Source organism: Deltaproteobacteria bacterium GWC2_55_46 (assembly GCA_001595385.3).
Lineage (GTDB): Bacteria > Desulfobacterota > GWC2-55-46 > GWC2-55-46 > GWC2-55-46 > UBA5799.
Map to the genome: position 1 here is coordinate 230,687 of LVEI03000001.1, position 57,671 is coordinate 288,357.

The window sequence follows — 57,671 nt, forward strand, 5'->3', positions numbered from 1 at the left end:
AAAAAATAAAAGATCCGGGCAGGTCTTCAAGCGGCCCTGCGGCATGGCTCAGGCTTGAAAAAACATTTTGAGTCGATCTAAAACCCTCATTTTCAATATTCTCCCTCATACACCTGTATTCAATCGTCTGTCTTAATACCAAATACCGGTAATTCATACCGTTGACGTATTGCGCCCCGCGTGAGCGTTGTTAGACTTTCTTGTATGAAATCAGCATGTGGCGCGCAAGAGAATGCGTGGGTTGCCGTGTTTTTCCTAAGTTTAGCGCTCCTGCTCCCGTCCGGCTGCGGCGGGGGTGGCGCCTCTTCCGGAGTTTCTGACCCTTCATCGTTGTCATCACTCGACCCTGCTATAAGTGAACAGTACGACCCGGTCGTCGATACCGGGACCCTTGACGCGGAATCCGGCTGCGAATAGTCGCTTTCCTTTGTTTTCAGCCATCTAATCGATTGACTTTCCCATCCCGTTTAAATAAAATAATTCACATTTTAAATATGTACAGACCTCCTTGAGTTTGTTTTAAATTTCTCCGGGGAATAGCAGCATAGATGGGCAGCGCGCAGGAACATCAGCCTCATGATCTCAATATAGGCATCTTTATCGACATACTCAACAGGCGGCGCAGGCAGATAATACTTGTTACGCTTGCCGCCTTTGTCCTGTCCGTGATCATAAGCCTCCTCGTCCCAAAGACATATTCATCAAGGACATCCATACTCCCGCCTCAATCTGCAAGCGCCCTTTCTGGCATTCCCGGCGATTCGAGCGTAGGCGTCCTGGCCGGGGCGTTCCTTGGCATAAGCTCGCCGTCTGATGTATGGGTCGGCATACTCGGAAGCGCCACCGTCAAGGACGCCGTTATAGACAGATTCAAGCTTCGCGATGTATATGACACCGATACCATCGAGGAGACGAGGAAGGCCCTGGGCAAGCGCGTTACTATCGAGAAGTCGAAGGAGGAGATAATCTCCATAACAGTAGAGGACAGGGTCCCACAGAGGGCTGCGGAGATGGCCAATGCCTTTGTGGAGGCCCTTGATCGGATAAATATGGCCTCCACGATGACCTCAGGCGGCCGTATGAGGGCGTTTATCGAGGGAAGGCTCAATGAGACCAATGCCTCGCTTACCGCGGCCGAGGATGAGATAACGGCGTTCCAGAAGGCCAACAAGGCCCTCAAGCTCGATGACCAGTCGAAGGCCATGATAGATTCATACGGCACCCTCAAAGGCACGCTCATGGCCAGGGAGGTCGCCCTTGAGATGCTGCTCTCCTATGCCACGGCGGAGAACCCGAAGGCGCAGGTCCTTAAGGTAGAGATAGAAGAGCTCAGAAAAAAACTCGGCGAGCTTGAGCACGGCCGAAGCGGCGATATGCTGATACCTGCCGCGCAGTTCCCTGACCTGAGCGTCAGGTACGCGAGGCTTATAAGGGACGCCAAGGCCCAGCAGACCGTCTTCGAGGTGCTCAACACACAGTACGAGATGGCGAGGATCCAGGAGGCGCAGGACAGCCCCACGGTCCAGGTGCTTGATGTGGCCAAGGCCCCGGAGAAAGAATCGAAGCCGCAGAAGGCCGTGATAGTGATCCTCTCGACAGCCTCCGCCTTTTTTATCGCCATATTCCTTGCCTTTGCCGTAGAGTTCAAGGACTACATCATAACCGGCATCAGACAACGATAGCCGTTTCACTCCACTTCAATCCTGTCAGGTAGATCGCGCCATGTTTTCTGTCTTCAGAAAATTTGATTCCCATATGAAAGAGCTCGTAAGCGGCGCCTCTGTCGCCTTTGTCCTCAAGGTGGCAGGGGCGGCGCTCGCGTTCGGGTTCAACGTCACCCTTTCAAGGATGCTCGGCGCCGAGGGCGCCGGTCTTTATTTCCTTGCCCTGGCCCTCTCGACCGTGGCATCCGTCCTTGCCAGGGTCGGCCTCGACAACTCCCTTTTGCGCTTTGTGGCAACCGGGGCGGCCAGGGAGGAGTGGGCCTCTGTTAAAGGCATCTGCCGCAAGGCCGTCATCCATTGCCTGCTCGCCTCAACGGCGGCGAGCGTTCTCTTGTTCCTCCTCGCCCCGTATCTTGCGGAAAAGGTCTTTTCAAATCCAGCGCTTACAGGGATCATAAGGCTTATGGCCGCCTCCGTGCTTCCGTTCGCGCTGCTCAACCTTTTCGCGGAAATGCTCAAGGGCCTGAAACGGGTAAGCCTGTCCGTGATGATCCAGGGGATAGGCGTGGTAGGCTTCTCCCTGGCGCTTCTGTACCCGCTGGTCAAGGTCTGGGGCGTCAGAGGCGCTGCTCTTAGTTATTTAATAGCGACGGCGCTGACAGCCGCTCTCGCCATTTTTTTATGGAAGGCCTCAACACCTATGCTGAGGGGGCTCCAGGGCAGGTTTGATACGCTAACGCTGTTCAAAAGCAGCCTGCCCCTTTTCGGAGTGGCCTTGCTCGGGCTGGTCATGCAATGGTCTTCTATCTTCGCCCTCGGCATATGGGGCTCAAAGGCGGATGTCGGTATCTTCGGCGCAGCCCAGCGCATGGCGATGCTTATATCTTTTATACTGGTAGCCATAAACAGCGTTGCGGCCCCCAGGTTCGCTGAGCTTCACAGCAGTGGTAATATCAATGCGCTCGCCTCTACCGCATGGAGGGCTGCCAGGCTCTCGGCTTTCCTGGCGCTGCCGGCCCTTGTGGCCTTTACTTTCTTTTCTGAAGAGGTGATGGGGCTTTTTGGCCCCGATTTCACGAAGGGCGGCGTAGAGCTCGCCATCTTGTCCATCGGGCAGTTTATCAACGTCGTCATCGGCCCTGTCGGGGCCCTGCTCATGATGACCGGCAACGAGAGCAGGACGGGCAGGGATGTTCTTTTCGGAGGCGTGGCTAATATATCGCTTAACCTCGCGCTTGTCCCTGTGTGGGGCCCAACAGGGGCAGCGCTTGCCACATCCGGGAGCCTTGTCGTAATGAACCTCTTTCTTGTCAACTCTGTGTCAAAGATCCTGGGTATACGCATGTTAAGGATATGCTGAGCGTCCGCGGAAGAAGAGAGAAGGTCAAAAAGGAGGCCTGCTCGAAGATCGAGGATTTCCTCGCTTCCAGCGCGGAGGTCTCGGCCTGGGAAAAGGACTATTTCGCCCTTCATCGTGACAGGTACGGCATATGCCTCGACGATGTCGACCGGTCAGCCGAGGACGGCAGGGTGCTCGAGGTCGGTTCTGTCCCATGCCATTTCACCGTCCTTTTGAAATTGTCGGGATATGACGTCATTGGCGTCGACCCCCACCCGGAAAGGGCCAGGCAGATCATGGATAGATTCTCCCTCGATGTCGTAAAGCGCGACATTGAAGCGGAGCGGCTGCCATTCGCCGACTCGTCTTTCAAAACTATAATCTTCTCCGAGGTCCTCGAACATATGTACATAGACCCGCTCAGCGCCCTCTCTGAGCTTGCGAGGGTGCTTAGCCCCGGCGGCAAGCTCCTTCTTTATACCGACAATCTGTACTCACTTAGGACATTCAGGAGATTCTTAAGCGGCGAGGGGATAACAGACGCGGTAAAGGAGTGGGATAAGCTCAGGACGATCGGCCACAGGGGGCACATCCGCCTCTATTCGGCCAAGGAGGTGCGCGGTCTGCTTGCCCTTGTCGGCCTTACAGCCATACAGAGCGGCTATTATCATTACAATGAGATAAAAAGCCTTAGATCGTCGATGATATACAAGGTATTGCCTGGCTGGCTTTCTCCGAACCAGTTGATAATAGCCACAAAGAACGCTTAAGTGAGTTGAGCCGTTCAGGAAAAACCACTCTTCCAATGGGGGGATGATGAAAGCAGTATTAAAGAACCTGAAAAAGATGTTGTCGGGCAGAGACGACCTCCCGCTTCCGGAGAAGGCCGTATATTCGCCTGCTGCCGTCTCTTTCACGAAGATACGCTCAATGCCCGGCTGGTTCACTTTTGACGATTGCTCTCATTTTTCACTTTGCCTGGGCCTTCAGCGTGCAATGGGAATAAATGGAGATATACTTGAAATCGGGTGTTTTCACGGCCGCTCTACGGCTGTTATCGCCGGTTTCCTCGAAAAGGGCGAAAGGCTCTTTGTATGCGATATCTTCGAGGGTGGCGACAAGGGGGTCTACGGCGATTGCCCGACCCCGGAGAAGGTCCTCGCCAACATACTTGCCGTCAACCCGGGGCTTGACGCGGAGACAATCGAGATAATAAAAGGCGACAGCTCAAGGCTCTCTCTTTCTCCGGGAGAACGCTTCAGGTTCGTCCATATAGACGGCGGGCATACATATAATGAATGCCTCTCTGACCTTAAGGCCACGGCAGACCATGTCGTATCGGGCGGCATAATCGTCATCGACGACTACAGGCACCCCGACTGGCCGGAGGTCACCGCTGCGGCCGACGATTTCCTGAGGGAGCGCAGGGACTATGCCGTCTTCGCAGACCTCAACAGGGCCCATGCCATAGGCCGGAAGCTCTATCTAATAAGGCGAAACGGATAACGCACAGATGCGCCTCGATATGAAAAGGGTCTTCATAGTGGGCTGTCCCAGGAGCGGAACCACACTGCTCCAGGGCATGCTCGCGTCCCATCCAAGGGTGCTCTCTTTTCCTGAGACGCATTTTTTCTCGATGGCCTACCCCAGGAACAGGTTTAAGCGTTTTATTACCTGGCCTGCGCTCAACCTGAGGGGTGTGCTTGACGGCTTTCTGAAGGAGATTGGACGCACCGAGCTTCGCCCTATCGCGAATATCGGCCTTTTCGATAGAAGGTACGAGCTTCCGTTCGTAAAGGTAATGGACAGGCTCACGCGCGACGCTGGAAAAGACGTATGGGTCGAGAAGACCCCCAGGCATCTCCATTTCATAGACGAGATAGGGCAGAGGGTCCCAAGGGCCTCTTTTATCCATATAGTCAGGGATGGCAGGGATGTAGCCGCCTCGCTTTACAAGGCGTCTAACGATAACCCTTCCAGATGGAACAGGAAGCGCGCCCGCAAGGGCTTCACCCTCCGGCAGTGCGTTGAAAGATGGAACATGGACGTATCGATAACCTCGCGATTCCTGGGTAAGCCTGGACATCTTCTGGTGCTCTACAGCGCCATCGTTGAAGAACCGGCCGTTGTGGCCAGGGAGATATGCTCATTTTTAGGGATAGACTATACTGATGAGATGATGGATACAGCCGGTTCGTACGGGAGCATTGTAAGGCCGGAAGAGCCATGGAAGATGAATAACGCCATGACTATCCAGAAGCTCGCGAGCCCGTTCGAGAAGGTACTTAACGAAAAAGAGCGTGAGTTCGTTAAAATGAGCATTAGAATGCCGGATTTCATGGGGAGGGGAAGATGAAGGGGAGCGAAAGATGAGGGGCCTTGCCGTCCTCCTGCTTCTGCCCCTTCTGCTGATCCTGGTCTACTCTGCCCCTGATTCAGCTGTTGGGCCGATAAGCGTTGCCCCGGTTGAGACGCCCGGTGCGCTTATAAAAAGGGATCTGGGCGGGGCCTCTATTGTACTTACTTATAAGGACCAGTGGACAGGGCTTCCTGAAGAGAACGAGGTCGCCGGGTATTCACCGGCGGTACTGCGTTTCCCGGCAGGAACCCACGCCATGTACTTCGATTGGGAGACCGGTAACTATTCCGGCGCGAAGATAAACGCTGCGCGTGAACGGTCAGGCTACGGGGTAGATAAGTTCTTCGAGCTGTCGGCGAGATACGGCGCAAAGGCCTCTTACATAGTGAACATATATCAGGACACGCCTGAAAAGACCGGCAGGCTCGCGGAATATTTCAAGGCAAAGGGGTATCAAGTCGATTTCTGGGAGATGGGCAACGAGGCATACGCCGCGGACTACTCGGACAGGTTCCAGGATGCTCAAGCATATCTCGCGGCTGCCAGGGCCCATGCCGAGCAGATACTGAGTGTCTTCCCTCTCGCTCAGTTCGGCGTCACGGCCGACCCAAGGAACAGGTATGTGAGCCCATGGAACAGCGCTCTCCTGGAACAGGATTTTTTCAAGAACATAGTGGCTCATAAATACTTCGGCCCTGACCGCGCCACGAGGGAGGATATGATCTCCAGGGGGGTCCAGCCAGACCCTGACCAGGCTTATTCTCTCATGCTCAAGGACTCTGATCCCGGCAATAAGCCAAACTTCGCCTGCATCTTCCCCGGCAAGAGGTTATGGGTCACGGAGTGGGGGCTTCTCTACATCGGTTTCGATATCGAGGATAGCATGGCCCACGCGTTATGGTGGTCCAGGACGTTCATAAAGCTCATGAGGACGGATAATATCGACATGGCGGCATACTGGAACCTGAACGCGCCGCCCTTTGAGCTCATTCAGCCTGTTGAGGAAGGTTTTATGCGCAGGGTCCCATTTTACGCCTATAAGATGGCCCTCTTTGCGCTTAAGTCAGGCGTTGAGACCAGGGCCGCCGTATTCACTGGCGCGGGCTCCGAGAATTTTTCCGGCCAATATTTTGTCGCCGCCGACGGCAGCGTTTCGATATTCGCGGTCAACTCTGGCGCCGAGCCATCCTTTGTCGAAGTCCCTGGGGCGTCAACCGGCCTTTCCATGGAGTATATAAGCGCCGATTCGATCATGGCGAGCAACGGTTATTCGTATGCCTTTTCGAAAGAGCTGCGCGACCTGAGGGTTGAGAGCGTGACCCCTCAGACAAAGAACGTTGAAGGCAAGACCGTCGAGCTTCCGGGTTATTCCGTAGCGGTCATCTCGTTTGGCAGGTAGGATTTTGTACACAGGCATCCAGTCGGCAGTTTTAATCAGAAGGCTCAATTACGTAATCTTCGTATCCGTTCTCCTCGCGGCCGGGCTCGCCCCGGCGCTTTGTAGCGCCTTTGCCGGGATAGACGGCGCTGGCACACTCGTAGTGGTCCACCTCCTTGTCACAGCGTTCCTCGCCGCCTCGCTTGGATGGTTCAACCCCAGGGCGGCCCTGGTCTTCCTCATGCTGCTCCTTCCGTGGCAGCCTTTTTTCTCCATGCCTTTCTCCGATGCCCTCGGGAGCACCGGCATAAAGCTCATCGTGGCGACAAAGGAAGTCTACGCGACGATATTCCTCTCGGTCCTTTTTTTAAAGAACTCCAGAAAGGTCAGATGGGGCTATGCAGACATCGCCGCACTGGCCTTTATAGCGGCCTATGCCATCTATTTCATGAAGTCACCGGCTGGTGTCGCGCCAAGGATAGCCTCTTTCAAGGAAGGTCTCATGGTAGTATCTTTTTACCTGATAGGAAGGCTCACGCTCTTCTCAAGGGACGACATAACATGGATGCTCCGGACGACCGTCGCAGTCGCTTTTTTTGTGGCGGCGTTCGGTTTTGTGGAAAGGTTCCTCTTTGACGGCCTCTCATGGAAGTATATAGGGGCCGTCGATTACCTCGAATCGAAGATGGATACCAGCCAGTTCGGCTCGATAGTCATAAACGACCTGCCGCTAAACTGGTTCACATACCTGGGAAACACCCCCGTAAGGCGCATGGTCGGTCCAATAGGTGACGCCACCTCGCTTTCAAGGTTCCTGGCCTTGCCGGTGCTCGCCCTGATATATATGCGCTCCATTGCAGGGCGTTCACGCGTGGCTGTCCCAGTGCGCCTTGTGCTCCTTTTCTTCCTTGGCTCAGCCCTTGCGCTGACGCTCGGCAGGGGCGGGCAGGTCATCCTGATAGGCGGTCTCCTTGTGCTTATCTTCGCGAGAAGGCCGGTCGTGGCGCTTTTGATAGCCGCGCCTCTTGTCCTTGCCCTTCTCGCCGAGCTTGCCATCTTTGACCCCCAGAGCGGGTCGGCGATACGCCACATGGCCGGGCTCGAGAAGGGTGTAGGCGCGCTCTTTGACTCGCCGCTTGGCAACGGTCTCGGCACCTCAGGTCAGATGGCGGTGCTCTACGGGAAGGTCGATGTAAAGGTCTCGGAGAGCTACATAGGCTCGCTTGCCTTCCAGATGGGACTCCCCGGGGTGCTATTATATACGCTCTTTTTTACGCTCATCTCGGCGTATTTTCTGAGGGCGTACCGCCTGTGCAGGCGTACCACTGAAAGCTGGGCGATGCCGCTTCTCGCGTTCACGATCTCGTCAGGCATTTTTTTTACATCCATACTCGCGAACTCCGCGATTGCGCCTATCTCGTCAGGACTGTCGCTTATTTTCTGCGGGGCAGTAAAGGGCGCGCTCGACCATGAGCGCGCCAAGGAAACCCTGAAAGGTAAAGTCATATGATAGCTCAGCTTACCCCTCTCTATATAAAGACCAGGCCCGCAAAGCTGTTCTCAAGGCTTGTAAGCTACGCCCTTTTCGAGGGGAGGCCGCTTACCACAAAGGGGCGCTGGATAAACCCGCTGGTCTTCAGTCTCCTTGCCATGGAAAAGAAGCTCCCGCAGATGAGGAAGGTAGTAAAGCCGATATTCATAATCGGCTCCGGCAGGAGCGGCAGCACCATACTTGGAACGCTTCTTTCAATGCACAGGGATATAGGCTTCCTGAACGAGCCCAAGGCCATCTGGCATACGCTATATCCCTATGAGGACGTGATCGGCAACTATACCGGCATGAAGGCATCTTACAGGCTCGACGCCGCCGTTGCTACACATGATTTAAAGAAGGCGGCGCACAGGATCTTCGGCGCGTACCTGGCGGCGACCGCCTCGCGGAGGCTGGTTGACAAGTACCCTGAGCTTGTCTTCAGGGTCCCGTTTGTACAATCCATCTTCCCTGACGCCAAATTCATATTCCTCATTAGGAACGGATGGGATACCTGCTCGTCGATAGAGAACTGGTCTAAAAAGCACGGCGTGGAATCAGGGCCGGAACTGCACGACTGGTGGGGGAAGGACAACCGGAAGTGGGACCTTATGGTAAAAGAACTGGTCGCCGCTGACCCTGACCTCTCGAAGTCTTTTGATGAAATCTCTGCCTTAAATGACCACACCCAGATGGCCGCGGTCGAGTGGGTCGTTACGATGAGGGCCGGCCTTGAGGAGAAGGAGAGGTCGCCCGATTCGATACACATCTTCAAGTACGAGGACCTCTGTAACAGGCCAGAAGAGGCACTCGACGGGCTTCTCAGGTTTTGCGAGCTTGAAAGCGACGACAAGTTTCTTTCATACGCCCGCGCCGTCCTTAAGCCCAACCCCACATACAAGCGCTTCGATCTGCACCGGGCGGTGCTTCCGGCATTCATGGATACTCTCGCGAGAGCAGGATATTAGATGGCAGAGGCGCCTCTCATTTCAGCGATAATCGAGCCTGTCGGCGGCCACGGCGGGATGAACTATTACGACTACGGACTTTGTAAGGGGCTTGCCTCCGCCGGCGTGAAGCCCGTTCTCTATACCTGTGATTCGACCGTCATAGACAGGGCGCGTCCGTTTGAGACCAGGCTTTTATTCCGCGGTATCTGGGGGAACGGAGGAAAGCTCGGCAGGGGATTAAAATATTTAAGGGGGTTCGTCTTATCGCTCCGTGACGCCCGCAAACGGGGCTGCCGGATAGCTCATTTCCATTTTTTTCACACCACGGCCCTTGAGCTTGCAATGATAACGCTCGCAAGGCTCTACGGCCTTAAAACCGTTATTACGGTCCATGACGTTGAGAGCTTCTCAAAAGGCTCCTCAAAGCGTTTGGCTAAAAGGGTGTTCGGCGGAGCGGACCTGCTCATAGTGCATAACAGGATAAGCCTGGAAGCGCTTGCAGCCATTATCCCGTCAGCGCTCTCCAGGGCCAAGGTCATACCGCATGGGAATTATATGGATTTTGTGAAACCAGTTTCGAGGGAAGAGGCCTTCAAAAAGATCGGCCTTGACGCTGCCGGGCCTGTGCTTCTTTTCTGGGGGCAGATAAAAAAGGTAAAGGGGCTGGATATCCTTATATCAGCCCTGCCTCAGGTGGTGAAGCGCTTTCCCGGATTAAAGCTCGTCATAGCCGGCAAGGTCTGGAAAGACGACTTCTCGGTCTACGGCTCGGCCATAGAGGCTCATGGCCTCAAGGACAATGTAGCCGCGCATATAAGGTATATACCTGATGAGATGGCCCCATACTACTTCAGCGCCGCCGACATTGTCGTGCTTCCATACAGGAAGATATATCAGAGCGGAGTGCTCCTCATGGCCTTAAGCTACGGCAAGGCTGTAGTCGCCTCAGACCTGCCCGGCATGACAGAAATAATAGATGATGGCGTTGACGGGTTTACCTTCAGAAGCGAAGAGCCTGAGGACCTTGCAAGGCGTGTTATCGAAGCCTTATCAGATAAGGACGCATTGAAAAGAGTAGCCTCGGCAGGACTGCGCAAGGCTACCGACGGCTTCAGCTGGGCTCGTATAGGCGAGAGGACGGCTGAGGCGTACAGGGGCATCCTCGATTGAAGCAGGCCTCGATGAAGATAGCCATGATAGGCACGCGCGGCGTGCCGGCGAATTACGGCGGGTTTGAGACCTGCGTCGAAGAGCTTGGCCAGAGGCTCGTTCGGATGGGGCACGAGGTCACGGTATACTGCCGCAAGGGATATTATAAAGAGCAACCGCCAGTCTACCTTGGTATGAGCCTTGTCTATCTTCCCAACCTTAAGTACAAGAGCCTCGACACACTTTCGCATACGTCCCTTTCGATGCTCCACGCGCTTGTGCGCCCCTTCGACGTTCTGATGGTCTTTAACGCCGCCAACAGCCCCACGCTTATCCTTCCCAGGCTCATGCGCAGGAAGACGGCGATCAATACCGACGGCCTTGAGTGGAAGCGCGGCAAGTGGGGTAATGCCGCCAAACGGTACTATAAGTTCTCAGAGTGGCTCTCGACAAAATTCGCCGACAGGGTGGTGGCCGATTCAAGGGGCATACAGGAATATTATAGAAAGACCTATGGCGCCGAGAGCTGTTTTATAGCTTACGGGGCTTATCCTGGCGAGAGCAGGGAGCCGGATAGGATAAGGCAGTTCGGTATTGAAAGGGGAGGGTACTTCCTGCAGGTAACGCGCTTTGAGCCTGAGAACAACCCGCTTCTTACGATACAGGCGTACAAAAGGCTCAGAACAGACAAGAAGCTCGTCATAGTGGGCGCAAGCAGGTACCCAGGCGATTACGCGAGAAAGATATTAAGTGAAGCCGAAGGGAACAGTAATATAATCCTTCCCGGCGCTATCTATGAAAAGGAGCTCCTTGACGAGATATGGTGCAACTGCTTCGCCTATGTCCACGGCAACGAGGTCGGCGGCACCAATCCGGCCCTTTTGCAGGCGATGGCGAACGGCTGTTTCACCCTGGCGATAGACGTAAGCTTCAGCAGGGACGTTCTCGGCGATTGCGGCCTCTATTTCAGCAAAGACGCAAAAAGCCTTGCTGATAAGATGTCGTGGGCCCTTTATAACGATAAGAGCGGCGCGCTCCAGGGATACGGGGAGATGGCGCGCGAGAGGATAAAAATGAGCTACAGCTGGGATAAGGTGGCAACAGACTATGAGGGGCTCTTCAGGGGGCTTCTGAAAAATAAAGGCTCAAACGGAAGGATTAAAAATGATTGAGAAGATAATCGGGATAGCCAAAAAAGCAGGCGCAGAGATAATGGAGGTCTACTCCGGCGAGATATCTGTCGAGTACAAGGACGACCGTTCACCCCTTACGCTTGCCGACAGGAGATCGCACAGGGTCATAGAGAAAGGGCTTAAAGAGCTGGCCCCGGAGATACCGGTCATATCCGAAGAGGGAGCCCTTGTCGATTACAGCGTAAGGAAGGATTACGCCCGCTTCTGGCTCGTTGATCCGCTTGACGGCACAAAGGAGTTCATAAAGAGGAATGGCGAGTTCACGGTCAATATAGCCCTTATAGAGGGAGACCTGCCTGTACTGGGCGTAATATACGCGCCAGCAAAGGGGCTATTGTACTACGCGGGAAAGGGTACGGGGGCTTTCAAGGAAGTGGATGGACTACAGGCGCGCCCAATCGTATCCGAACTTCCGCCAGGGCATGGGATAAGGGCGGTGGTAAGCAGGTCCCATCCTTCAGCCGAAATTGAGGAGTTCCTCAAGGGCTACAGTGTGGCGAGCAGTGTTGAGGCAGGAAGCTCTCTTAAGTTCTGCCTTGTGGCTGAAGGCTCGGCCGACCTCTATCCGAGGTTCGGCGAGACATGGGAATGGGACACAGCCGCGGGACACGCTATAGCCTCGGAAGCCGGGGCTGTAGTCACTCTTCCTGACTCTGGAGAACTGACTTACAATAAAGAGAATCTCAAGAACCCAGGGTTCATAGTAGCCGCTGCAGGAGTGCCCGTAAAATCACGCGGGCAGGCGAAATAATGCCCTTGACTTTTTTTTTGGTTATGTTATTTATAACCTTGTTATCGGAACCCGTACGGCATTATTAATGCCTTTCAGGTCCTCCCGATCAAATAACTTAAAATAGAGAAACACCTCCGCGGGAGTAGCTCAGTTGGTAGAGCGCAACCTTGCCAAGGTTGAGGTCGCGGGTTCGAGACCCGTCTCCCGCTCCATTTCTTTTGCACACCCAAGTCCATTTACGCAAGGTCCGGCCATGCAGCCAGTAAACAAAATGGGCGCGCTCAAGTCCTACATCGACGCGAAGGGGCTTAAATCGACCTCTCAGCGCGACTTCATCGCAGATACCTTCTTCAGGACCACAACACACATAAGCCTCGATGAGCTCCTCAAAAGGGTGAGGAGAAAGACCCCGAATATCGGCTACGCCACCGTCTACAGGACCATGAAGCTCCTGACCGAGTGCGGCCTGGCGATAGCCAGGCAGTTCGGTGACGGGCAGACCAGGTACGAGAACCTCCCTGCTGACGGACATCACGACCATATCATCTGCATAAAGTGCTCGAAGATAGCCGAATTCCACAACCAGAAGATAGAACAGCTGCAGATGGAAGCCGCCAAGAAGCTCGGGTTTACCGTCATTAACCACAAGCTCGAGCTTTACGGCTACTGCCCTGACTGCGGCTGATTATTTTTGGATTATCATTGAAAATGAAAGTTATTATCATCTAAAGGCATGCACGGACACGGAAATAAGAGCGAAGCCGCCGCAGGCGGGTCTTTGGTGCTCGTGGGCAACCCGAACGTGGGCAAAAGCGTCATATTCGGCGCGCTCACCGGCAGGTACGCCACAGTCTCCAATTACCCCGGCACCTCAGTTGAGATCTCCCGCGGGCAGGCCCGCTTCGGCGAGAAAAGGCTCGGCATAATCGACAGCCCCGGCGTAAACAGCCTCGTGCCGATGTCAGAGGACGAGAGGGTCACAAGGGATATACTCATGACCGGGGACGTAGACTGCGCGCTCCAGGTCATGGACTCCAAGAACTTGAGAAGGAGCCTCCTTATTACCCTCCAGCTTATAGAGATGGGGCTGCCGGTGACCCTCGCCCTCAACATGTACGATGAGGCCGGGGAAAGGGGCATCAAGATCGACATGGCGGGGCTCGCGTCTGTTCTGGGCCTCAAGGTAATACCAACGATTGCCACCCAGAGGTGGAACCTTGACAAGCTCGAGGCAGCCTTTTATAACCGTGATATCCCTTCAGCCTCCCTCGTCCGGTACCATGAGGCCATAGAAGACGGGATAAGGAAGATCGAGCCCCTTATCCCGGGCTGCCGCATCTCTGCAAGGTCGGTAGCCATAATGCTCATCTCCGGCGACACGACCCTTAAGCCGTGGCTCTCCAGGTCGTTCAGCCCCGAAGGGCTTAAAACAATAGAGTACGCGCGCGCCTCTGTCCAGGCAAGGTTCCCTGAGCCTGTAGGCTACATCATAAACCGTACCAGGCTCAGGGTTGTCGATTCGCTGGTGTCAAAGGTAGTGAGCCAGGAGACCCTCGGCAAGGGCAAGATAGCTACTTTCCTGGGCTCTGTTACCATGCACCCGCTCTGGGGCATACCCATACTCATAGCGGTCCTCCTTTTCATGTACGAGTTCGTTGGCGTCCTCGGCGCCGGCGTAAGCGTTAACTTTCTTGAATCGGTCGTCTTCGGCGAGTACCTCAACCCCTGGGCCGAACGTGTGGTCGGCTACGCCTTCGCGCCGGGGAGCTTCTTGTACGATATCATCGTCGGGGAGTACGGCATCGTGACGATGGCCTTCACATACGCCATCGCCATAATCCTTCCAATCGTAAGCTTCTTCTTCATATTCTTCAGCTTCCTCGAGGACTCGGGGTATCTCCCGAGGCTTGCCGTCATGGTAGACAGGGTATTCAAGATGATGGGCCTGAACGGCAAGGCCGTCCTCCCGATGGTGCTGGGACTTGGCTGCGACACCATGGCCACCATGACGACCAGGATACTCGAATCGAGGAAGGAGAGGGTGATAGTCACGCTGCTCCTTGCCCTGGGGGTACCCTGTTCGGCGCAGATAGGCGTCATACTCGGCATGCTCGGGTCTATATCCTTTGCCGCTACGGTCCTCTGGGCCGGCATAGTGCTCATGGTGCTTTTCCTGGTCGGGCTCCTGGCCTCAAAGGTGCTCCCCGGCCAGTCGTCCGATTTTATACTCGAGATACCGCCGATGAGGATGCCGCAGCTGTCCAACATGGTGCTAAAGACGCTTGTGAGGGTCGAGTGGTATCTTAAAGAGGCGGTGCCTCTTTTTATAGTAGGCACCCTCGTCCTTTTCACGCTCGACAAGGCCAATGCCATCGGCGCGCTCCAAAAGGCCGCCTCTCCGGTCATAGTGACCCTTTTAGGCCTTCCGGCAGAAGCGACACAGGCCTTCATAGTCGGCTTTTTAAGGCGGGACTACGGGGCGGCTGGCCTTCTTTCCCTTCAGATGGACGGCCTGCTCGACCCGGTGCAGGTCGTCGTAAGCCTCGTCACCATGACGCTTTTCGTGCCGTGCATCGCGAATTTGCTGATGATAGTGAAGGAGAGGGGCCTTAAGGCCGCGTTCTGGATGTCTCTTTTCATATTCCCGTTCGCCATATTCGTAGGCGCGGTCGTGAACTTCGCCTTGAGATACTTTGGTGTTACGTTAAGGTAGGGGGTTTTTATGACGAAGGATAAGGCCGTAGACGAGGTCATGGAGTTTATCTGGTCCCAGAGGGAGTTGGGGAGCAGTTCGATAAAAGAGCTCCTTGGGATAGACGAGGTCGCGGAAGAGGCCGATTTAAACACCCTTGAGAGGATGGTCAGCGGCGGCCTTGTGACGATTTACGGTGACTCCATCACGCTTACCTCTGAGGGCGAGAAGCTCGCCGAGGGGGCCATACGCCGCCACAGGCTGGCTGAAAGGCTCCTTACAGAGGTGCTCGCGATGACCGACGAGAACCTCGAGAAGAACGCCTGCTCTTTCGAGCACACGCTCTCTCCTGAGGTAACGGATTCCATATGCACGCTCCTCGGACATCCGCCCACGTGCCCGCACGGACTGCCCATCCCGAAAGGCGCTTGCTGCAAGAGGGCCAAGGACGAGCTAAAGCCCATAGTCCAGCAATTGAACGTGCTTGAAGTGGGAGAGACGGGCAGGATAATATTCATAGCCTCGAACTCGCATATGAGGCTCGACAAGCTCGGCTCGCTCGGCATTGTGCCTGGGAGCAACGTCAGGGTCCACCAGAAGAGGCCGGCCTTTGTCATTCAGCTCGGAGAGACCACGCTGGCGCTCGACCCCGAGATAATAAAAGAGATATACGTTAGGAAGATAGAGTAGTTTTTTAATACCAATGAGAAGACAGTTTGTCATATTTTTAGCCGCCCTCTTTCTTGTCGTTGGCATCGGGCTTGGCTTCCATCACCATGAGGACGGGCATCTCCATGATGACTGCGCTGTCTGCGTTGTCGCGGCCCACCATCAGTCTGTAAAGACCGCCGGTGCTTCATGGGCGCCTGTAATATCCCTCGTATTCTTTTTATTCGTCTCATCTCCCGTATATATACCCGCGTTCATTCAGGCAGGCAAACAGGTCAGGGCGCCGCCTCGTCTTCACACCCCAGCCAGATAAAACCATCTTCCGCAGACTTTAGCGAAAAAAGGCCGCTCTGCCATCGCACAGGTCTTTTATTCCGATTTCCTGCGCCTGACTTCTATTTTCAAGGAGGCTCAAGTTGAGTTACCTGCTCTCTATTCTTTTTGTATTTTTTTTCGCTTTCCCGGCTTTTGCTGATGATCTCGGATCAAGGCTGAAAGATATCGAGAAAACCCTTAAATCACAGCAGGAGCTTATAGACAGGCTCAAGGCTGAGAAGAACGGTGGCGGAGGCGGGAAACTCCGTCTCATCGACCTCTCCATGGACGCTCTTATCGCGGTCGGCGGCTCTACTGAAGATGATGAGTCGTTGCAGTCCCTCCAGGGCGGCGGCCACGACCCGCGAAAAAGGGGCTTTACAGTGCAGAACATAGAGCTTTCTCTTTCAGGCGCTATAGATCCATACCTCATGGGAGAGGCCCATATAATCTATTTTCTCGACCCTCTTGAGGGAGAGACGGTGGTCGAGCTTGAAGAGGTCTTCATGACCACCATCTCCTTGCCTTACGGCCTCCAGCTTGAGGCAGGCCATTTCTTTACCGAGTTCGGCCGCATTAACCCGAGGCACCCGCACCAATGGCACTGGCAGGACCAGCCGGTCATCAATACCAGGCTCTTCGGCCCTGACGGGATGAGGGGGCCGGGGTTCAGGCTGGGATGGCTTATGCCGCTACCCTGGTTCTCAGAGCTTCATTTCGGCGTCCAGAACGCAAACGGCGAGACCATGGCGAGCTTTCTCGCAAGCGATGAATTTTTTGGCGAGCGCGCCATTGGCGGGAGGCCTTTTGTGGACCGCGGCGTAAAGACGCTTAAAGACCTGGCCTACCTGCTCCGCCTTGATAACTCCCTTGACCTGTCGGATGAGGTAACGGCGTCTATGGGCTTGTCCGCGCTTTACGGGCCTAACGCAACCGGCGCTCAAGGCGAGACCCTTATCTACGGGGCCGACCTTGTAGTAAAGTGGCGTCCGGAGGGCGGCGTGAGGGGTTGGCCGTTCCTCGTATGGGAGACAGAGGTGATGAAGAGGGACTACAAGGCGGCGTCATTCTATGACGATTCAGACCCTTCAGATATCATCGACCTCTCGGAAGAGACCCTCAAGGACTGGGGCCTTTACACGCAATTGATATACGGCTTCAAGCCGGGATGGGCCGCCGGGCTTCGCTATGAGTATGCTACGGGTAGCGGCGAGAGCGTAGGCGGGCGCGCTAGCGACCCCTTCCGGGACGACCGGAGGCGTATATCTCCCCTGGTAACATGGATGCCGACCGAGTTCTCACGCTTCAGAGCTCAGTATAACTACGACAGGGCAGACCATTTAAACGATAAGGAAGCTCATTCGGTATGGCTCGGGGTCGAGTTCATGTACGGGGCCCACGCGGCCCATTCCTTCTAAGGAGGCTGTGATGTCTAAGAAGATACTCTTTACAATAATCATGCTCTTCGCGTTAGCGGCCCCTGCCAGGGCAGGCGTTAATATAGTGGCGACACTTCCCTGGATAGGCGGCATGGCGAAAGAGATAGGAAAAGACAAGGTAAGCGTCACGGTTCTGGTCAAGCCTAACCAGGACGCGCATTTTGTCGAGGCAAAGCCGAGCATGGTGCTTGCCGCGAGCAGGGCCGACATCCTGGTCTACAACGGCCTTGACCTTGAGGTCGGATATCTGCCGCTGATAATCAATTCCTCAAGGAACCCAAGGATACAGGCCGGAGAAAACGGGAACCTCGACTGCTCGAAGTATATAAACGCCATAGAGCGCCCCCATACCGACATCGACAGGAGCATGGGGGACGTCCATCCCTTCGGCAATCCGCACTACCATCTTTCGCCATCAAACATGGCCAGCGTAGCTCAAGGCCTGACCGATACCCTTGCGAGGCTTGATAGCGGCAATGCCGGCTTCTACAGGGCAAACCTCGCCTCGTTTAACAGGACGCTCGAAGCCAAAAAAAAAGAATGGGAGGGGAAGCTCAGCGGCAAGCGGTTCATCTCCTTCCACAAATACTTCGAATACCTTGCAAACGACCTGGGCTTCAGGATAACAGGCTATATAGAGCCAAAGCCGGGGATCCCGCCTTCTTCGGGGCACATGGCAAGGCTTGCTGAGATGATAGCGAAAGACAGGCCTGACGCCATCCTCACTACCTCTTATAACGGCAAGAAAGAGGTAGTGTTCCTGTCAACCAAGACAGGCGTTAAGGCGATAGTGGTACCTCACGAGATCGGCTGCCAGGAGGGCATAGGCGACTGGTTTACGCTTATGGACATGGTCGTGGAATCGCTTAAATAGGAGAAGAGATGGAAGCCCTCAGCATCCTTTTATACCCATTCCTCGCGTGCGTCTTGCTCATATTGGCGCACGCGTACTTCGGTGTGCACATCCTCCAGAGGGGGATAATCTTCGTCGACCTTTCGCTTGCCCAGTTCATAGGCCTCGGCATAGCCTTCTCTTTTTTTCTTGGGGATGACGAAGGGACGAGGCTCCTTTTTTCAGTGGGTTTCGCGGTGCTGGGGGCCTTCATACTCTCTTTTTCAAGACTGATCTCGAGGTTCGTCAATATCGAGGCCTTCATAGGGGTCCTTTATATCTTCTCGCTCTCAGCGAGCATACTTGTCCTCGACATGACGCCTCACGGGTTGGAGGATTTCAAGGCCATCATGAACGGCAGCATACTATGGGTGACCACTGGCGAGCTTCTAAAGACCTTTGCGCTCTACTCGGTGATAGGGCTATTCCATTTTATATTCAGGAAAAGGTTCCTGGGGCTCTCTTTCGAAGATAAGGGCGGGATATTCTGGGAATTCATCTTCTTTTTAAGCTTCGCCTTTGTACTGGTCAAATCTGTCCAGATGGCCGGCATACTCCAGGTCTTCTCTTTCCTGGTGATCCCGGTCCTCATAGGGAAGCTATTTACAAGAGACCTCAAAAAAACGCTTCTTTCAGGCTGGCTGATCGGCGCGGCCTCAAGCGTATTCGGTCTTGGGATGTCTTACCTCTATGACCTCCCGACGGCGCCGTTGATAGTGGCCTCGCTAAGCCTGACCTTTTTCATGCTCCTTGTTTTTAAATACGCGACATCACGCAAGCTCCGTTCTTAAGCCCTTCGCCCGCGCCTTGCCCACGACTCGTATATCTCGGTAAAGATAGCGGCAAGGTCTTTCGTTATTTCCCAGCCTGGATAATGCGAGCTCGCCTTTGAGATATCGGATATGTAGCAGATGTGGTCGCCTGACCGGTTGGCCTCGACATACTCCCAACTCATCGGTATCCCTGATATCGATTCGATAAGCGTGAAGGCCTCGATAATGGAAATGGAGTTCCCCCTTCCGCCTCCCAGGTTGTAGACCTCGGCCCGCCTCGGTGAATCTATGAACCTTTGGATGAAGCCTGTGACGTCATATGAGTGTATGTTGTCCCTGACCTGCTTTCCCTTGTAGCCGTATACCTTGTAGGTCTTTCTATCAAGGTTGCACCTTATGAGATAGCTTAAAAAGCCGTGTAGCTCTACCCCTGAATGGTTTGGGCCGGTAAGGCATCCGCCCCGGAGGCATGCCGTCGGCATACCGAAGTACCTGCCGTACTCCTGCGCCATCACATCGGCGGCTACCTTTGACGCGCCGAAAAGAGAATGCTTGGACCGGTCTATCCTCATATCCTCCGTGATGCCGCGCGCGTATGTATCATCGGCGTAGTCGTACCTTGTCTCGCTCTCCTTCAAGGCCAGCTCGTTAGGCGCGTCTCCGTAGACCTTGTTGGTGGAAAGGTGGACGAAGGGGGCCTCAGGGCAGTACCGCCTCGCGGCTTCAAGGAGGTTGATAGTCCCTCCGGCGTTGGTGTCGAAGTCCTCAAAAGGCATGGAGGCCGCAAGGTCATGGCTCGGCTGTGCCGCGGCGTGTACTATGGCGTCGGGTTTAAGGGCTTTGACCTCGGCAAAAACGCGCTCCCGGTCCCTTATATCTACCTCAAGATGGACGAAGTCCTTATGCTTTTCCTGAAGCCTTCGCTGGTTCCAGCGCGTATCCCCGTGTTTGCCGAAAAAACGCGCCCTCATGTTGTTGTCGATGCCGGCGACCTTCCACCCAAGAATAGAGAAGCGCTCGACCACCTCGCCACCGATGAGTCCGCTTGAGCCTGTAACGAGAAGTTTCCTCATTATGTCCTTTCGTGGAAGGCAGGCGCTTTTAACGGGAATCCGTCTGCGAAAGAGCCGTGGCAAGGATATTTTCTGAAAGAACCTATAAGAAAAGCATAACAGAAGTTATCCGGTGCGCAATTGCGCTGATAGTCGGGAATGAGTATTTCAGGGGGCTCGGGTCTTCGGTCGTTCAAGAGCTCTACAGCAATTTTAAAATACACAAAACCCTTGGAATATGGTAACCTTTCCCCCCTATGCACCACTCGAATTTCGTCCACCTCCACCTGCATTCCCAGTACAGCCTCCTTGACGGCGCGATAAGGCCGGAGGCCCTGATAGCGCTCGCGAAAGAGTACAGGATGCCGGCTGTCGCCGTAACAGACCACGGCAACCTCTTCGGGGCTGTCGAGTTCTATCAGAAGGCCATGCAGAAGGGCGTAAAGCCAATAATCGGCTGCGAGCTATATGTCGCGCCGGGCGCGCGCACCGAAAAGACGGCGATCAAAGGCGAGTACGCCTTTCACCTGGTCCTGCTTGTCAAAAACCTCAAGGGATATCAGAACCTCTGCAAGCTCCTGACACGGGCCTATACAGAGGGCTTCTACTATAAACCGAGGGTTGATAAGGAGATACTGAAGGAATATAACGAAGGGCTTATAGCCTTGAGCGCGTGCCTGCACGGCGAGGTGGCCTATAACTTAAGCATCGGCCAGAGGGAGGCTGCTGAGAATACGGCTTCTGAGTACAAGGCGATCTTCGGCGGGAGGCGCTTCTATCTCGAGATACAGCATAACGGCATAGAGGAGCAGGAGCGCGTCAATAAAGAGCTTGTACAACTCGGCAAAAAGCTCGACATCCCGCTTGTCGCCACGAACGACTGCCATTACCTGAAGAAAGAGGACTCGCGAGTCCACGACGTGCTCCTTTGCATACAGACCGGCACGACCGTGAACGCGGCCAACCGCATGCGCTTTTCAACGGACGAGTTCTACGTCAAGTCCCCTGAAGAGATGGTAGAGGCCTTCAAAGACACCCCTGAGGCGATAGCGAACACCATAGAGATAGCCGAGAGGTGCAACTTCGAGCTTAGCCTGGGCAAGAACTTCCTGCCCGAATACCCGGTCCCGGAGGGTGAAACGCTCGATTCGATAATAGACGCCAAGGCACGGGAAGGGCTTGAGAAGAGGCTTGCGACGATGCGCAAGGCAGGAGCAGACGTCGAGGCGCTCAAGTGGCAGTACTACGACAGGCTTGAAAAGGAGCTGAAGGTCATAAAGGGGATGGGCTTCCCCGGCTACTTCCTCATAGTCACGGACTTCATAGACTACGCCAGGAGCGTAGATATCCCTGTCGGCCCTGGCAGGGGCTCTGCCGCCGGTAGCCTGGTTGCCTATTCGCTCGGCATCACCAACATCGACCCCATAAGGTACAACCTCCTTTTCGAGAGGTTCCTTAACCCGGACAGGATATCTCTGCCTGATATCGACATCGACTTCTGCTTCGAGAAGAGGGACGAGGTAATAAAGTACGTAACCCGGAAATACGGGGCTGACAAGGTCAGCCAGATAATAACCTTCGGCCAGATGAAGGCCAAGGCCTGCATACGGGACGTGGGCAGGGCGCTCGATATGCCTTACGGCGACGTCGATAAGATCGCCAAGCTCGTCCCAAATACCCTGAATATTACCATAAAGGAGGCCATTGAGCAGGAGGCCCGGCTCAAGGAGCTTTACGACAAGGATCCGAAGGTGCGGGAGCTCCTGGATACGGCGGTAGCCCTCGAAGGCCTCCCGCGCCACGCCTCGACGCACGCGGCGGGCGTGGTCATCTCAAACAGGCCGCTTGAAGAGTACCTGCCCCTTTATAAGCAGCAGAAGGAAGATTCGATCACGACCCAGTACACGATGAAGGACGTCGAGAAGATCGGGCTCGTGAAGTTCGACTTCCTGGGCCTCAAGACCCTGACCGTCATCGACAAGACGGTTAAGTTCGTAAGATCGAACAGAGACGTTGACCTTGATATCGAGGCGTTGCCTCTCGCCGATGAAAAGACGTATAGCCTCATTGCGAGCGGTGAATCGAACGGCGTATTCCAGCTTGAAAGCTCCGGGATGAAGGAGCTCCTGCGCAAACTCAAGCCCACGACCTTCGAGGACCTCATAGCCGCCGTCGCGCTCTACAGGCCAGGCCCTTTGCAGAGCGGCATGGTCGACGACTTCATCAACAGGAAGCACAAGAAGACCGTCATCACCTACGAGGTGCCAGAGCTAAAGGGCATCCTTGAGAACACCTACGGCGTCATGGTCTACCAGGAGCAGGTCATGGAGATCGCCAAGGTGCTCGCCGGGTACACCCCCGGAGACGCCGACGTCCTCAGGAAGGCGATGGGAAAAAAGCTCCCTGAGGAGATGCTCGTACAGAGGACCAGGTTCCTCGAAGGGAGCAAGAAGAAGAACATCGACCAGAAAAAGGCCGAGAAGATTTACGACCTCATGGCCAAGTTCGCCGGCTACGGCTTCAACAAGAGCCACAGCGCGGCATACGCCCTCATAGCCTTTCAGACCGCGTATCTAAAGGCCCATTACACCGCAGAATTCATGGCCGCGCTTCTGGGCGCCGACATGGGCAACACAGACCAGGTCGTAAAATACATAAACGAGTGCAAGGAGCTTGGAATAGGCGTAGACCCGCCTGACCTGAACGAAAGCTCGATGGAATTTACCGTCTCCGGAAAGCGCATCCGGTTCGGCCTGGCCGCCGTCAAAAACGTCGGAGAGGCGGCGATAGACGAGATGCTCAGGGTCAGGCAGGACGGGAAGTTCACCTCCATGCTCGATTTCCTTTCAAGGGTCGATTCACGCAAGGTGAACAAGAAGGTCATCGAGAGCCTCATAAGGTGCGGGGCGTTTGATTTCACGAAGGAGAAAAGGGCGCAGCTCATGGCTGAGCTCGACCCCACAGTGGAGGCCGCCCAGTCCATGCAGAGGGACAGGGAGCTTGGCCAGTCCTCGCTCTTTGACGCCTTCGGCGGTGGCGGCGGCGGAGAGGCGGTCAAGCCGTCGATAAACGTCCCCAGGGTGATCGAGTGGGAGAACAAGGAGCTCCTTGCCTACGAGAAAGAGACGCTGGGGTTTTATTTTTCAGCCCACCCCCTTTCCGGCTACAAGCGCGAGCTTGCGCTCTATGCCACGGCCATCGATTCATTGTCCGAGAAGAAGAACGAGGACGAGGTCACGATAGGCGGCATCATAGCGGAGCTCAAGGAGATAACCACCAAGAAGGGCGACCGCATGGCCTTCGCGAGGATTGAAGACCTCACGGGCTCTGTCGAGGCGGTCATATTCTCGGACCTCTATAAAAAGGTGCGGGACGTTATCTCAAGCGGTTCTCCACTCATAGTGTCAGGCAGGCTTGACAAGGAAGAGGACGAGGTAAAGCTCATAGCTACCGGCATGGTCCCGATAGAAGAGGCCGGCGGGCAACAGCTCAAGTCGAGGAATACCCATATCCACGCCCCTGTGGACGGGCTTACCGCGGAAAAGCTCATGGAACTTAAGAAGGTCATTCAGGAGCACCCCGGAACCTCGACGGTGATAGTACACCTGGTCTATCCTGACAATGGCAGTGTGATAATAGGGGTAAATGAATCGCTCAAGATGAGCCCTCAGGAAAGCGCTGTGGCGAGGATAAAGGAACTTATAGACGGCGCTCAGGTTGAAATTATATAGTAGGGCAATTCCTTTTAAAGGGACATGACATGTACAGGCACTGGCTCGAATTCGAGAAACCGGTAGAGGAAATAGAAAAAAAAATCGAGGAGCTTCGCGCCTACGAGGCAACGGGCAACGTGAGGTCTTCCGAAGAGATCGCGAAGCTTGAAAAGAAGGCCAGGGGGCTATTAAAGGAAATATACGGGAAGCTTACGCCCCAGCAGATAACCCTTGTGGCGAGGCACCCGGACAGGCCGTATACGCTGGACTATATCCAGAACGTATTTGAGGAGTTTATGGAACTCCACGGAGACAGGGCCTTCAAGGACGACCCGGCGATCGTCGGCGGGCTCGCCAGGCTCGAAGGGACCCCTGTCATGGTCCTCGGCCAGCAGAAGGGAAGGAATACCAAGGAGAAGGTCCATCGCAACTTCGGCATGCCGCATCCGGAAGGATACAGGAAGGCATTGCGCCTCTTCGAGCTTGCCGAAAGGTCCTACATACCTGTCTTTACGTTCATAGACACGCCTGGCGCGTACCCCGGGGTAGGCGCCGAGGAGAGGGGGCAGTCGGAGGCGATAGCCACGAACCTCATGGTCATGTCGAGGCTCAAGGTGCCTGTCATAGCAACGGTCATAGGCGAGGGCGGCAGCGGTGGGGCGCTTGCCATAGGTGTTGCCGACAGGGTCAACATGATGGAGTACTCAACATATTCGGTCATCTCACCAGAGGGCTGCGCCGCGATACTCTGGAAGGACGGGAGCAAGGCAGACCTTGCGGCAAAGGCATTGAAGATAGACGCTGGTGAGATGCTTAAAATGGGCGTCATCGATAAGATAGTGAAAGAGCCTCTTGGCGGCGCCCACAGGGAGCCGCAGACAGCCTACAAGAACCTTAAAGCCACCCTTTCAGCCCAGCTCAAGGAATTGAACGCCTTGGAGACCGCTGAGCTTGTCGAGGCTCGCTACAGGAAGTTCCGCGCGATGGGGGTCTTTGCCGAGCCTAAAAGATAAATAAAATATTTGATTTTTTTAAGGGGATACATTACCCTGTTCTTTTAAAACTCAGGAATTTCAAAGGCATATGCCGACTACCAGGAACAACATAACCGACCTCAGGAACCAGATAGACTCGATAGACCTCGAGATACTGGAGCTTTTAAACAAGCGGGCCGGTCTCGTACTTGAGGTAGGCAAGATAAAGGCGAAGGAAAACAAGGATTTCTATGTGCCTGAAAGGGAGCAGGAGGTCCTTAAAAGGCTCATGGATAGAAACCCCGGCCCTTTGCCGAACCAGGCATTGAAGAACGTCTTCAGGGAGATAATGAGCGCATCGCTCTCTCTTGAAAAACCGCTCCGCATAGCCTTCCTCGGCCCGGTCGCCACCTTTACGCATCAGGCCTGCATGCAGCACTTTGGCCTCTCCGGCGAATTTCTGCCGAAAAAGGACATAGCCGATGTCTTCGACGACGTGGAAAAGGGCAGGGCGGACTTCGGCGTCGTCCCTATCGAGAATTCTACCGAAGGCGTTGTAAGCCACACCCTCGACATGTTCGTGCGCTCGGACCTCAAGATCTACTCCGAGGTGATGCTCGAGATCTCACTCGCTCTCCTTAACAAGACCGGGAAGATCACCGACATAGCCAAGGTCTGCTCGCACCCGCACGCCCTGGCGCAATGCAAGAACTGGGTAAAGGGGAACCTGCCGAACGCGCTCGTCTTCGACGTATCGTCTACCGCTTTAGCGGCGCAGATGGCGGCTGAGGACTCATCGACCGCCGCCATAGCGTCTATAGCGGCAGCAAACCTCTACGATCTGCGCGTCATAGAGAAGAACATCGAGGACAACTCGAACAACTTCACCCGCTTTCTCGTCATAAGCAAGAACATCGCCGGCAAGACCGGCAGGGACAAGACATCGCTCATGTTCGCGATAAAGGACGCCCCGGGCGCCCTCTATTCCATGCTCAAGCCTTTCGCCTCGCGGGGATTGAACCTTTCGAAGATTGAATCGAGGCCGCTTAAGACCAAGGCCTGGGAATACGTCTTCTTCCTCGACCTTGACGGCCACATAAACGACGAACCGGTGAGGGAAGCCATATCAGAGCTTGAAAAATCATGCTCTTTTTTAAAGATACTCGGCTCATATTCCAAATCACAGCAGGCTTGAACTTAAATGTTGACTATGCGCAAACTCAATATCCCTGTCTCAGACAATATCAGTTCTCTTGTGCCCTATCCGCCCGGAAAGCCCATCGAGGAGCTTGAAAGGGAGCTTGGGATAAAGGGCTCAATAAAGCTCGCCTCGAATGAGAACCCGCTCGGCCCGTCGAAGAAGGCCGTTGAGGCCGTCTCAAAGGCCCTTGGCGGGCTCCACAGGTACCCTGACGGCTCCTGCTATTACCTGAAGGAGAAGCTCTCGGCGATACTCGGGGCCACGCACGAGATGATAACCTTCGGCAACGGGTCGAATGAGATAATCGAGCTTCTTATCAGGGCATATCTCAAGCCCGGAGACGAGGCGATAATGGGTGACCCTTCCTTCGCGGTCTACCCGATCGCCGTAAAGGCCGTTGGCGGCATATCCAGGCTCGTGCCGTTAAAGAACATGACGCACGACCTCAAGGCCATGGCCTCTTCCATAAACAGGAATACGAGGCTCGTCTTCATCGCCAACCCGAATAACCCTACAGGGACGATGGTCACAGGGGCGGAGTTCTCGGATTTCATGGAAAAGGTCCCGGAGAACGTCATAGTATGCGTTGATGAGGCCTATTACGAGTTCGTACGGAGCAAGGACTTCCCTGACACGCTTTCTTATATAAAAGAGGGAAGGCCCGTTGTGATGCTCAGGACCTTCTCCAAGATATACGGGCTTGCCGGCTTGAGGATCGGCTACGGGGTAGCCCATCCCGAGCTAATGGATTACATGAACAGGGTGCGCCAGCCGTTTAACGTCAATAGCCTTGCCCAGGCAGCGGCCATAGCTGCCCTTGACGACGTCGAACATCTTGAGAGGACCAGGCAGAATAACGCGGTAGGCCTTGCCTATCTCTTCGGGGAGCTCTCGAAACTCGGCTTCGAGTGCGTTGACACCGAGGCGAACTTCTTCCTCGTAAGAGTGGGTGACGGCAAGGGGGTCTACGACGCGCTTTTGAGAAAGGGCGTTATCGTCCGGCCCATGGCCAGCTACAACATGCCCGAATACATACGTGTCACGGTAGGGCTGCCGGAAGAGAACAAGAGGTTTCTGGAAGCCTTCATGGAAGTCGTGCTTTAGATAAAGTGCATAACAGGACGGGGGGAGATTTTATGATAATAGTTCTTAAAAGGGACGCCACGCCGGAGACCATCGAGCACGTGGTGGAAAAGATAAAGGCGGTGGGGCTCGCTGTCCACATCTCAAAGGGCAAGGAGAGGACGATAATAGGAGCCATTGGGGATGAAGAGCTCCTGGCATCGATATCGCTCGAGGCCCTGCCGGGTGTCGAGAGCGTGATGCCGATCCTCAAGCCCTACAAGCTTGTAAGCCGCGAGTTCCGTAAGGAAGGGACTGTAATAGACGTAAACGGTGTAAAGATAGGCGACACCGAGCTACAGGTCATAGCCGGCCCGTGCAGCGTGGAGAGCAAGGCGTCTCTTGTCAGCTGCGCGAGGCAGGTACAGGCCGCCGGGGCGAGGATATTGAGGGGCGGGGCCTTCAAGCCCAGGACGTCGCCCTATGATTTCCAGGGGCTCGGCGAGGACGGCCTCAAGCTCCTTGCCGAGGCCAAGAAGGAGACCGGACTTCCGATAATAAGCGAGCTAATGGACCCGAGGGACACCGAGCTTATCTGCGAATACGTCGATATCGTCCAGATAGGCGCGAGGAACATGCAGAACTTCAGGCTCCTGATGGAAGTAGGGAAGGCCAGGAAGCCTGTGCTCCTCAAAAGGGGCCTTTCAGCGACCATTAAGGAGTTCCTCATGTCAGCCGAGTACATAGCCTCGCAGGGCAACTCCGATATAATACTATGCGAGCGCGGCATAAGGACATTCGAGACCGCCACCAGAAATACGCTTGATCTTAGCGCGGTACCGGTACTTAAGGAAGAGACGCACCTCCCTATATTCATCGACCCCAGCCACAGCGCGGGCAGATGGAACCTTGTGGCCCCGCTCGCCAAGGCCGCCCTGGCGGTAGGAGCAGACGGGCTTATGATAGAGGTCCATCCAGACCCTGAGAACGCGCTCTGCGACGGCGCCCAGTCGCTCAAACCCAGCAAATTCGCCAGCCTGATGGATGACCTCCGTAAGGTCGCGGCCGCCGTGGGCAGGACGCTCTGAGGCCTTATGGCAAGGGCCGGACGGCCCTTGCCTCCGTCCGTTTTATTAAAAAATCCGACAAGCTCATGTAAGGTCAGATGATAGAGTCTTTGCATTTCAAAAAGGTTGCCATCATAGGGGTGGGGCTCATAGGAGGCTCGCTCGCCCTCGTCTTGAGGCGCAAGGGTCTCGCCTCTGAGATTACCGGTATAGGCAGGGGGCTGCCTAATCTTGAGGCCGCTAAAAGGCTTGGCGTCATCGATTCGTTCACCAGGGATATAGCCGATGGCGTAAAGGACGCGGACCTTGTCGTAGTGGCGGTGCCGGTACTCAAGATAGCCGATACAATAAGGCAGGCCGCCCCGAACCTGAAGCCAGGCTGCATCGTGACGGATGTGGGGAGCGTCAAGGCCTCTGTGATAGAAGCTGTCGGGCCTGTTATGCCGGCCGGGGCGCATTTCGTGCCTGGACACCCGATAGCTGGAACAGAGAACTCCGGCGTCGAAGCCTCTTTCCCTGAGCTGTTTATCGAGAGGAAGTGCATACTCACTCCTACCGCAAAGACCGATCCGGCGGCGCTTAAGGCCGTAAAAGGTATTTGGGAGGAGGCTGGCTCTACGGTCGTGGAGATGGACGCCTCTGTGCATGATATGATACTCGCAGCCGTAAGCCACCTGCCGCACATGATAGCCTATACACTCGTGAACGCCGTAGCACAGACCGAGGCCGCGGGCGAGGACGTAATAAGCTACTCTGCAGGCGGTTTCAAGGACTTCACCAGGATCGCCTCAAGCTCCCCGGAGATGTGGGCGGATATCTGCGCCATGAACCGGGAGCCCATACTCAAGACCATAGAAGGCTTTCAGAGGCGGCTTGCCGCCTTGAAAGAGCTGATAGAAAAAGGCGACCAGCCGGGTCTCAGGCAGGAGTTCGGGATGGCAAAGGGCATAAGGGACTCTCTTTTAAAGGGTCGCGGGTGAAAGAGTGGGATTGACCAAGGCGAAAGACATATTCTCCGGCAAGGAGAAGGCTACCCCTGCAAAATGCCTGAAGGGCGAGATGACCGTTCCCGGGGACAAGTCCATCTCGCACCGTTCGGTCATATTCGGCTCGATAGCCGAAGAGACGACAGAGGTCTCTGGCTTCCTCGAAGGCGAGGACAATCTGTCTACTATTGCGGCCTTCACTCTCATGGGGGTCGATATAGAAAGAGACGGGGACAGGGTAAGGATAAACGGGAAGGGGCTTCATGGCTTAAAAGAGCCCGATGACGTCATAAACGCCGGCAACTCAGGCACCACTACAAGGCTTCTGACCGGGCTCCTCTCGGGCATGCCGTTTTTCTCGGCCATAACGGGGGACGAGTCGCTCCGTAAAAGGCCGATGAAGAGGGTGGTAGAGCCTCTTATCAAGATGGGCGCGGCAATAACAGGCAGAAAGGACGGAAGCCTTCTTCCTATCGCCATATCGGGAAGGAAGCTCAAGGGCATCACATACAGGACGCCTGTTGCGAGCGCGCAGTTGAAATCCGCGCTCCTTCTGGCCGCGCTTTCGGCTGACGGCGAAACCGTAATAGAGGAGCCGGAGAAGAGCAGGGACCATACCGAGAGGATGCTCAAGCTCTTCGGGGCGAATTTAAGCGTCTCCGGCAATTCTATTTCAGTCAGGTCGACAAACAGGCTTGCCGGGTGTAAAATAATTGTACCCGGGGACATCTCCTCGGCCGCTTTTTTCATGGCCGGCGCGGCGTTGACTGAAGGATCGGATCTCCTCATAAGGGATGTCGGCATAAACCCCACCAGGGTCGGTATTGTAGATATCCTCAAAAAGATGGGAGGCATGGTCGAGGTCAAAAACGCTCGCGAGTCATCTGGCGAGCCTGTGGGGGATATCTTTGTGCGGGGCTCGCGCCTGAAAGGGATCGAAATCGGCGGACCGGATCTGCTCCCTGCGATCGACGAGTTCCCCATCATATGCGTTGCCGCCGCCTTTGCCGATGGCACGACAAGGATCAGCGGCGCTAAGGAGCTGAGGGTAAAAGAGAGCGACAGGATAGCGGTCATCTCAGAGTGCCTCGGGGCCATAGGCGTCAGGAACACAGAGACGGAAGACGGCATAATCATAGAGGGTACCTGCGGGAGGCCTGTAAAGGGTGGGACCATCAGGAGCCACGGCGATCACAGGATAGCGATGGCCATGGCCATGGCGGCTTTGAGGACAGAGGCAGGCATAGAGATAGAAGGGGCAGGGAGCGTTGACGTCTCCTTCCCCGGTTTCTTCGGCCTCCTCGGGAAGATAAGGGTGCAATGAAAAGAGGGCCTGTAATAGCGATAGACGGGCCGAGCGGCGTAGGCAAGACTACCGTAAGCAGGGGGGTCGCTCGAAAGCTCGGCTTCAGGTACATAAACACCGGGTCGATGTACAGGGCTATTGCCCTTGCCGCCAAGGAATCGTGGGTCGACCTCAAAAGCGATGTAGTCCTTGAGGAGTTTTGCGCCGGGGTCGATTTCCGGTACGACGTTGAAACCGGCTCCGTCTCGGTGGACGGCATAGACTATACCGGCAGGCTGAGGAGTCAGCAGGCCGCTGAGCTTGCCTCAAAGGTGTCGACAAAGGGGTCGGTGAGGGAGTTCCTTGTCGCCTATCAGAGAAAGCTCGCTGAAGCCGGGAATGTCGTAATGGAAGGCAGGGACATTGGCACGGTGGTATTCCCTGACGCCGACGTAAAGATTTTCCTCGATGCCCCTCATGATGTCAGGGCCGGCAGGCGCCACCTTGAGCTTGTCGAAAAGGGCGTGCATGAAAGCGTAGAAGTGAGCAGCGAAATAGAGGAGCGCGACAGGCGGGACAGCTCGCGCGAGCTGTCGCCTCTTAAGATGGCGGATGACGCGATAAGGATAGACACGGCCGCTATAGGGATAGACGCTGTAATAGATAAAGTACTTAAAGCGGTCAGGGAAAGGTTGAGCGTTGGAGATCATCGTAGCTAAATCATCGGGCTTCTGTTTCGGTGTCAAGAGGGCCATAAACATGGCCGACAAATGCGCCTCAGAGGAAAAAGGCGATGGCATCTATACCCTCGGCCCCATTATCCATAACCCTCAGGTCGTAAAGAGGCTTGAGGAATCTAATGTCTTCGTCAAAAAAAGCCTCTCTGAGATAGACGCGGGGACCGTCATCATAAGGTCCCACGGTGTGAAATCCGAGGAGTACAGGGAAGCAAGGGAGAAGGGGCTTAATATCGTCGACGCGACCTGCCCGTTCGTGAAAAAGGCGCAGGACCTCGTCTCTCAGCTTACCGAAGATGGCTACGAGGTCGTCGTTGTCGGCGAGAAGGACCACCCTGAGGTCAAGGGGCTCATAAGCTACGGGAGCAAGAAGGTTTTGGTGGCTGGAAGCATAGCCGAACTCGTGGATATGCCGAGGGTAGCCAGGCTGGGCATCGTCGCGCAGACTACTATTCCAATGGAAAAGCTTGAGGATATTGTCAGTTTTTGTTTACATAAGGCCTCTGAGTTAAAGGTATTCAATACGATTTGTAACGCTACGTCTACCAGGCAGACCGAAAGCGCTGAGATGGCGAGGAAGGTCGATGTGATGATAGTGGTCGGCGGCAAGAACAGCGCCAACACGAGAAGGCTCGCCGAGGTCTGTCTTGCCATACAGCCGATGACCTATCATATTGAGGTTGCGGCGGAATTGGACCATGCCTGGTTTTCCGGGGCCCGGCGGGTTGGAGTTACTTCAGGGGCGTCCACCCCTGAGTGGCTCATAGAGGAGGTAGTGAGTCAAATAGGTGAGTTTGCTACGAAATGATTTGCGCTTTGAAACGCTCTATGATATGGTTTTTCTTCAAAGAATAAGAATGGGGAGGACTGGCGATTAATGATAGGGAGAGAGGAAAAGTCCCGCGCAGGTGATGCGCCCAAATCGGATTTCGAGGAGCTTTTCGAAAGCCGCATAAAGGAGATGCAGGAAGGGGATATCACCAAGGGCAGGGTCGTCCAGATCACCCAGGACTCGGTGATGATAGATATAGGGTACAAGTCCGAAGGGCACGTCCCTTTGCGCGAGTTCCTTGACAAGGACGGGAATCCTACCGTCAAGGTAGGGGACGAGATAGCCGTCCTTATCGAAAGGCGCGAGGATGAGCATGGCTTTGTGCGTCTTTCGAAGGCAAAGGCCGACCAGCTCAAGGTCTGGGACAAGATAATAGAATCTCATGATAAGGGTGTTGCGGTCCAGGGCATCATCTCCGAGAGGATAAAAGGCGGATTTTACGTTGAGATCGAAAACATAACCGCCTTCCTGCCGGGCTCTCAGGTGGACCTCAAGCCCGTGAGGAACCCGGATAAGCTCATCGGCCAGAGCTTCCAGTTCAGGGTGCTCAAATACAACAGGCGCAAGAACAATGTCATCGTCTCAAGGAGGGTCATCCTCGAAGAGGAGAGGGAGGTCATGAGGAAGACCACCATCGAGACCATCCATGAGGGGACCATAGTCGAGGGGATGGTCAAAAACATCACCGATTACGGCGCGTTCATCGACCTCGGCGGCATCGACGGCCTCGTGCATCTTACTGACCTTTCCTGGGGCAAGGTAACCCACCCTTCACAGGTACTCAAGATAGGCGACCAGGTGAAGGTCATGATATTGAAGTTCAACAAGGAAGAGAACAAGATATCCCTCGGGTTCAAGCAGACGATGGAAGACCCGTGGCTTAAAGTCGGGGAGAAGCACGCCCTCGGCCAGAGGACCCGCGGGACTGTGGTCAATATAACCGACTACGGCGCGTTCGTCGAGATAGAGCCCGGGCTTGAAGGCCTGGTCCACATATCCGAGATGTCCTGGACCAAGCTTAAGCACCCTTCCCAGAAGGTAAAGGTAGGGGATGCGGTCGAGGTAGAGGTGCTCGACATCGACCCGGCGAGCAAGAGGATATCTCTTGGCATGAAGCAGATCGAGGCCAACCCATGGGAAGAGGCCGAGAGGCGCTATCCGAAGGGGACGAAGATAAAAGGGGTCGTCAAGAACATAACCGACTTCGGCGTCTTCATCGGCATAGAGGAGGGCATAGACGGCCTTGTGCACATCTCCGACCTTTCATGGAAAAAGGTGAAGCACCCCTCGGAGCTTTTCAAGAAGGGGCAGGAGGTCGAGGCGATCGTATTGAACATCGAGGGCGCGAACAGGAGGTTCTCGCTTTCCACGAAGGTCCTTGAGAAGAACCCGTGGCAGGGGGTCGAAGACCGCTACAAGCCCGGCATGACCGTGCAGGGGCGCGTAACGAGTGTCGCCGATTTCGGCGCGTTCGTCGAGCTTGAAGAGGGCCTTGAAGGGCTGGTGCATGTCTCGGAGCTCTCCCGCGGCAAAAAACGCGGGGCTGATATAAAAGAAGGCGATATCGTCGAGGTAGAGGTGTTGAACGTCGACCCAGATGACAACAAGATCGGCCTCTCTGTAAGGGAGATCAAAAGCCACACAGGCGCAGAGGGCGAAGGTACGCACTAAATGAGAAGAGAGGTTTTAAGAAACCTCCTGGCCGCGTTCGGGGTGGTCTTCATAGCGATAATCGCCCTCTCTGTCGTGGTAGGCGTCTTCATGGACAGCGAGATAACGGGCGAAAAGGTCGCTGTCGTCGAACTTCAGGGCGTCATCACGGACCCGGCCGATGTCAATCAGGAGCTGCAGGACCTTGCCGCGCGCGATGACGTCAAGGCTGTAGTCCTGAGGATCGATTCCCCTGGAGGGGCCGTTGGGCCGTCCCAGGAGATACACCGGGAAGTCGAGAAGCTCAGGGAGAAGAAGACCGTGGTCGCCTCAATGGGCACCGTTGCCGCCTCTGGCGGCTACTACGCCGCTGTGGCAGCCGAGAAGATAGTAGCGAACCCCGGCACAATAACCGGTTCGATAGGCGTCATCATGGAATTTTTCAACGCACAGGAGCTTCTCGGGAAGATCGGGCTTAAGGGCTACGTCATAAAAAGCGGCAAGTACAAGGACGTGGGCTCGCCTTTGCGCGAGATGGAGGCCGAGGAACGGGCGCTTATCCAGGCCGCCATAGATGACGTCAACAGGCAGTTCATAAAAGCGGTAGCCGAGGGCAGGCGTCTTAAGACCGAAGAGGTGGAAAAGATAGCCGACGGCAGGATATTCACCGGCATGCAGGCAAAGGAGCAGGGGCTTGTGGACGAGCTCGGGAGCCTTTCCGACGCGATAACGTTGAGCGCCAGGCTTGCCGGTATAGAGGGCGAGCCTGTAGTTATATATACCGGCAAAAGCAGGATAAGCTTCTGGAAGGCCATGTTCGGGGGCACCTCGGTCGATTCACTTGCCGAGCTTTTCTCCGGCCTTCGGTTGATGTATCTAATGCCAAATCCAGCCAGGTAAAAAGGAGGCAAAGAAGCAGTCATGACCAAGAGTGAGCTGATAGAGGCTGTGGCCGCAAAGGTCACAAACTTCTCGAGGAAGGACGTCGAGATAATAGTCGACACCCTCTTCGAGTCAATGGCCCAGAGCATGTCAACGGGCGACAAGGTGGAGATACGCGGTTTCGGCAGCTTCAAGATCAAGGAGCGGGACGGCAGGCAGGGCAGGAACCCCAAGTCGGGTGAGAACATCTTCATCGACGCGAAGAAGGTCCCCTTCTTCAAGGCCGGCAAGGAGATCAGGGAAAGGATCAACACCGGCAAGTAATGAGACAGATGTGGGCCCCCTGGCGTTCTGAGTACATACACGCCGAAAAGGAAGCCGGCTGCGTATTCTGCAAGGCCACGGCCGCCAGGCCAGGAGAAGGGCTCGTCCTTTTTAACGGTTCGGTCTCCGTTGTCGTACTTAACAAGTTTCCCTACAACAGCGGCCATCTTATGGTTGCACCTTCCCGGCATGTGGCGAAGGTCGAAGAGCTTACGCCGGAAGAGTCCATAGATATGTTCCGGCTGATACGCCACTGCACGTCGGTCCTCACCAAGGCCATGAACCCCGGAGGCTTCAATATAGGGATGAACGTCGGAAAGGCGGCTGGCGCCGGGATAGACGACCACCTGCACATGCACGTAGTACCCAGATGGAACGGGGATATCAACTTCATGCCGGTCCTCTCTGACGTAAAGGTCATACCAGAGCACCTCCAGAAGACCCTCTCTTTGCTCCTCCCGTTCTTCGAACGCCTGAGCGATTAACGCCCTTTCAGCCGCCAAAAAGAGACTTGACAAAAAAGCCGCCCTGTACTAAACTACACCCGATTTTAAATAGACCTTGACCGGTCAAACCCCCGTAACTGACGGAATCAAGGTGGATACCACCGGGGAGCGGGGTTACTGAAATATGATCGCCGACCGTCTGGGCAGAGAGAGCAAGGCTTAAAAATGCCATGCTATTTTCAGGCTCAGACGGTTTTTTTGTGCCTTTTTGAAGATCCGTCATTGGCCAGATGAAGGAAAGCCGCAGACATACTTAAACATTTGACAAAACACGGAAAATCTGGTTAATTCATTGCCTCAAATTCATGAAAAAACATACCTCAAATCCCTTAGCTTGTTGAAAAAAACAGACAGGAGAATTGTATGTCCATGAAGATTATCTATACAGCGGTCGATGAGGCGCCGGCGCTGGCGACTTACTCGCTTCTCCCCATCATCAAGGCGTTCACCGGGGCGGCAGGCATCGATGTCGAGACAAGGGATATCTCCTTGTCTGGAAGGATCATAGCGAACTTCCCGGAAAACATCACCGATGGGCAGAGGATCCCTGATGAGCTTGCGGAACTCGGTGAGCTCACGCTCAAGCCGGAAGCCAACATAATCAAGCTACCCAATATCAGCGCGTCCATCCCGCAGTTGAAGGCCGCTATCAAGGAGCTGCAGGAGAAGGGTTATAAGGTCCCGGACTATCCTGAGGACCCGAAAAACGACGTTGAGAAGGAAATAAAGGCCAGGTACGGCAAGGTCCTCGGGAGCGCCGTAAACCCGGTGCTGAGGGAAGGGAACTCGGACCGCAGGGCGGCGGCCTCAGTAAAGAACTTCGCGAAGAAAAACCCGCACAAGATGGGCGCTTGGACCCCTGAGTCAAAGACCCATGTGGCGCACATGACGGGCGGGGATTTTTACGGCAGTGAAAAGTCCGTGACCGTAGACCAGGCCGGGGTCGTAAGGATCGAGTTCGCGGGCAAGGACGGAAAGACAACGGTCCTCAAGGAGAAGACGTCGCTTAAGGCCGGCGAGGTCATAGACGCCGCTGTCATGAGCCGCAAGGCGCTCCGCAAGTTCTTCGAAGAGCAGATCGAGGACGCGAAGAAAAATGGCGTGCTCTTTTCATTGCACTTGAAGGGCACGATGATGAAGGTCTCGGACCCCATCATGTTCGGCCATGCCGTTACCGTCTTCTTCAAGGACGTCTTCGAGAAGCACGCCGCCGTATTCAATGAGCTTGGAGTGAACCCGAACAACGGGCTCGGGGACGTCTACGCCAAGATAGCGAAGCTCCCAGAGGCGCACAGGGGCGCGATAGAGGCCGACATCAAGGCCTGCTACAAGACGCGCCCTGAGGTCGCCATGGTGAACTCAGACAAGGGCATCACCAACCTGCATGTCCCCAGCGACGTCATCGTCGACGCCTCGATGCCAGCCATGATCCGTGAATCCGGGAGGATGTGGGGGCCTGACGGCAAGCTCCACGACACCAAGGCGGCGATACCCGACAGGTGCTACGCTGGCGTCTATAAGGAAGTTATAAACGATTGTAAAAAACACGGCGCATTTGACCCGCGGACGATGGGCAGCGTCCCGAACGTCGGCCTCATGGCGCAGAAGGCTGAAGAGTACGGCTCGCACGACAAGACCTTCCAGGTGCCGGGTGACGGAGCGGTCAGGGTCGTCGACGCAACTGGCAAGGTATTGATCGAGCAGAAGGTGGAAGAGGGCGATATCTTCCGCATGTGCCAGGCTAAAGACGCGCCGATACAGGACTGGGTGAAGCTTGCCGTCTCGAGAGCAAGGGCCACCGGCGCGCCAGCTATTTTCTGGCTCGACAAGAACAGGGCTCACGACGCTGAGCTTATAAAGAAGGCCGAGCGCTACCTCAAGGACCACGATACCAAAGGGCTCGATATAAGGATCATGACCCCCGAAGAGGCCACCAGCTTCTCCCTTGAGCGCATAAGGGCCGGCAAGGACACCATATCGGTTACCGGCAACGTGCTCAGAGACTACCTCACCGACCTCTTTCCGATCCTCGAGCTTGGGACCAGCGCGAAGATGCTCTCCATCGTGCCCCTCATGAACGGCGGCGGTCTTTTTGAAACAGGCGCGGGCGGGTCTGCCCCAAAGCACGTCCAGCAGTTCCTTGAAGAAGGGTATTTGAGGTGGGACTCACTCGGCGAGTTCCTCGCCCTCGGTGTATCGCTTGAGCACCTGGCGAATACGTTGAAGAACAAAAAGGCGCAGGTACTCGCCGACACGCTCGACCAGGCGATAGGCAAGATACTGGACAACAACAAGTCCCCGGCCCGCAAGGTAGGCGAGCTTGACAACCGGGGAAGCCATTTCTATCTCACGCTCTACTGGGCCCAGGCGCTTGCCGAACAGGGCAACGACAAGGACCTTCAGGCCCGTTTCTCGAAAGCGGCCAAAGGGCTTGCGGAGAACGAGGCGAAGATAGTGGGAGAGCTCAACGGAGCGCAGGGCAAGCCGCAGGATATCGGCGGCTACTACAGGCCGGATTTCGCGAAGGCCTCAAAGGCCATGCGCCCAAGCGCGACGTTTAACTCGATAGTGGACGCGATCTGATAAAAGTTTGGCGCGCCTTCCGGGCGCGCCATCTGTTATTCCATTTTACTGTTAAATCAAGACGGAGGTTTTTATGCAGCTTACAGGCCTTTACTGGGGCAATAAGCTCTTGAGGAGGGTCGAGTACCCCCACGCCGAGGTCCTCGGGCCGGAAGCGAGCGTGGACGATATAAAAGACCTCATCAAGAGATGCGGCCAGGTGTTTATAAAGCCGATCTTCAAGGGCGGCGTAGGCAAGAAGGGCAAGGCCGGCCTCATAGGCAGGGCGAAGGACATCTCTACCGCCCTCAAGGAAAAGGAGCGGCTTTACTTCATCGAGCATACGTTCGGGCACACCTCTGTAAAGGCCGACGGAGTGACCTTCGAGGGAGGAGTTCCGGCAGAGCACGAAGTATACTTCTCCATATCTGATTCGACCCTCTTCCGCGCCCCCATGATGACCATCACCCATCACGGCGGCATGGACATAGAGGAGCTGCCCAAGGACAAGATAAGGGAAATACCCTTTGACCCGCTTACCGGCCTCAAGAGCTTTCATATCTCCAACGCCCTCACGGAGCTTGGAGCCCCGGGCGAGATAATAAGCCCGCTCGTGCAGAACCTGCCGAAGCTCTGGACCCTTTACAACAACTACGGCATGAGCATGCTTGAGCTCAACCCGATAAGGATGATGCCTGACAGCAAGGGAAGGCTTACGCCCGTGGCGTGCGACTTCAAATGCTCCTTCGACATCGACAACCCGGCCTGGAAGAGGCTCGACCTCCCGGCCCACCTTTTCGCCTCGGATTATTCGGAGTTCGAGCAGGAGATAAACCAGCTCAGGACCTACCAGGGGCAGAGCGACGTGTTCGTCATAAACCCGAAGGGCACCATTACCGCGCCGACCTTCGGCGGCGGGGCCAACGCCCTCGTCACAGAACTCCTGGGCGAGAGGGCGACCATATCCTCCGACTTCGGCGGAAACCCGCCCTATGAGAAGATGTTCCAGATATCCAGGATAGTCTTCAAGCACTGGATAAGGCAGTCGAACGTCCTTTTCATAATCGGCGGCAAGGCCAACAACACCGATATCTTCGAGACCTTCAGGGCCATGGCCGACGCCTTGAGGGACAACTTCAATACCAACGGCCCGACCCCTCTTTACGTTGTCATCGGAAGGGGAGGCCCGAACCTCATACGCGGTATGGCTTACATGAGGGACACGCTTGATAACCTCAAGCTCCCCTACAGGATATTCGGCCATGACAGCGCCATGAGCGAGGTCGTAAACTACGCCCTCAACGTGGACAAGTGGATGGAGAAGGACGGAAGGACTCAGCTCGCCAAGGCGATGGGGCTCGAGGCCGATACATCAGCCAAGGCCGTAGCGGCAGCCCGGTAAGTTGTTGCCAAAAACATTAAAACCAAGGTGACGGATATGCATAAGCAAGGCGTCAAGGAATTCCCATACTATGTCGGTGTAAACTCTCTTTCCGAGCTTGCCACGCGCGAAGACCGCGTCTGCGTGCTCAACATACTGGGCAACGAAAGCCGCACAGTGACCCCGGTGAGCCATGTCTACTCTGGCGGCAACATAGTCTTCGGGACAATGCCAGGCAGGTCAGGCCAGGTCCTCGAGACCAAGCTCGGCAACATCCCTGTCTTCAACTCGATCAAGGAAGGGCTCAAGGCGGGACACAAGTTCAATACCGCTGTCATATACCTGCCTCCGTCAGGCGTAAAGGACGGCGTTGCCGAGGCCGTAAAGCACAACCCAGGACTTACGAAGGTGATAATACTCACCGAGAAGGTCTCGGCCTATGACGCCAGGATAATAAGGGCGATGTGCCAGACCAACGGCGTTGATGTCTTCGGTGGAAACTGCCTCGGAGTCGCCGACGCATGGAACCAGGTGAGGATAGGCGGCGCGCTCGGCGGCAATAAACCCGAGGAATCACTCGTCAAGGGCTCTGTTGCCCTCTTCTCCAACTCAGGCAACTTTACCACCACTATAGCAGTCTACCTCCTTACGAAGGGCTGGGGCACCACAACCTCGGTATCGAGCGGAAAGGACGTATACATCCACTACGGCCCAAAAGAGTTCGTACACGCCCTGCATAACGACGACAGGTCAAAGTCCGCCGTTATCTACGTTGAGCCGGGCGGGTACTATGAGCACTCACTCGACATTAAGAAGCCTGCCGTAGCATGCATCGTGGGCCGCTGGAAGGCACGGCTCACCAAGGCATGCGGCCATGCCGGAAGCCTCGCCGGCTCAGGCGACGATGCGCAGGCTAAAGAGAACTGGTTCAAGGAGTGCTTCGGCGTTAAAGACATATATACCCCGCAGAACCCCGTATTTTCCAGGAAGGGCGCGGTGGTAACCAATATCGCCTACATACCTGAGGCGCTCACAAAGGTAATGGAGCTTAACGGCATCAAGCCTGATTTCGAACCCAAGGGCGACCTGTCGCTCAAGTGCTGGTTCGGCTCCAACGCCTCCATTCAGGTGCCCAAAGAGCTCGACGCGCCGACTGTCAAGGCTGAGGCGCCCTATGACGAGCAGATAGAGCACATAAACAGGCAGGTCGGCGCTCAGTTCCCAAGGCAGTCGATGAAGGACGCCTCAGGGGCCTCGATGATGGACCCTGTCACGCAAGTCACCAGGGTCCACAACGTCTCGATACTCGATTCGTCCAAGCGCTCCCTCGAAGAGAACCTAGTCTTCTCGCTCTTGAAGAGGTACCCTGATGAGTACGGCACAGAGCTTGCCAACGTCGCCTTTAACGCCTTCCTTAACCATAATGGGGACCCGGCGCTCGCTGCAGCTGATGCCGCAAGGGAGGCACAGAGCTCGCCGAACTGCGTCGTATCCACGGCGATATCGATCATCGGCAAAGGCAGGGTAAGGGCGGCCCTCGACGCGTCTGACCTCCTCCTTGAGACCTTCCAGGCCTCCGGGCTCAAGGGCCCCCATGAGAAGTTCGACTGCTCCGCCCTCTTAAAGGGTATCTCTCCGGATGCAAAGGAATCCCTTACCGCCGCCAAGGGCGATGAGACCGCCAGGGCAATACTTAAGAAGGTAGACGGCCTCGGCAAAAAGTCCGTCTTTATCGAGTTCGTAAAGGAGGCCGCTTCCGGCAGCCCCTCTACCGACGCGCTCATCGCGGCCATATGGACGACACTCGGCTGGGAACCGCTTATAAAGAGGAGCATATCGAAGATAACCATAGCAGCCCTTCCCTGGTACTCAAGGGTATTCTCATCGTTCGTCGGCTGCAGCGTGCCGGCTTCGAAGCAAAAGAAGGATAGCTTCTGCGGTGTCAAGAACGATGAGCTTATCGAAAAGTGGTCCTTTACCGACGCCGCGTTCCTGGCCCTTATCGGCAGGAAGCCGGCCGATAAGGAGAGGTTCGAGTTCTCAATGCTCCTGGGGCTCATCATCTCGAACGGCCCCGGCACCATATCGGCGCAGGGATCAAAGGGCGCGGTAAGCTCGGACGGCCCTGAGGACCCCTCAAGGGTCCAGATAAACAAGGCCTTCGTAGGTTTCCTGACGCACACCGGCTTTGCCCACGGCGGCAACGGTTACGAGGCCATCGCGTTCCTCATCGACAGATTCAGCGGCAAGGGCCTGAAGGACCCGTCGAGCAAAAAACACGGGCTAGACCTCAAGGCGATAGCCGACGAGTACTCAAGGGGCTACGCCAAGTACAAGGCCAACCAGAAGGCGCTCGGCAATATCGAGTACGTGAAGATACCTTGCGTCAACCACCCTGTTTTCAAGGGCAAGGAGGTCAACTACGACCCGAGGGAGAGGTTCGTGGCATCGCTCTTCGAAGACAAGGGCGTCTACAACGTATTCCTGGACTTCTATCACAACCTCGTGAGGTCGCTCTTCGACTTTAAGATCAGCAAGGACGTATACTGCGTAAATATCGACGCGGTCATCGCGGTTATCCTCCTGAAGATCGTCTGGGATGCCTTCAACTCCGGCAAGATGTCTAACGAGGAGGTCGAGTCGGCTGCCTTCACGACATTCCTCTTCGGCAGGATGATAGGCTGCGCCGCCGAGATAGACGACCATATCAACAGGGGGCGGAACATGGACACAAGGACAGCCGCCTCAAAGTGCTCATTCGTCGGATAAGCTGAACCCATCAGGATGCCCGGCCTTTTAAGGCCGGGCATCTTTCATTTCAGGCCGGATTTCCCTTTTAATTCAAAGGTATTCTGATATATAATCTTTGACAGCCCTGTAGCTTTGGTATATCTTTCTGAAAAAATACCCTCATCCGGCTCCCACCGTCACGGGGCCAGACAGGCGTCGTTATGACCATAATAAAAAAGCTCCAGCCCCTTGGTGAGATACTCAAGGGCAAGGGTATCATAAGCCAGGCCCAGCTGGACGAGGCCCTCGCGGTAGGAAAGAGGACAAATACGAGGGTCGGCAAGGTCATCGTAAACCTCGGATACGCCACCGAGGAAGATATCGCCAACGCCCTCGCCGTCCAGTACGGCATCCCGTCCATAATGATCTCCAGCGTAATACTCGACCCGCGCCTGCTAAAGCTCGTCCCGGAGCAGACGGCGAAGAGGTACATGGTCATACCCGTCTCGGTTGACGGCGACACGCTCAAGGTCGCCATGCTCGACCCGCTCAATGTCTTCGCCATAGACGAGCTCAAAAAGTTGACAGGCCTCCAGATAGACCCGCTGGTCACCACCGAGACAGAGGTTATGAAGGCCTTGAGCCAGTACGGCGGGATGGGTTCATCCCTCGATGAGATAGTAAGCAAGGTGCAGGCCTCAGGGCTCGACCTGTTGAAGGGCGAGGACGTCCTGCCTGACAAGCTCGAAAAGATAGCAGGCGAGAGCTCGATAGTGCAGCTTGCCAATACTGTCATATCCAACGCCGTTGTCGACGGCGCCTCCGACATACACATAGAGCCTGACGAGGATACCTTGAGGGTCCGCTACAGGGTAGACGGTGTGCTCCGTGAGATGGTAAACCTGCCGCTTAAGCTCCATCCGGCGGTCATCTCCAGGATAAAGATACTCGGAGAGCTCGATATCGCCGAGAAGAGGCTCCCGCAGGACGGGCGCTTCGTCGTGAAGGTCGGGAGCCGCGACATAGACATAAGGCTTTCGACGCTGCCGACCATATTCGGCGAAAAGGCGGTCATGAGGCTCCTTGACAAGGGCAAGATGGTCCTTGAGCTTGAAAGCCTCACCCCTTTGCCGGATACCCTCGATGTCCTGAAAAAAGTCATGAAGCGCCCATACGGCATGGTCCTTATCACAGGCCCTACGGGAAGCGGAAAGACCACCACGGCCTATACCCTTTTAAGCCTCGTCAACACGATGGACAAGAACCTCGTTACGGTCGAGGACCCGGTGGAGTATCACCTGAAGCGCGTTAACCAGGTGCAGGTCAACCCCAAGGTCGGCATTACCTTTGCCGGAGCGCTGAGGCACATCCTGAGGCAGGACCCGGACATAGTGATGATAGGAGAGATAAGGGACAAGGAGACGGCTGAGATAGCCATACACGCCGCCCTTACCGGGCACCTTGTCATATCGACCATACACACAAACGACGCCGTTGGCACCATCTCAAGGCTCCTTGACATGGGCGTAGAGCCTTATCTTGTCTCTTCAGCCGTATCATGCATAGTCGGGCAGAGGCTCGTAAGGAAGCTCTGCAAGTCGTGCAGCGCCCCGTATGAGGCCGACCCGAGGCTCATAGAAGAGCTTGGGGTCAGGTTCCAGGGTAAGACCCCGGTCTTCTACAGGGGCGCAGGGTGTCAGTCCTGCAAGGGCACCGGCTTGAGGGGCAGGGTAGGGATATACGAGGCGCTATTGCTTGACGAGGAGATCAGGGGTCTTATACTTTCGAGGGCCCCTGACGCGGCTATCATCGAGACCGCCAAGAAAAAGGGTTTCAGGCCCCTGAGGTACCAGGGCATACGCACCGCTTTGGCCGGCCATACGACCATCGAAGAGGTGCTGCAGGCCACACAGTCGGTCGAGTGATGGCGACTTTTTTGGCAGTTTTAATGACGAGGACACTTCGCCTGCAAGGACGGGGTTTACTGTAGCATGCCGAACTTCCTTTACAGGGCCAGGGACAAACATGGCGAGCTGGTCACGGGCCGTCTGGAGGCCGCCAGTGTCGAGGAATCAGAGGCCGCGCTCGACAAGATGGGCCTCATCCCGATAAGGGTCAGGAAGGACTCTTCCTCTTTCAGGCTCCCGGACTTCAAGAACCTGTTCGATAAGACCCCCCAGCAGGATGTCATAATGTTCAGCCGCCAGCTCGCCACCCTTTTTGGCGCCGGCGTGCCGCTTACCAGGGCCCTTTTCTCGCTCGAAAGGCAGGCCTCTACCGACAATTTCAGGAAGATAGTAAAGTCCATAAGGGAAGACGTTGAGGCCGGGGTAAGCTTAGCCGTCTCCTTCAGGAGGTTCCCGCAGGCATTTACTGAATTGTACTGCAGCATGATAGAGGCAGGAGAAGCGGGCGGCATACTTGAGGCCGTGCTCCAGAGGCTGGCGCTGTTATTGGAGAAGAACTCCGAGAACAGGGCCAAGGTCAAATCCGCCACCCTTTATCCGAAGATAGTCATCGTGGGCGTGGTAATAGCCGTGATCATACTCATGAGCTTCGTCGTGCCAAGGTTCGCGAAGCTCTACTCCTCTTTCAAGATTGAGCTTCCTCTGCCCACCCGCATGCTCATATCCATTTCAGGCTTTTTCGCGAACTACTGGTACCTTGTTATCATCGCCGCTGTCGGGTTCTTTCTGGCGATCAGGATGTATTTCAGGACAGAAGGCGGCAAGGATTTCAGGGACAGGATGGTATTGAAGGTACCAGTCTTTGGCCCCATAGTCCTTAAATCGGTCCTGTCGAGGTTCTCGATGGTGCTCGGCTCCCTTTACCAGAGCGGCCTGCCGATACTACAGTCCCTCGACATAGTCTCAAGGGCTGTCGACAACAGGACCATAGCGCGTGAGGTCAAAAGAATAGAGGACGAGGTGAGGGCCGGTAAAAGCCTTTCGGCGGAGTTGGCCAAGTCAGAGCAGTTCCCGCCGATGATTGTCCAGATGGTGACCGTCGGAGAGGAGACGGGCAACCTTGATGAGATGCTTGGAAAGATCTCCGAGTATTACGACAGGGAGATAGAGACCTCTATACGGAACCTTACCACCACGCTTGAGCCGATACTCCTGGCCTTCGTCTTTGTGATAGTGCTATTTCTCGCCCTTGCGATATTCCTCCCCATGTGGGACATAATAAAAGTGGTGAAGAGGTAACCTTGAGGCGGGGCGAAATTATTGGCCCCGTGGCGGGCCGGACTTTATTGGAGACCCTTATTGTACTGGCCCTGGTCTCAGTCCTGCTTGTCGTAGCTATAGAACGGTACGTCCTGTCGGTCAAGCCGGTAAAGGAAGCCGCCCTTGTAATAGAGCTGTCGAACATGAGGAACGCCGTCACCCATTATGTGCTGCTTGAAAGGAAGCTCCCTGCCTCTTTAAAGGAACTTACCGAGACAAGCATCGAAGTACCCAGGAAAGAGCTATCAGGAGAGTATAAGATAATGGTCGTCGGGAAGTATGTGGAATCAGCTACCGTAGACCAGGACGGATGGCCCCTCGACCCTTTCGGGTACAGGTATTGGTACGACCCGGCTACCGGTAGGGTACGGGCGGGCGCGCCAGGGTATGAAAAATGGTAAAAACGCTTTATTTCCAGCGATATATATTGCTAAAGTTCTTGACAAGAACTGCCGTTATAAGTTATAGCTAAGCTCAATATTACAAGGAGGCTGTATGCATAAAGGCGAAAAGGGCTTTACTCTTATCGAGCTCGTGATGGTCATCGTTATCCTCGGGATACTCGCGGCTGTGGCGGTGCCCAGGTTCATCGACCTCCAGTCAGAGGCGAGGGAGAGTACCGCGAAGGGCATAGGCGGGGCGATAGCAGGGGCAGCGAACATCCTGCACGCGCAGTACATCTTGAGGGGTACCAACTACATGCTCGGAACATCAGAGGCCGATACCAGCACGACATCTGTCCTCTATAACGCCAACATATCAGGCGCGACGGTTACTGCGGACCCTGGCGGCCTTACCGTAGGCGGAGGCGCGGCTACCGTAACGATAGACATAGGCGGCAATACCTATACGATGAATTTCACAGTCGGCTCGGCAACCGAGGGGCCGAAGGTCAAGTACAACTGGTAATATAGCTTCAAGACTCAAGAAGCCCGTTATCGCCCAGCTCTCCCAGCCTCCTGCGAGCGTAAGTTTGGCGTAACGGGCTTGTCACTTTTTCAGGCGCCGGGGTAAGAGTGCCAGAAGGCATCAGAGTAAAAATAAAGGCCCTTTCAGCAGTAGTATTCCTTGCAGTCCTCGCCATCCTGTATTTCCGTTCAGCGCTAACCGGTGAAATGCTCCTTACGGAAAGGGACCTCTCCATTTTCTTCATCCCGCCAAGGCTCTTCTGGGTCGACGCGATACAGGCAGGGGAATTCCCGCTCTGGAACCCGTATTCTTTCGCCGGACATCCGCTTTTCGCGACCCTTCAGCCGGGCATCCTCTACCCGCTTAACCTGCTCCTTTTTGTTCTCCCATTCGACCTGGCCTTCAACTGGACGATAATAACCCATTCCATCCTGGCCGGGGCCTTTACGTTCCTGCTTTTAAGGGAATATCACACGAGCATAGCAGGGTCTGTTTCAGGCGCGCTCGTCTTCATGCTCTCTGGCTATCTATTCTCGGTCCACAACGTGATGAGCACGCTCTTTACTGTAGCGTGGGCCCCTCTCGCGATATTCTTCTTCACACGAGCGCTGAAAAGGGGCTCTTATCTCTACTCGGTCCTTACCGGCATGACACTGGCGGTCATGTTCCTCGGTGGCGGCATCGAGGTCCTTTTCGGGGTGGTCTTAATACTCCTTGCCGCGTCCCTTTATCCACGGTTGCTTTTATTCAGCGGCAAGGGCGGCATCAAGAGCAACCTGCTTATCTTCATGCTCTCGATAGCCGTCTTTATCGGCCTCTCGGCAATCCAGCTCATCCCTTTTCTCGAGCTTGCCTCGCAATCGACAAGGGCAGGGGGGCTAACTTACCTCGAAGCGACAACCTGGTCCTTTGATTTGAAGGACTTTATCCAGTTCTTCATCCCTGACCCGTACGGCTATTTTTCATCAACCGAGAAGTATTGGGCAAATCAGAGCTGGCTCAAGACCGTATATCTTGGGACGATCCCGTTTATCCTCTCGATTTTTTTCTTTCAGCAAAGAAAACGGCAGGCGCTGCCATTCGCCTTTCTCTCGGTCATCTTCCTCATGCTCGCCATGGGCAGGAATACGGCCATATACCATTTTCTTTTCGATAACGTGCCTTTCATAGACAAGATCCGTTACCCGGTAAAGTTCCTCTTCGCCCCTTTTCTTTTCATCGCCCTTGCCGCCGGCCTCGGTTTTGACGCGTTGAAAGATGGCCTTTCAAAGAAAGACGGGAAGGCCTTGAAGACGGTGATGGTAATCCTTGCCGCTTCAACGCTCGCGGCGCTGGCCTTCGGATTTCTAAGTTTTTTCGATTCAGGCGTAAGGGAGCACCTGACCGCCAGAGGCATCGATTTTCCGGAATATAACAAGGCCGATATAAACATCTTCAACGCCAAGCGGGTACTCCTGTTTTACATGATGGCGGCTGTAGCCATCTACGCCGCGTCAAAAACCGCGCGTCCCGCTAAGCTCCTGGCATTCATCATCCCGGCGCTCCTCGCGAGCGACCTCTTTTTCGCGCACAACGGATATTACGAGGCAACTCCAGCAAAGGAGTATCACGCTAAGGGAGAGTCGTTGGACTTTCTTTCAAAGGACGATGCAGGGCTTTTCAGGGTCTTTATATCGCCAAAGACCGCCAAAGACCTTTCTTTCTCTTTAAAGGATAGCAAAGCCCCGACGATCGACAGGTACAAGGAACTTGTCTCCGGGTTTAACCTGAACCACGGGGTCTTCGACAGCGGCGGCGTTGAGGTTATGAAGCGCGCCGACTATTGGCTGGTCTACGACCTCGCGTCATCCCAGGCCGCCCCTGACGCTACCAACATCATCTCGATGCTAAACGTGAAGTATGTCATCTCCGCGCCTGTTATAGACTCTAAAGAGTTCCGTCTGGTAAAGACCATTGGCAAAGATGAGGGCGGCTTAAAGGCCCTCAAGATATACGAGAACCCGGGTTTTACGCCCAGGTTCTATATGGCCTACGATTACAGGGTGATAGAGAAGCCACGCGAGATGATAGATAGACTGGTCGATAAGAAGTTCGCTCCTGGCAGTACCGTCCTCCTGGAAGAGGAGCCATGGAAGACTGAGAGGCCGGTTTTGAGCAAGGCTCCCAGCTCGATAGATATAACCGGGTATAGGAACAACTCCGTTGAGCTAAAGGTAAGGACAGAGACAGACGGAGTGCTGGTCGCTGGCGAAAGCTGGTATCCGGGGTGGAAGGCCTATGTCGACGGCAGGGAGGAGAGGGTGCTGAAGGCCGACCTGATATTCCGGGCGGTCCCGATAAAGGCCGGAGAGCACGTTGTAAGGTTCGTCTATGAGCCGCTATCGTTTGTGATCGGCCTTTGGATAAGCTCTGCGTCAGTTTTGATTTTGGCGCTCTTTTTCCTTTTGAGGGCGCGAAAGAGCAGGGCGGCTGAGGCATGATGTCTTTTTTTTACTCTTACAGAAGAAGTCTCTTTGTTGGTGTACTCACGGCCCTTTTTATCCTTATCGCCACGGGAATCGCGCTCCGTAAGTCGAACACGTGGGACGAGCCGGCGCACATCCTTTCCGGGTACGCCTATCTTGCAAAGGGCATGGATTACATCGCGCCCGTAAACCACCCCGTGCTCGGCAGGGCCATCACCGCCGCTTTCCCCTGGTTATTCCTCGACCTCTCCATTGACGAGACGATCGAGCCGGAAGGGGCCAAAGACTCGCGTTTCATACCCTATTCCGTCAAGTTCCTGTATGAGAACAAGGCTGGCGCCGATGATATTCTCTTTCTTTCGCGCCTCGGGAATATCCTGCTCGCCGCTCTCCTCGCCATATATGTCTACATCTGGTCGAGCCGCCTATGGGGCGCAACCGGCGCCTTCCTCTCCCTCTTCTTTTTTATACTATGCCCGAATATGCTGGCCAACGCGAGCATCGCGACTACAGACCTGCCGATAACAGCGTTCTTTTTCATTACCTCGTATTACCTCTTCAGGACAGCCGAAGAGGGCGTAAGCACGGTTAAGACGATCGCTGCCTCCGTCTTCTTCACATTTGCCCTTGCGTCAAAGCATACAGCCTTTCTCCTCATACCTTTTATCCCGCTCGCCTACCTCTTCGCGGCCAGGAAGGATGGCGCGCGTAAGCTGGTTACGCACCTTGGTTTTTTTATACTGCTCTCGTACACAGCCTTATGGGCCGTTTACGGCTTCAGGTTCCATTCATCAGCCGCAGGTTATACCGCGCCGGAATGGGGGATATTCCCTCCAACGGGCCTGACCCCTCTTTTTGCCTTTATAAGGGACTACAGGCTTCTCCCTGAATCGTATCTGTTAGGCGTGGTGGGTTCGATAGCGGGCGCGGAGATAGGCAAGCCGACCTTCTTCATGGGCGAATACTCTTCCTCAACTGGCTGGTTTAGCTACTTCCCCGTTGCCTTTCTCATAAAGACACCGATACCGGCGCTCATATTGCTGGCGGCCTCGGTGGTATATCTTACGCAGGAGAGCGTGAAGAGAAGAAGGGCTTTAATGCTCATGCTGCCGGCAATACTGGTCTTCCTGGTCTTTACGCTTGAGAGGGTGAATATCGGACTCAGGCACATATTGCCGGTATACCCGTTCCTGTTTACACTCATAGGTTTCGTGCCCTCCATAAGGACAAAGAGCGAGAAGCTCGCGAGGGCTGTATTTTACACCTGCATGGTTTGGTATGCCTACGCCGCCTCTCTTGTATACCCGCACCAGCTCGCTTATTTTAACGAATTCATAGGGGGGCCGAAAAACGGGTACAGATATCTTGTCGACTCGAACCTCGACTGGGGGCAGGACTTGCTGGGCCTTAAAGAGTACGTCGGCCGCAAGGGCATAAAGAAGATAAAGCTCGCCTACTTCGGGCTTTCAGACCCTGCCTACTTTGGTATTGACTACCAGTACATGCCGAGCTATCTGATACTAAAGGCCAGGGACTATGAACCGGATATCGAGCTCAAGGGCTGGTTTGCCATAAGCGCGACCATGCTCCAGGGGGTCTATCTCCCTGACCATGATTTCTACGCGGTCTTCAGGAACATAGAGCCGGTTGAAAAGATAGGATATTCGATATTCGTCTACAGGCTGGGAGTTGATGAGGGTCAGTAGCTCATCTGCTTGAGCCTGAGCCTTTTGCCTTCAATGCCCCGTTCCGCCTTTTCTACAAGCCTCTCGGCGGCCTTATGTTTGCCGAGCGCCCCTGCCTTCGATGCCTGGAGCGTGTAGGCGTCGTAATAATAGGGCGATGACGGGGACTTTTCCCGGCAGGCGAAGGCCCTCAGGAGTACAGGCGGCGGGCACTGTAGCCTTATCCGCACCTCATCAGGAAGGCTCTCTATCGGCGGCGTCTTTAAGGCCGGGTAGGCCGTAAGCCAAGGCGGAGTGTTAAAAAGGTCAGCGCCGGAACGTGCCCTTAATACCCAGAGATGGCCGCTTAGCACGTTGAACTCCGGTAGCTCGGTAGTGACGACATAGGGCGGGGGCTGGAGCCTTCCATTGCTTTCAAGGTAGTCCCTTTGAGGGCGCGCCGTTTTAAGCTCTATATTCCTTGTCGATTCAAGTACCATGTAATTATAGGCGGAGGAGTCGACCAGGACTCCTCCGAGGTTCACAATGAAGCCTGCGGCAAAGAGCGCTGGCAGAGCGGCCTTAAATATTGCGCTGGCAGGGAGGGCCGCCAGTGGGGCGATTGCAAGCGGGATAAGAGGCAACAGGAACCGTGGCCCCCATGTGTCGGCCCCTTCCCAGGCCCACCATGCCGAATAGAGGAGGAAGTTCGCCGCAAAAAGGGATAGTATGAGCAGTGCCTCTGCTTTTTTGCGTATCGAGAGCCTCCATACGGCATACGGAAAAAGGAGCATGGCAGGGGCATATATCAGGATCCCCTTGCCCGGGTTTATAAGGAGGTCCTTTACACCTTTGAGGACCGGGTTTACGAACATGCCGGCCTCAGAGCCGTAGCCGAAATCAAAGGGCGAGCCGTACCTGCTCAGGTTGAGCCAGATCATCAAGGCGCCTGACAGGGCGAGCGGGGTGAAAAAAGAAAGAGGCCGGAGGATATGATCCTTTTCCTTAAGGCTTCTGTAGAGGCAGTAGGCTATAAAAAACGGGAGCAGGGCAATGTTGGCGGCCTTTGTAAAGACAGCCGCGCTCAAGGACAGACCGGCAAGCACGGCGTAAAGCCTCGGCCTGCTGCCGGACTTTATAAGGAAGAGGAAGGCTGAAGTCAGGAGAAGCCCCTGTAAAGGCTCTGAGAGGAAGTTGTTCATATATACAAAGGCAAAGGTCCCAAAGACCGACGCTACTGAAAGAAAGAGCGCCCTTCTATTGCTAAAGCCGAGCTCTACTATGATAGAATGGAGGACCGAGGCTGTAAGCGCGAGCAGCAAAATATTAACAGCCCCGAGGATAAGATCAGGCGGGACTATGACCAATGCCGACAGAAGGTCGTAGAGGAAAAGGAAAGGGACCATGAGAAAGGGGAGGCCGACTCCGTATTTCGAGTAGATCCGCACCACCTCGCCGGTTACGAGATTGGTCTTTACGGCGCTGCTCAAATCCCCAAGCTCATAGATCGACACCGACAGGTTTAGCATGTCCTCGCTGTCGCTTATGCTGAAGAGCTGATAGGCGGAGAAGAACGGGGCAGAGAGCGCCAGGACGAGAAAGAAAGGGATTGCTTTTTTCACGCTACCCATTTGAGAAAAGGTTCTCTTTTTAGTAAAATAGCCCAGGGATTATACCAGAATATGCCGGTTAGAAAAAGGTCTTTCAAAGCAAAGGGCGGCTTTACCCTCATAGAGCTTATGATGGTGATCCTCCTCCTGTCGATACTCGGCGCGGTTGCGGCCCCGTACCTGTGGAGCGGCGCGCCTGCCATCACCATCTCTGCGCTGTCGCGAAAGGTGGCCGACGACATACGTTACGCCCAGGAACTCGCCCTTTCCCGGAATAACCTCGACACCCCTGTCTCTACCAACCCCTATTTCCTTTACAGGGTGCGCTTCAACGTGGCCGCCCCTTTCTGCGCCGACGCAAACCAGTACAACATAGCGAGCGACGCGGACAATAACGGGAGCTGGGCTGAGAACCCCAACGGCTCCGGGCAGATAGAGAGCGCGAGAAACCCGGTCAACGGCGAGTCCTTCTTCTGCGTAAGCCTCGATAACGGCGATTACGCCGGCTTTACCGTATCAGCCGACTTCGGCGGCTCTGTCCCTGGCGTGGTCGCCTTTGACCAGATGGGAGTGCCTTACGACAGCGACGGGGCGCGGATAAGTTCCTCCAAAAGCATCACGGTATCTAAAGGCGGAGAGTCCGAGGTGCTGACTTTGACCCCGTATACAGGGCTGGTGGTGCGCTGATGCGCAGAGAGAACGGATTCACCCTTATAGAGACCCTGATGGTAATCGTGCTCCTGGGAATAATGGGCACGGGCCTTATCATGTACTTCGTGGGCCTGGGCTCATCCAACCAGGCCATAGTGATAGAGGCCGTTGCGCTTGCGCAGGAGAAGATGGAGAAGATAAAGGCGGACGTTAAATCGGCCGGCTTCGATTCGATAGTCTCTGAAGCGGCGGCAACGCTTCCCGCGCCTTTCGACAGGTTTACGCGGGAGGTGCAGGCGCAGTGCGTGGAGGAGGCCGACCTTGACGCGGCGAGCGGCGCCATGCCGGGGTGCTCAGATTCGGACATAAAGGCCAAGAGGGTCGTAGTGACCGTTTCATGGCCGGGCGGCTCAACTGAAGTCACAACGGTTATAACGGACCATTAGCATGGCTGGACGCGACAGAGGTTTTACGCTGATAGAGCTGGTACTCTCCATCACGGTTATGGGGTTTGTGGCCGTAACATTGGGCCTTCTCATCTACCAGGCTACTAGGTCGTTCGCTACCCTTGACGCGCAAAAGGAGATCGCCCAGCAGGGCACGCTCGCAATCGAACGCCTTTCAAGGGAGCTACGCCTCATAAGGTGCACCGAGTCCGGCAACTCTTGCAAGCCTGCGTCAACTGACATAACTGAGATGACCTCTTCCGAGATAAGGTTCGTAAACACAAACCTTGAGGGCAGGGGGTTCAGGCTTGACGGCAGCTCTCTCAGGTTCAGGGACGGCTCAGGGGCTCTCGACCCGGAATACGTCCTCTCTGACAAAATCAGTTCGCTGACATTTGAATACCTCAAAGACGATTCGACCGCTGCCGCCGCAACCGACGAGGTCTGGGTGATAAACGTGAACATGGTGATAGCGAGCGGGGCGGAGTCGTTCGCATTGAAGGCGAGCGTCCATCCGAGGAGCTTTAGATGAAGGTGCTTTATGACATAAAGGGCGCATCGGTCATCGCGGTCGCCCTCATCCTCGCCATCGTCACGGCGCTCGGCGTTGTATTCGTCTCCCTTTTTTCAACGGGGATCGAGGAATCGACAGGCGAACTCCTCTCTACAAGGGCGCTCTACGCCGCCGAGTCAGGTATAGAGACGGCCATAGGGCGCCTCAAGAAAAACCCTATAGGAACGAACTGGGAGTGGCGGGACGGCTACATGGATAAGCCGGTAGACGGCGGAAGCTTTGACGTCGAGGTGCTCGAGTACGAGTCACGGGATTCTACCCTTGCGGGAGCGAACAAGTGCGAACCGTTTGAGAATACCATCGACACATCCGGCGTGAACCCTGCCCGGACCGTCTACATCGTCCTTTCCTGGTCATCTTCAAGCGATATGGGGGTCGAGCTTTACGATAATACGGTAGCTGATTGCTCTAATCCGGCGGCATCGGCAACCCTTCTGGCAAGTTCCCTTACAACAGGCAAGCCGGAGCGAATAAGGTACAGGATAACATCTTCCCCGCTTACGCCCTTTACATATACGGTACGGGTCACTGGGAATGCCGGTGACGCCTACAAGCTCAGCATCGTCCATCCAGAGGAAGACGCGTTTAGCACAGCCAACCAATGCGGGGCGCCTGCAGGTGCGCCGTTTGACGAATGCGTGAGGGCTTTGATATCGCTTGGCAAGCACTCTACTGCCAGAAGAGAGGTCTTTGCGGCAATGTCGAGGACCCCATGACCAGGCATGTCACGATCATATCATTGGCGTTGTTTTTTCTCTCTATTTTCTCTTCGGCGGCGATAGCGGACACCTTTTCTCTTTCCTTCGATTCTCCCGCTGAGGTCGTCATGGCCGATCCGGAAGCGATAATACCCGTTAAGGTCACCAATAACGGCCCATCAAAGAGCATACGCACTATCACCTTTAATATCGATACGGCCAAATATTCCTTCAGTTCATCGACACAGCCGCCTACAGGCTGGTGCATAAGCACCATATCGGCAGACTCCATTTCATTTGCCCTGGTCCAGGGCAGCGGCGCATGCAGTAATGGCAACACGGCAAGCCGTATAGACCCTGGCGAGAGCGTGTTCTTTAATATTACGGTCCTGCCAATAGCCGCTGCTTCAGATTCAACGGACAGCTTTTCATCCGTGAGCGTTTCAAGCGAGGGGGGCTTTACACTGTCCGGGGCGCTCCCAACATGGACAAGGCGCTCTTTGGAGGCTGCTCTTTCAGCCGCCCCTTCATCGACCGGCGTCGGAGGCTCTATTACCCTCCAGATGCAGGTCACGAACCGTTCTACCGCTACCCAGACCGGGGTCGGCTCAAGCCCTGAGCCGCCGTCGCCGTCACTTCCCATAGCCGCAAGGACAGAAGGGCCGTATTACGCCGCCACGCTACTGAGCTCTTCTCTTTCGGATTCAGCCTCAACGGTCAACGTCTCATCCACCTCTGATTTTCCTTCAAGCGGGATATTAAGGGTCGGCACCGAGGATATCTGCTACAGCAATAAGACGGCAACATCCTTTACCGGCGCTACGCGCGGCTGTAACAGCACGACCGCTGCCGCGCATTCATCCGGCTCTCTTGTTTACAGCACCGACCAGTTTAGCCTCCTGCCAGGCCAAACAAAGGTCATCACCTGGATATACAGCGCAGACTCGAACGGCAATGTCTATTTTACCTCGAGGGCGGCAAACTCGTCAGGGACCGCGAAATCCGCGTCCGTATCGTCGAATACCGTTGTAATTGGTGACTTTACCGCCTCGCTTGCCATTACGCCGTCAAGCGTAATAAGCGGCCAGCAGATAACGGCAGAGATGACCGTAGCCAATAACGGCACAGGGGCGCTCATAAATATCGTCCCGTCGAGCCTTTCCCAGTGCGCCGGCGGCGCGACCGAAAATTTGGTCTCGGGGCCAACGCCAGCGCTTATCTCGTCACTTTCCGCCGGAAGCTCAGGCGTATTCGTCTGGACATACCAGATAACAGGCGCAGTCGGCCAGACTTACTGCTTGAGCGGAGACGCGAGCGCCAACGGGTCTGTGGCGACCAACACAGCCACATCCAATGCCGGTGTGATATCAAACTATTCGGTGACCGTTGCCCCTTCGGTCGTCTCAAGCGGGTCGACCGACAAGACCATAACGTGGGCGGTGCATAACGGCGGAGGGTGCTCGATCAGGGATGTCGAGATAGCGATACCCGCTCCCTGGAGCTGTTCTTCGGTCTCCGCGCCCGCCGGGTGGTCAGGCTCCTGCGGGGCTACGGCCCCCTTTTCAAGCGGAGGCTCTGGAAGCGATATCGGTTCAGGCTCGACCGGTTCTTTTTCGATTACCTTTTCCTCAACCGAGACCGTCTCCTCGGATAAGGATGTATCGTTCCCGGTGTCGGTGTTGCCAAGGGGATGCGGGGGAGCCACAACCACCCTCGGGAGCTATGTTACCGTCTCGGCAAACACGATCGTCCTGTCGCATTCTCCTGCCGGGCCTGTCTACGCCGACGGAAGCTCGTACTATACCATGACCGCCACCCTTACCTCAGGAGGGTCGCCTTTGGCCGGCAAGACCGTGACCTTCTCTACAACGAACGGCAGCCTTAGCGCCTCTTCAGCCGTTACCGACGGTAGCGGAGAAGCGAGCGTAACTCTCACCTCTCCCAACAGCACTACCGACACAACCGCCACCGTTACAGCCAATTATATGAATGCCCAAGACACCGAACTGGTCAACTTTTCCGGCTGGGCAGGGGCAAATATCCAGTATTGGGGTGGGCTCACAGCGACAACCGGGGGAGTGCCTGCGGCAACAGCCGATTGCGGCCAGAAATACTCTTTTAAATTAAGGGTTAAGAACTTGAGCTCGACTACCGATATGAACTTGACAAAGTCGAGCTATTTCGCTTTTAACGATTCGGCCTCCGGGGGGACGGCCGTATTCCAGGCGTATCTCGATTCAAACACATCTGTGCCAGGAAACACAGAGACAGAGGTGACGTTCGGCTCACCGACGAGCTCTGGCGGAGGTGGAGATGTAACGCTATCCACGGCCTTTATAGCGGGCACGTACATGCCCCTGGTCAACCAGACGCCTCCCCCGGCAAGCGGCCTTTTCCTGACCGACGGCACGAACAGCCAATGGAGGAGCGTTACCGACTCGGTTACCGTAACCGGGTCTTGCGGGGTGGTAAGGGTCAGGATAATCGAGTGGCATGAGATGCGCTAAAGCGGAGCGGAAATGATTGTAAGTTCCCTAAATATGGAATATAATAAGTCACTTACGATGGCAGGCGATACGGCCGGTTCCCGGCCTTATCTGGCCGTCAACCCTTATCCGGATGCCGGGATGTACGAAAGATTCTTCTTTCTAAAGGAAAAGCCTTTCCATATCACCCCTGATCCCAGGTTCCTCTACTTAAGCAGAAAGCATCGCGAGGCCATAGACCTCCTTACCTTCGGCATAAACGGAAGGAAGGGGTTTATCCTCTTGACCGGCGAGGTCGGCACAGGAAAGACTACGCTTTGCAGGGCGCTCCTTGAAAAGCTCCCTCCTGGCACCGAGAGCGCCCTTATATTGAACCCGGTCCTCTCCGATGTAGAACTCCTTAAGACCATAACGCAGGACTTAAGTCTAAAGGTAGCCGAGGACACCCCCAAGGGGCATATAGACGCCCTCAACAGCTTCCTCCTGGAGCTTTCTGCCTCTGGCGGTAACGCCGTTGTGATTATAGACGAGGCGCAGAACCTAAGCCCGGCCGCCCTTGAGATGGTCAGGCTCCTTTCAAACCTGGAGACAGAGAAAGAGAAGCTCCTGCAGATAATACTCGTGGGGCAGCCCGAGCTTAAGGAAAAGCTCTCAAGGACGAATTTGAGGCAGTTGAACCAGCGTATCATAATACGCCACCACCTTGAGCCGCTCGACTTGGGCGAGACGGGCGCGTATATCGAAAACCGTCTCGCTATCGCGGGCGGAAATGGCGTGGAGTTCACGAAGGACGCGCTGAGGTCCATACACAAGGGCTCTGGCGGCATACCGCGGATGATAAACATAATCTGCGACAGGGCGCTTACGGCAGCCTTCATAGACGGCAAAAAGGCCGTCGACTCAAGCGTACTCGGGAAGGCG

49 protein-coding genes and 1 tRNA gene (2 of these 50 running past the window's edge) are annotated in these 57,671 nt (G+C 55.2%); 47 read left to right on the forward strand and 3 right to left on the reverse strand.

Annotated features, from left to right (window positions below):
- The 19 genes from A2V21_301100 to A2V21_301190 all read left to right on the forward strand — a co-directional run.
- A protein-coding gene (locus A2V21_301100) for a hypothetical protein (GenBank protein OIJ72975.1) crosses the window boundary here: on the forward strand, positions 1–71 show its end. It extends 184 nt beyond the left edge of the window; 71 of the gene's 255 nt are visible here — the last part of the coding sequence; its start codon lies beyond the left edge, outside the window; it ends in the stop codon at positions 69–71.
- A gap of 477 nt (positions 72–548) precedes the next feature.
- A complete protein-coding gene (locus A2V21_301105) occupies positions 549–1,682 on the forward strand; it encodes a hypothetical protein (protein ID OIJ72976.1) in 1,134 nt (377 codons plus the stop codon).
- A 40-nt stretch (positions 1,683–1,722) separates the two neighbouring features.
- Positions 1,723–3,024 carry a hypothetical protein gene (locus A2V21_301110; GenBank protein OIJ72977.1) on the forward strand — a complete coding sequence of 434 codons (1,302 nt, stop codon included), beginning with the start codon at positions 1,723–1,725 and terminating at the stop codon, positions 3,022–3,024.
- A complete protein-coding gene (locus tag A2V21_301115) occupies positions 3,018–3,773 on the forward strand; it encodes a hypothetical protein (protein OIJ72978.1) in 756 nt (251 codons plus the stop codon). The genes A2V21_301110 and A2V21_301115 overlap by 7 nt, the downstream gene beginning before the upstream one ends.
- Before the next feature lie 43 nt (positions 3,774–3,816).
- On the forward strand, positions 3,817–4,509 hold the full coding sequence (locus A2V21_301120; GenBank protein OIJ72979.1) for a hypothetical protein: 693 nt from the start codon (positions 3,817–3,819) through the stop codon (positions 4,507–4,509).
- 7 nt (positions 4,510–4,516) lie between these two features.
- Entirely contained in the window at positions 4,517–5,359 is an 843-nt protein-coding gene (locus A2V21_301125) for a hypothetical protein (protein ID OIJ72980.1), read from the forward strand.
- 13 nt (positions 5,360–5,372) lie between these two features.
- Positions 5,373–6,761, forward strand: coding sequence for a hypothetical protein (locus tag A2V21_301130; GenBank protein ID OIJ72981.1), 1,389 nt, complete (start codon positions 5,373–5,375; stop codon positions 6,759–6,761).
- Positions 6,762–6,765: 4 nt separating this feature from the next.
- On the forward strand, positions 6,766–8,250 hold the full coding sequence (locus A2V21_301135; protein ID OIJ72982.1) for a hypothetical protein: 1,485 nt from the start codon (positions 6,766–6,768) through the stop codon (positions 8,248–8,250).
- On the forward strand, positions 8,247–9,239 hold the full coding sequence (locus A2V21_301140) for a hypothetical protein (GenBank protein OIJ72983.1): 993 nt from the start codon (positions 8,247–8,249) through the stop codon (positions 9,237–9,239). Before A2V21_301135 ends, A2V21_301140 begins: the two co-directional genes overlap by 4 nt.
- Positions 9,240–10,391 (forward strand): hypothetical protein, encoded by a 1,152-nt coding sequence (locus tag A2V21_301145; protein OIJ72984.1) that lies wholly within the window; start codon positions 9,240–9,242, stop codon positions 10,389–10,391.
- Positions 10,388–11,542 carry a hypothetical protein gene (locus A2V21_301150; GenBank protein OIJ72985.1) on the forward strand — a complete coding sequence of 385 codons (1,155 nt, stop codon included), beginning with the start codon at positions 10,388–10,390 and terminating at the stop codon, positions 11,540–11,542. The genes A2V21_301145 and A2V21_301150 overlap by 4 nt, the downstream gene beginning before the upstream one ends.
- Complete coding sequence (locus A2V21_301155; protein OIJ72986.1) at positions 11,535–12,314, forward strand: 3'(2'),5'-bisphosphate nucleotidase; 780 nt, start codon at positions 11,535–11,537, stop codon at positions 12,312–12,314. The genes A2V21_301150 and A2V21_301155 overlap by 8 nt, the downstream gene beginning before the upstream one ends.
- A gap of 118 nt (positions 12,315–12,432) precedes the next feature.
- Positions 12,433–12,508: transfer RNA gene (locus tag A2V21_301160), tRNA-Gly, on the forward strand.
- Between the two features lie 41 nt (positions 12,509–12,549).
- Positions 12,550–12,981, forward strand: coding sequence for a transcriptional repressor (locus A2V21_301165; GenBank protein OIJ72987.1), 432 nt, complete (start codon positions 12,550–12,552; stop codon positions 12,979–12,981).
- Between the two features lie 48 nt (positions 12,982–13,029).
- Positions 13,030–15,009 (forward strand): ferrous iron transport protein B, encoded by a 1,980-nt coding sequence (locus A2V21_301170; protein ID OIJ72988.1) that lies wholly within the window; start codon positions 13,030–13,032, stop codon positions 15,007–15,009.
- Between the two features lie 9 nt (positions 15,010–15,018).
- Positions 15,019–15,678, forward strand: a complete 660-nt coding sequence (locus A2V21_301175) for a hypothetical protein (protein OIJ72989.1) — start codon at positions 15,019–15,021, stop codon at positions 15,676–15,678.
- A gap of 395 nt (positions 15,679–16,073) precedes the next feature.
- On the forward strand, positions 16,074–17,390 hold the full coding sequence (locus A2V21_301180) for a hypothetical protein (GenBank protein OIJ72990.1): 1,317 nt from the start codon (positions 16,074–16,076) through the stop codon (positions 17,388–17,390).
- A gap of 40 nt (positions 17,391–17,430) precedes the next feature.
- Entirely contained in the window at positions 17,431–18,285 is an 855-nt protein-coding gene (locus tag A2V21_301185; protein ID OIJ74998.1) for a hypothetical protein, read from the forward strand.
- Between the two features lie 8 nt (positions 18,286–18,293).
- Positions 18,294–19,094, forward strand: a complete 801-nt coding sequence (locus tag A2V21_301190) for a hypothetical protein (GenBank protein ID OIJ72991.1) — start codon at positions 18,294–18,296, stop codon at positions 19,092–19,094.
- Here the strand turns inward: A2V21_301190 and A2V21_301195 are convergent.
- Entirely contained in the window at positions 19,091–20,149 is a 1,059-nt protein-coding gene (locus tag A2V21_301195; GenBank protein ID OIJ72992.1) for an NAD-dependent epimerase, read from the reverse strand. The genes A2V21_301190 and A2V21_301195 overlap by 4 nt on opposite strands.
- Before the next feature lie 236 nt (positions 20,150–20,385).
- On the opposite strand from A2V21_301195, the gene A2V21_301200 reads away from it, so the two are divergent.
- From A2V21_301200 to A2V21_301260, 13 genes are all read left to right on the forward strand, one after another.
- Positions 20,386–23,859: a DNA polymerase III subunit alpha gene (locus A2V21_301200; GenBank protein ID OIJ72993.1), complete on the forward strand. Its 3,474-nt coding sequence runs from the start codon at positions 20,386–20,388 to the stop codon at positions 23,857–23,859.
- A gap of 29 nt (positions 23,860–23,888) precedes the next feature.
- The gene (locus tag A2V21_301205; GenBank protein ID OIJ72994.1) at positions 23,889–24,854 is read left to right on the forward strand and encodes an acetyl-CoA carboxylase carboxyltransferase subunit alpha; all 966 of its coding nucleotides are present in this window, start codon (positions 23,889–23,891) and stop codon (positions 24,852–24,854) included.
- Positions 24,855–24,924: 70 nt separating this feature from the next.
- Positions 24,925–26,010, forward strand: coding sequence for a chorismate mutase (locus A2V21_301210; GenBank protein OIJ72995.1), 1,086 nt, complete (start codon positions 24,925–24,927; stop codon positions 26,008–26,010).
- A gap of 15 nt (positions 26,011–26,025) precedes the next feature.
- Positions 26,026–27,120 (forward strand): histidinol-phosphate transaminase, encoded by a 1,095-nt coding sequence (locus tag A2V21_301215; GenBank protein ID OIJ72996.1) that lies wholly within the window; start codon positions 26,026–26,028, stop codon positions 27,118–27,120.
- Between the two features lie 32 nt (positions 27,121–27,152).
- On the forward strand, positions 27,153–28,166 hold the full coding sequence (locus tag A2V21_301220) for a 3-deoxy-7-phosphoheptulonate synthase (GenBank protein ID OIJ72997.1): 1,014 nt from the start codon (positions 27,153–27,155) through the stop codon (positions 28,164–28,166).
- 77 nt (positions 28,167–28,243) lie between these two features.
- Positions 28,244–29,125: a prephenate dehydrogenase gene (locus tag A2V21_301225; GenBank protein ID OIJ72998.1), complete on the forward strand. Its 882-nt coding sequence runs from the start codon at positions 28,244–28,246 to the stop codon at positions 29,123–29,125.
- A 79-nt stretch (positions 29,126–29,204) separates the two neighbouring features.
- Positions 29,205–30,455 carry a 3-phosphoshikimate 1-carboxyvinyltransferase gene (locus A2V21_301230; GenBank protein OIJ74999.1) on the forward strand — a complete coding sequence of 417 codons (1,251 nt, stop codon included), beginning with the start codon at positions 29,205–29,207 and terminating at the stop codon, positions 30,453–30,455.
- Positions 30,452–31,135 (forward strand): cytidylate kinase, encoded by a 684-nt coding sequence (locus A2V21_301235; protein OIJ72999.1) that lies wholly within the window; start codon positions 30,452–30,454, stop codon positions 31,133–31,135. Before A2V21_301230 ends, A2V21_301235 begins: the two co-directional genes overlap by 4 nt.
- Positions 31,116–31,961, forward strand: coding sequence for a 4-hydroxy-3-methylbut-2-enyl diphosphate reductase (locus A2V21_301240; protein ID OIJ73000.1), 846 nt, complete (start codon positions 31,116–31,118; stop codon positions 31,959–31,961). Before A2V21_301235 ends, A2V21_301240 begins: the two co-directional genes overlap by 20 nt.
- Positions 31,962–32,030: 69 nt before the next feature.
- Entirely contained in the window at positions 32,031–33,656 is a 1,626-nt protein-coding gene (locus tag A2V21_301245) for a 30S ribosomal protein S1 (GenBank protein ID OIJ73001.1), read from the forward strand.
- Entirely contained in the window at positions 33,657–34,535 is an 879-nt protein-coding gene (locus tag A2V21_301250; GenBank protein ID OIJ73002.1) for a hypothetical protein, read from the forward strand.
- A gap of 21 nt (positions 34,536–34,556) precedes the next feature.
- Entirely contained in the window at positions 34,557–34,841 is a 285-nt protein-coding gene (locus A2V21_301255) for an integration host factor subunit beta (protein OIJ73003.1), read from the forward strand.
- Positions 34,841–35,326, forward strand: a complete 486-nt coding sequence (locus A2V21_301260) for an HIT family hydrolase (protein OIJ73004.1) — start codon at positions 34,841–34,843, stop codon at positions 35,324–35,326. The genes A2V21_301255 and A2V21_301260 overlap by 1 nt, the downstream gene beginning before the upstream one ends.
- 7 nt (positions 35,327–35,333) lie before the next feature.
- Here the strand turns inward: A2V21_301260 and A2V21_301265 are convergent, their stop codons facing one another.
- Complete coding sequence (locus A2V21_301265; protein OIJ73005.1) at positions 35,334–35,519, reverse strand: hypothetical protein; 186 nt, start codon at positions 35,517–35,519, stop codon at positions 35,334–35,336.
- Between the two features lie 191 nt (positions 35,520–35,710).
- Between A2V21_301265 and A2V21_301270 the strand changes: the two genes are divergently transcribed.
- The 9 genes from A2V21_301270 to A2V21_301310 all read left to right on the forward strand — a co-directional run bounded on the left by A2V21_301270 (position 35,711) and on the right by A2V21_301310 (position 50,327).
- A complete protein-coding gene (locus tag A2V21_301270; GenBank protein OIJ73006.1) occupies positions 35,711–37,930 on the forward strand; it encodes an isocitrate dehydrogenase (NADP(+)) in 2,220 nt (739 codons plus the stop codon).
- Positions 37,931–38,003: 73 nt separating this feature from the next.
- Positions 38,004–39,311 carry a carboxylate--amine ligase gene (locus tag A2V21_301275; protein OIJ73007.1) on the forward strand — a complete coding sequence of 436 codons (1,308 nt, stop codon included), beginning with the start codon at positions 38,004–38,006 and terminating at the stop codon, positions 39,309–39,311.
- A 36-nt stretch (positions 39,312–39,347) separates the two neighbouring features.
- Positions 39,348–42,059: a CoA-binding protein gene (locus A2V21_301280; GenBank protein ID OIJ73008.1), complete on the forward strand. Its 2,712-nt coding sequence runs from the start codon at positions 39,348–39,350 to the stop codon at positions 42,057–42,059.
- 182 nt (positions 42,060–42,241) lie between these two features.
- Complete coding sequence (locus tag A2V21_301285) at positions 42,242–43,945, forward strand: hypothetical protein (protein ID OIJ73009.1); 1,704 nt, start codon at positions 42,242–42,244, stop codon at positions 43,943–43,945.
- A gap of 66 nt (positions 43,946–44,011) precedes the next feature.
- Positions 44,012–45,226 (forward strand): hypothetical protein, encoded by a 1,215-nt coding sequence (locus A2V21_301290; protein ID OIJ73010.1) that lies wholly within the window; start codon positions 44,012–44,014, stop codon positions 45,224–45,226.
- Between the two features lie 47 nt (positions 45,227–45,273).
- Positions 45,274–45,648 carry a hypothetical protein gene (locus tag A2V21_301295; GenBank protein ID OIJ73011.1) on the forward strand — a complete coding sequence of 125 codons (375 nt, stop codon included), beginning with the start codon at positions 45,274–45,276 and terminating at the stop codon, positions 45,646–45,648.
- A 94-nt stretch (positions 45,649–45,742) separates the two neighbouring features.
- Entirely contained in the window at positions 45,743–46,156 is a 414-nt protein-coding gene (locus A2V21_301300) for a hypothetical protein (protein OIJ73012.1), read from the forward strand.
- 107 nt (positions 46,157–46,263) lie between these two features.
- Complete coding sequence (locus tag A2V21_301305; protein ID OIJ73013.1) at positions 46,264–48,636, forward strand: hypothetical protein; 2,373 nt, start codon at positions 46,264–46,266, stop codon at positions 48,634–48,636.
- Positions 48,636–50,327, forward strand: coding sequence for a hypothetical protein (locus tag A2V21_301310; GenBank protein OIJ73014.1), 1,692 nt, complete (start codon positions 48,636–48,638; stop codon positions 50,325–50,327). The genes A2V21_301305 and A2V21_301310 overlap by 1 nt, the downstream gene beginning before the upstream one ends.
- Here A2V21_301310 and A2V21_301315 read toward each other — a convergent pair.
- The gene (locus tag A2V21_301315) at positions 50,321–51,916 is read right to left on the reverse strand and encodes a hypothetical protein (protein OIJ73015.1); all 1,596 of its coding nucleotides are present in this window, start codon (positions 51,914–51,916) and stop codon (positions 50,321–50,323) included. The two genes, A2V21_301310 and A2V21_301315, sit on opposite strands and share 7 nt — an antisense overlap.
- 51 nt (positions 51,917–51,967) lie before the next feature.
- On the opposite strand from A2V21_301315, the gene A2V21_301320 reads away from it, so the two are divergent.
- The 6 genes in view from A2V21_301320 to A2V21_301345 are tightly spaced (at most 33 nt apart) and all read left to right on the forward strand, a layout consistent with a single transcriptional unit that may run on beyond the window.
- The gene (locus tag A2V21_301320) at positions 51,968–52,582 is read left to right on the forward strand and encodes a hypothetical protein (GenBank protein OIJ73016.1); all 615 of its coding nucleotides are present in this window, start codon (positions 51,968–51,970) and stop codon (positions 52,580–52,582) included.
- Positions 52,582–52,992 carry a hypothetical protein gene (locus A2V21_301325; GenBank protein ID OIJ73017.1) on the forward strand — a complete coding sequence of 137 codons (411 nt, stop codon included), beginning with the start codon at positions 52,582–52,584 and terminating at the stop codon, positions 52,990–52,992. The genes A2V21_301320 and A2V21_301325 overlap by 1 nt, the downstream gene beginning before the upstream one ends.
- A 1-nt stretch (position 52,993) precedes the next feature.
- Positions 52,994–53,524 (forward strand): hypothetical protein, encoded by a 531-nt coding sequence (locus A2V21_301330; protein OIJ73018.1) that lies wholly within the window; start codon positions 52,994–52,996, stop codon positions 53,522–53,524.
- Positions 53,521–54,282 (forward strand): hypothetical protein, encoded by a 762-nt coding sequence (locus tag A2V21_301335; GenBank protein ID OIJ73019.1) that lies wholly within the window; start codon positions 53,521–53,523, stop codon positions 54,280–54,282. The genes A2V21_301330 and A2V21_301335 overlap by 4 nt, the downstream gene beginning before the upstream one ends.
- On the forward strand, positions 54,279–56,771 hold the full coding sequence (locus tag A2V21_301340) for a hypothetical protein (GenBank protein OIJ73020.1): 2,493 nt from the start codon (positions 54,279–54,281) through the stop codon (positions 56,769–56,771). The genes A2V21_301335 and A2V21_301340 overlap by 4 nt, the downstream gene beginning before the upstream one ends.
- A gap of 33 nt (positions 56,772–56,804) precedes the next feature.
- Positions 56,805–57,671 carry the 5' portion of a hypothetical protein gene (locus A2V21_301345; GenBank protein OIJ73021.1) on the forward strand. 165 nt of this gene lie beyond the right edge of the window, so 867 of the gene's 1,032 nt are visible here — the first part of the coding sequence; its start codon is at positions 56,805–56,807; its stop codon lies beyond the right edge, outside the window.

Coding starts and splice junctions, on each gene's coding strand:
- A2V21_301105 (OIJ72976.1), top strand. CDS start 549: ATGGGCAGCGCGCAGGAACATCAGCCTCATGATCTCAATATAGGCATC.
- A2V21_301110 (OIJ72977.1), top strand. CDS start 1,723: ATGTTTTCTGTCTTCAGAAAATTTGATTCCCATATGAAAGAGCTCGTA.
- A2V21_301115 (OIJ72978.1), top strand. CDS start 3,018: ATGCTGAGCGTCCGCGGAAGAAGAGAGAAGGTCAAAAAGGAGGCCTGC.
- A2V21_301120 (OIJ72979.1), top strand. CDS start 3,817: ATGATGAAAGCAGTATTAAAGAACCTGAAAAAGATGTTGTCGGGCAGA.
- A2V21_301125 (OIJ72980.1), top strand. CDS start 4,517: ATGCGCCTCGATATGAAAAGGGTCTTCATAGTGGGCTGTCCCAGGAGC.
- A2V21_301130 (OIJ72981.1), top strand. CDS start 5,373: ATGAGGGGCCTTGCCGTCCTCCTGCTTCTGCCCCTTCTGCTGATCCTG.
- A2V21_301140 (OIJ72983.1), top strand. CDS start 8,247: ATGATAGCTCAGCTTACCCCTCTCTATATAAAGACCAGGCCCGCAAAG.
- A2V21_301145 (OIJ72984.1), top strand. CDS start 9,240: ATGGCAGAGGCGCCTCTCATTTCAGCGATAATCGAGCCTGTCGGCGGC.
- A2V21_301155 (OIJ72986.1), top strand. CDS start 11,535: ATGATTGAGAAGATAATCGGGATAGCCAAAAAAGCAGGCGCAGAGATA.
- A2V21_301165 (OIJ72987.1), top strand. CDS start 12,550: ATGCAGCCAGTAAACAAAATGGGCGCGCTCAAGTCCTACATCGACGCG.
- A2V21_301170 (OIJ72988.1), top strand. CDS start 13,030: ATGCACGGACACGGAAATAAGAGCGAAGCCGCCGCAGGCGGGTCTTTG.
- A2V21_301175 (OIJ72989.1), top strand. CDS start 15,019: ATGACGAAGGATAAGGCCGTAGACGAGGTCATGGAGTTTATCTGGTCC.
- A2V21_301185 (OIJ74998.1), top strand. CDS start 17,431: ATGCTCTTCGCGTTAGCGGCCCCTGCCAGGGCAGGCGTTAATATAGTG.
- A2V21_301190 (OIJ72991.1), top strand. CDS start 18,294: ATGGAAGCCCTCAGCATCCTTTTATACCCATTCCTCGCGTGCGTCTTG.
- A2V21_301195 (OIJ72992.1), bottom strand. CDS start 20,149: ATGAGGAAACTTCTCGTTACAGGCTCAAGCGGACTCATCGGTGGCGAG.
- A2V21_301200 (OIJ72993.1), top strand. CDS start 20,386: ATGCACCACTCGAATTTCGTCCACCTCCACCTGCATTCCCAGTACAGC.
- A2V21_301205 (OIJ72994.1), top strand. CDS start 23,889: ATGTACAGGCACTGGCTCGAATTCGAGAAACCGGTAGAGGAAATAGAA.
- A2V21_301210 (OIJ72995.1), top strand. CDS start 24,925: ATGCCGACTACCAGGAACAACATAACCGACCTCAGGAACCAGATAGAC.
- A2V21_301215 (OIJ72996.1), top strand. CDS start 26,026: ATGCGCAAACTCAATATCCCTGTCTCAGACAATATCAGTTCTCTTGTG.
- A2V21_301220 (OIJ72997.1), top strand. CDS start 27,153: ATGATAATAGTTCTTAAAAGGGACGCCACGCCGGAGACCATCGAGCAC.
- A2V21_301225 (OIJ72998.1), top strand. CDS start 28,244: ATGATAGAGTCTTTGCATTTCAAAAAGGTTGCCATCATAGGGGTGGGG.
- A2V21_301230 (OIJ74999.1), top strand. CDS start 29,205: ATGACCGTTCCCGGGGACAAGTCCATCTCGCACCGTTCGGTCATATTC.
- A2V21_301235 (OIJ72999.1), top strand. CDS start 30,452: ATGAAAAGAGGGCCTGTAATAGCGATAGACGGGCCGAGCGGCGTAGGC.
- A2V21_301245 (OIJ73001.1), top strand. CDS start 32,031: ATGATAGGGAGAGAGGAAAAGTCCCGCGCAGGTGATGCGCCCAAATCG.
- A2V21_301250 (OIJ73002.1), top strand. CDS start 33,657: ATGAGAAGAGAGGTTTTAAGAAACCTCCTGGCCGCGTTCGGGGTGGTC.
- A2V21_301255 (OIJ73003.1), top strand. CDS start 34,557: ATGACCAAGAGTGAGCTGATAGAGGCTGTGGCCGCAAAGGTCACAAAC.
- A2V21_301260 (OIJ73004.1), top strand. CDS start 34,841: ATGAGACAGATGTGGGCCCCCTGGCGTTCTGAGTACATACACGCCGAA.
- A2V21_301265 (OIJ73005.1), bottom strand. CDS start 35,519: ATGGCATTTTTAAGCCTTGCTCTCTCTGCCCAGACGGTCGGCGATCAT.
- A2V21_301270 (OIJ73006.1), top strand. CDS start 35,711: ATGTCCATGAAGATTATCTATACAGCGGTCGATGAGGCGCCGGCGCTG.
- A2V21_301275 (OIJ73007.1), top strand. CDS start 38,004: ATGCAGCTTACAGGCCTTTACTGGGGCAATAAGCTCTTGAGGAGGGTC.
- A2V21_301280 (OIJ73008.1), top strand. CDS start 39,348: ATGCATAAGCAAGGCGTCAAGGAATTCCCATACTATGTCGGTGTAAAC.
- A2V21_301285 (OIJ73009.1), top strand. CDS start 42,242: ATGACCATAATAAAAAAGCTCCAGCCCCTTGGTGAGATACTCAAGGGC.
- A2V21_301290 (OIJ73010.1), top strand. CDS start 44,012: ATGCCGAACTTCCTTTACAGGGCCAGGGACAAACATGGCGAGCTGGTC.
- A2V21_301300 (OIJ73012.1), top strand. CDS start 45,743: ATGCATAAAGGCGAAAAGGGCTTTACTCTTATCGAGCTCGTGATGGTC.
- A2V21_301310 (OIJ73014.1), top strand. CDS start 48,636: ATGTCTTTTTTTTACTCTTACAGAAGAAGTCTCTTTGTTGGTGTACTC.
- A2V21_301315 (OIJ73015.1), bottom strand. CDS start 51,916: ATGGGTAGCGTGAAAAAAGCAATCCCTTTCTTTCTCGTCCTGGCGCTC.
- A2V21_301320 (OIJ73016.1), top strand. CDS start 51,968: ATGCCGGTTAGAAAAAGGTCTTTCAAAGCAAAGGGCGGCTTTACCCTC.
- A2V21_301325 (OIJ73017.1), top strand. CDS start 52,582: ATGCGCAGAGAGAACGGATTCACCCTTATAGAGACCCTGATGGTAATC.
- A2V21_301330 (OIJ73018.1), top strand. CDS start 52,994: ATGGCTGGACGCGACAGAGGTTTTACGCTGATAGAGCTGGTACTCTCC.
- A2V21_301335 (OIJ73019.1), top strand. CDS start 53,521: ATGAAGGTGCTTTATGACATAAAGGGCGCATCGGTCATCGCGGTCGCC.
- A2V21_301340 (OIJ73020.1), top strand. CDS start 54,279: ATGACCAGGCATGTCACGATCATATCATTGGCGTTGTTTTTTCTCTCT.